Source organism: Serratia sp. AKBS12 (genome assembly GCF_024793895.1).
Taxonomy (GTDB): Bacteria; Pseudomonadota; Gammaproteobacteria; order Enterobacterales; family Enterobacteriaceae; genus Serratia_F.
The window spans coordinates 288051-344095 of the sequence record NZ_JANUSB010000007.1 but is presented as its reverse complement, the minus strand read 5'-3'; the positions used below and the strand labels follow the sequence as shown (position 1 = coordinate 344095).

Here is a 56045-nt window from a genome sequence, read left to right as displayed (position 1 = left end):
GCCGGCAGCACCACGCTGTTGCGCACCGGCATATCATTGGTGGTACGAATACTTGGCGTCGCCACATTACAACCAGCGCTCCAGCCGACATAGGGCACATTGCGCTCACGTACCGCACGCTGGATAGGCACGATCAGCCCCTGCTCATGCAGTTGCTGGTTCAGCATCCAGGTATTACCGCCGCTGATCAGAATGCATTCAGCCTGTTCGATAGCCGCTGCCGGTGACGCCGCGTGATGAATGCTGCTGACCGTAATGCCCAGCGTTTGCGCCAATTCCTCAGCCCTTTGATCGTAATCACTGCGGATAAGCGCGTAGGGAATCAACAGCGCTGAAGTGATGTTGCGGCGCTCAATCATCGCCCGCAACTGAGGCCTGGCATACCCCAACAGCTCGGATTCACCTGAAAGTTTGCCGTTACTCAGCAGAAATAGCTCCATTCTTCTCCCTCGGTCGTAAAATGATGAATAGCGTCACATAGGCAACAGCGCCAGCTTGCCATACTGTCACGGTAACAAATTTTTAGCCCCCTGTTATACCCGAGCAGATTGGCAAAGAGTGTGACAAGGCGCAAAAGCTGCCGATTCAAACAGATAGACACGCATAGCGCGCTACTTCGCTTCACTAGGTATCCGTAATAGCTTTTGTTATGCTTACCTGCTGACAGAAAGGCATGTGAAATTATGGAATCTTGGTATCTATTGTATTGCAAACGCGGCCAGCTGTTGCGGGCGCAGGAACATTTGGAACGGCAGGCGGTGAACTGCCTAAGCCCAATCATAACGCTGGAAAAAATCGTGCGCGGCAAACGTACCGCGGTCAGCGAGCCCCTGTTCCCCAATTACCTGTTTGTGGAATTTGACCCTGAGCGCATCCATACCACCACTATCAGCGCCACTCGCGGCGTCAGCCACTTTGTGCGTTTCGGCTCGCTGCCGACGATGATCCCACTCAAGGTGATAGAAGAACTGCGAGCGCATACCAGCAATAGCTATGTCGATCCGGAAACGCCACAGCCAGGCGATACCGTGCTGATTACCGACGGCGTGTTCGAAGGCCTGCAAGCGATTTACACCGAACCCGACGGTGAAGCTCGCTCGATGCTACTGCTTAACCTGATCAATAAGCAGGTCACACAAAGCCTGGATAATCGCCAGTTCGAAAAACTGTAAACGTATCGGGCGTGGTTCATGCCCGATAGCGGCTTACTCACGACAGTTGGAATATGCGGCGCGCATTTTGATCGGTTATCAGCCCCAACCTCTGGGGATCTTCCTGCCGCCAGGCAGCGACCTGCCGGACAAGATGAGGCAAAAAACCCGGTTCGTTGCGGCGAGATGCCGGTTTGGGATGTAAATCCCGCGGCAGCAGATAGGGGGCATCGGTTTCCAACAGCAAACGGTCTACCGGGATCTGCGGTAATAATGCCCGCAACGCCAACCCACGCCGCTCATCGCATACCCAGCCGGTAATACCGACGGACAAACCGAGAGCCAAACAGTCCGTTAACTCTTCTGCCGTACCGGTAAAACAATGCACGACGGCGGCGGGCAATTTTTCCAGCCATGGCGACAGCAGTGCAACAAATCGCGAGTGCGCTTCGCGGCAATGCAGAAACACCGGCATCTGCAAATCAGCGGCTAACGCCAACTGTGCGCTGAATGCCGCTTCCTGTTGATCGGGAGTGGAAAAGTTTCGATTGAAATCCAACCCACATTCACCGATTGCCACCACTTCTGGCCTGCCGGCCAATGCCCGTAACTGCTCGGCGGCCTGCGCATTCCATTCACTGGCATGGTGAGGATGCACGCCAGCGGTGGACCAGCAATAATCGCGATAATCTTGCGCCAGCTCGCTGGCTGCCTGACTGTCCTGCACGCTGGTGCCGGTTATCAACATACCGGTTACGCCAGCCTGACGCGCACGATCCACTACCTGCGCACCATCTTTGGCAAATTGGGAACTGGTCAGGTTAACGCCAATATCAAACATGTTTTTTCCAATGCAAGAACCGCCCAATCAGGGCGGTTCAGAGAAACAGATCAAGGTACCGGGTGCTCATCACCCTCGTCTTCTTCTTCCGGCTGTGGCCTGCGTTTGCCAACGTAGAACCTGGCGCAGAACACCCCGACTTCAAACAACAGGTACATCGGGATCGCCAACAGGGTTTGCGAGAATACGTCAGGCGGCGTCAGCAGCATCCCCACCACAAAAGCCCCGACCAACACGTAAGGCCGCTTCTTGCGCAGATCCTCCGGCGTGGTGACACCACTCCAGCAAAGTAGAATGATTGCCACCGGCACTTCAAACGCCACGCCAAACGCCATAAACAGCGCCATAACGAAGTCAAGATAGTTGTTGATATCGGTAGCAATCAGTACGCCAACCGGTGCGGTTTTGGCAAAAAAACCAAACGCCAGCGGGAACACGATGAAATAGGCAAACGCCATGCCCAAATAGAACAGTAGGCTGCTGGAAAACAGCAGCGGCATCATCAGGCGACGTTCGTGCTTATACAGCGCCGGGGCGATAAATGCCCAAACCTGATACAGAATGACCGGGGCAGAAACGAACACCGAAACAATCATCGTCAGTTTGATCGGCGTAAAGAAAGGCGAGGCCACATCGGTGGCTATCATACTGGCACCAGCGGGTAACTGCTTGATTAACGGTGCAGAAACCAGCTGGTAAATGTCATTGGCAAAGAACACCAATGCGATAAAAATCACCAGTACGCTGATAATCGAGTTCAACAGGCGCTTACGCAGTTCAATCAGATGACTGATAAGCGGCTGGGTTTCTTCAACAGCCATGTTTTAACGATCGCCATTAGGTTGGTGAGACGCAGGGGTTTTACCCGCAACAGGTTCGATGCTGGCCTTGGTCGCGTTTTCGGTTGCAGACAGCGACTCAGAGGGGGCTACCGGCGGCGAATTCTCCACCGTCTTAGGCGTAGTAGCCGGAGCCGTCACGCTGCTTGCTGCATCTGCCGGAGTCACGCCGTCATGTAGCGCCTCAGGCTCGGTAACCAAAGGGTTATGAATTGTCGGTGCAGGGTTATCGCCATTGTCGGTATACGAGCGTTTCAGCGATTCAGCCGCATCTTTCAATTCATCCATCGATGCCTTCAGCTCTGGCGTCAGATTCTGCAAGCCGGCCTGCTCGGCCTTTTTCAAACTGTCCTGCAGTTCTTGCAGTTTCAGTTCTTGAGACAGTTCGTTTTGCACCGACGCGGCCAGCGAACGCAGCGCGCGGATCCAGCCCGCAACCGTTCTAACCGCGACTGGCAATCGTTCCGGCCCAAGCACCACCAAACCGATTACCAATACCAGCAGCAGTTCACTAAACCCAATGTCAAACACGGTTTATACCTGCTCTTTGTTCTTCGACTCTTCAGTTTTCGCTTCCGGCTGCTTATCGGTGATAGGCTTGGCCGTAAAGTCAGCATCGTGACTGTTTTTTTCAGTGGTGTTCGCTGGCGGTGTATTATCATCGCCAATCGCTTTTTTGAAGCCCTTGATTGATGCACCGAGATCGGACCCCAGAGTACGGAGTTTATTGGTACCGAACAGCAGCACCACGATCACCGCGATGATCAACAATTGCCAAATACTAATACCGCCCATTCCAATTACCTCTATCTTTACAGGGGTTATTTCACACTTGCCGCATTATACGGCAATTTTTAACCAGGTTACGAGCCCCCCAGCACCATTCTCGTTATACAGCTGCGCCGATAACATGGGCAAAGGCGAATATATTCAGCTCGCGCGTTTCCAACCCACTAGCCAGGCGACTATTCCGCCGGCCATCATCCAGGCCGGGAGCACTTCGGTGCCCCCCAACAGCAGCATCGTGCCACTCACTAACAGTGTAGCGCCAATGCCGAACAAATAACGTGACTGGCCTTGGCGAACGCGCTGCGCCTGCATTTGGTGAGTCAGCTTATCGACGCTTTGTTGCAACAGTTTGTGCTGTTGCAAACTATCATAAAATAATTCAGGTAATTCAGGCAGTTTCTCCGCCCAGAACGGAGCTTTTTCCTTCAGCGCGCGCACCACCGCGGGTATGCCGACCTGATCGCGCAGCCAGCTCTCGAGGAATGGCTTCGCCGTGGTCCACAGATCCAGTTGCGGGTAGAGCTGCCGGCCCAGACCTTCAACATACAACAAGGTCTTCTGCAATAACACCAGTTGCGGCTGGACTTCCATATTGAAACGGCGCGCGGTATTAAACAAGTTCAGTAATACGTTGCCGAAGGAGATTTCCGCCAGCGGCTTTTCGAAAATAGGCTCGCATACGGTGCGAATGGCAAACTCAAAGTCCTCGACGTTGGTATCACGCGGTACCCAGCCGGAATCAACATGCAATTCCGCCACCTTGCGATAATCCCGATTAAAGAAAGCAATAAAGTTTTCAGCGAGATAACGCTTGTCGTCTTTGTTCAGGGAACCGACGATGCCGCAGTCGATGCCGATATAGCATGGATCTTCCGGGTGTTCGTAGCTGACAAAAATGTTGCCCGGGTGCATGTCGGCATGGAAGAAGCTGTCACGGAACACCTGGGTAAAGAACACCTGAACACCACGTTCTGCCAGCAGCTTCATGTTGGTGCCCTGCTTCTCCAGCGTAGAGATATCGGAAACCGGTATGCCATAAATGCGCTCCATCACCAGCACACTTTCGCGACAGTAGTCCGAATAGACCTCCGGCACGTACAGCATCGGGCTGCCTTCAAAATTACGGCGCAGTTGGATGGCGTTCGCCGCTTCGCGTAGCAGATTCAGTTCGTCCAACAGGGTCTTTTCATATTCTCGCACCACTTCACGCGGGCGCAGACGGCGACCGTCCGGCAGCAGCTTTGGCACCCAGCCGGCCAAGCGGTACATCAGGCGTACATCAGCCTTGATAATCGGCCCAATATCGGGACGAATCACCTTAAGCACCACTTCCTGACCATTGCTTTTCAGACGCGCGGTATGCACCTGGGCAATGGAAGCGGAGGCCAGCGCCTGCTGGTCAAAATCATCAAACCATTGTTCCAGCGAGCCGCCCATCGCCAGTTCGATATGCTGTCGTGCCAACGCGCCATCAAACGGCGCCACCCGATCCTGCAACAGGGTCAATTGATCGGCAATGTGCGGCGGGAACAAATCGCGCCGCGTCGACATCATCTGGCCAAACTTGATCCATACCGGGCCAAGCTCTTGCAATGCCAGCCGTAAACGCTCGCCCAGTGGCTTGTCCTTGTGGCGGTTTGGCATCCAGAACAGCAGGCGGCGACCAATACGCAGCGGCAGCGTCAACCGTATCTTGGGGATCAGTTCATCCAGGCCATAGCTGAGAAAAACACGCACGATCAAATACAGGCGGCGTAGTTCGCCAGGGGTCATCGCTTACCCTCCAACTTGTCCATGCGGACTAATAGGGATTCAACATCGCGGCTCACCGCATCCACTTCCTCATTGAACCACACCACTTCCAAGGGACCTGGCGCCACGCGCCATTCTTCGGTCAACGTTTCCGCCACGTAATGCAGTTGGTTTTGCACTCCTGCTCTAAGCAGGCCGGCGCCCTTGCCGAGCACCTGGGAGATACCTTGCGCAGCAATGTCGCCGACGTAAGGAGCCAGCCATTCCGCCGGATCCCATTCAGCCAGATCGAGTAATCCCACCAGTTGCTGGACAACCTGTATATCGCCCTCGACAACCAGTTCGCCGCTGCGCATCAGCGGTGATAGTTGCTGACGATCGCGCAACTTCAGCAGCACCGGTATTTTGGTTTGTACCGTACAATCGGCGCTGTCTTCCGATTGGCCAAGCACATCCACCCGCTGCTCGCTGAAGATCAGCACCAGCGGCGAGGAAAACTCTTGCAGTTCGATACGCAGCACTTTACCGGCCAAACGCTGACGGGCCATCTTCATGCTACGATCGCGGAACAGCAGGCTGTTGAGTGTGGTTTCCAGTACGCCGGTCAGCAAAGGGGTTAACAGCATTGGCATGTCCATATCAGAACTTGAAGCCGCGATGTAGTGCGACAATACCGCCGGTCAGATTGAAATAGCTGACGTTTTCAAAACCGGCCGTCTGCATCATGCCTTTCAGCGTTTCCTGATCCGGATGCATGCGAATCGACTCGGCCAGGTAACGGTAACTGTCCGGATCTTTTACCACCAATTCGCCAATCTTCGGCAATACGTGGAAGGAATAGGCGTCGTAGGCTTTGCTCAACGGCTCCAGCAGCGGCTTGGAAAACTCCAGCACCAGCAGACGGCCGCCCGGCTTCAATACGCGGAACATGGAACGCAGCGCCTTGTCTTTGTCGGTGACGTTGCGCAGCCCGAAGGAAATGGTAATGCAATCGAAATAGTTATCCGGGAATGGCAGCGCTTCGGCGTTGGCCTGCACGTAGCTGATATTGCCGACAATGCCGCGGTCGCGCAGTTTTTCACGGCCCATCTTCAGCATTGATTCGTTGATGTCCGCCAGCACTACCTGCCCTTGCTCACCCACCATGCGGGAAAACTTGGCGGCCAGGTCGCCAGTGCCGCCGGCCAGATCCAGAACACGCTGGCCCCGGCGCACGCCGCTGCAATCGATGGTAAAACGCTTCCAGATGCGATGAATGCCAAACGACATCAGATCGTTCATCACGTCATATTTTGCGGCTACCGAGTGAAAAACGTCAGCAACCATGGCCTGTTTTTCTTCACGAGCTACGGTGCGAAAACCGAAATCGGTGGTTTCCTGCGATTGATCTGCCATTGTCCTGCCTGCTATTCAGTCAATTTTGTGTTGTGGAGTGTACCAGAACCCGGCGAAATACCCCACCTTGCAGCGGCGTTCACCCCTGTGATGCGTGGCGTGATTCCCGGGTGTCCTGGTCGTCATGGGCTTCTGGCAGCGCGCTGATTTCTTCATCGTCCGCCGCCGGCGAATCCCCCCGATCCTGAGCGCTGGCCTGCTGCGCCAACAGCGGATTGATTGGGCGTTTTACTTCGACCCCCAGCGCACGGAAACCTTCGGTCTGACCGATAAGATTACCACGGCCTTCACTCAGTTTGTTCATCGCCTGGCGATAGCTACCCTGCGCTTTATCGAGGCTTTGCCCCAGCGCCGACATATCATCGACAAACAGCCGCATTTTGTCGTACAACCGCGCTGCGCGATCGGCGATACGCTGGGCGTTCTGGCTCTGATGCTCATAGCGCCACAGATTGGTGATGGTACGTAACGCCACCAGCAATGTGGTCGGACTAACCAACATGATATTGTGCTTTAGCGCTTCGCTGATCAATTCGGGTTCCCGATCTATCGCCAACAGAAAGGCCGGCTCGACCGGGATAAACATCAGCACGTAGTCCAGCGAGCGCAAGCCCGGTAATTGCTGATAATCCTTGCGCCCCAACAGACGAATATGCCCACGCAGTGAAGCGATATGTTCGCTCAGCGCCGCCTCTCGCTCCACGTCATCTTCGCTGTTGAAATAGCGCTCATAGGCCACCAGCGACATTTTGGCGTCAATCACCACGTCTTTCCCCTGCGGCAACCGCACTATCACGTCCGGCTGCATGCGACTCTGGTGATCCAGCCGCACGTTGACCTGGGTTTCATATTCGTGACCTTCGCGCAGGCCGGACGCTTCGAGCACCCGGCTCAGCACCACCTCGCCCCAATTGCCCTGGGTTTTGTTATCCCCTTTCAGCGCCTTGGTGAGGTTGATCGCCTCCCGGGCCATCTGGGCGTTCAACTGTTGCAGGTTGCGGATTTCATGCGTCAGCGTATGGCGCTCCCGCGCCTCTTGTCCAAAGCTGTCCTGCACCTGGCGACGGAAACCGTCGAGCTGTTCGCGCAGCGGCAGCAGCAGGCGATCCAGACTCTGCTTGTTCTGCTCATCCACTTTACGGCCGCTGTGCTCAAATATCCGGTTGGCCAGGTTTTCGAACTGGGTAGTCAAACGCTGCTCGCTATTGATCAGCAGGCGCTGTTTTTCTTCTGCTGCCATGCGCGTTTCTTCCAGGCGGATAGTGACTTCGCGCAGCTCGGCCTCCTGTACGCTGTTCACCTCACGCTGGGCGCGCAGTTCCTGATTCAGCAGTTCGCATTCGTTGCGCCAGTGATCGAGCTGGCTCAGTTTTTCCTGTGCCGCCGCCAATTGCCCATGCACGTTGCGCAGTTCGAGATCGTTTTGCCGCAACTGCTGTTCCTGGCGCTGTAGCGTTTCCTGGCGCAGCGCGATGTCCTGCTGCGCCTGATGCAGCGACTGTTCCAACAGGCGCAGTTCGGTTTCGTGCTGCGCCTGATTTTGCTGAACCCGCAAATTGGCGATCAGCCACCCGAGCAATATGCCGATCACGCTCCCGCCAATACCGTAAATCAGACTGGTATCCACCCTGCCTCCCGTTACCCTATTCTATTCCAGCGCGTAACACGCCCGCTGCGGTCACGTTAAGGGGAGACTGTATGGATGTCCAGCCTGATTTGCTTGTTGCAGGTAATAATGCGAAACGCTGCGCAAACAGGAAAAGCGCTAGCCAAACCACTGGCTTAGCCACTTGATACCAAATGCCCCCGGCGCGAGAATACCGAACGCCCAAATCATCGCCGAGGTTATATTAGCCAATTGAAAATAGCGCTGCGGCATGGCACAGATGCCGCCGACCAACGGCACCACCGCGCGCAGAGGGCCAAAGAAGCGCCCGAAGAAAATGCCGAGCACGCCCCAGCGTTCAAAAAACGCGTGACCACGCACCAGCAGTTGCGGATTACGTGACAGCGGCCACATATGCGCCACCCGGTGTTGATAATGGTAGCCGACCCAATAGGAAAGCCAATCGCCAAAAAAGGCGCCAGCAGCCGCGGCGGCCCAAATCGGCCAGAACGCAATGCCGCTTTCACCAATTAGCGCCCCCAACGCCAGCAGGATCACCGTGGCCGGCAGCAACAGCGACAAAAACGCCAGCGATTCGCCAAAAGCCAGGAAGAAAATGATGGGAATGGCCCAGCCTTGGTGCTGCCGCACGACTTCGCTGACCCAGTGGATAATGTCGTTCAGATTCAAACCCGTCTCCTTGATACCGATATCCTTGCCCAAGGATACGCAATGCCCGCCGGCGTTGGTTAAACGCCGGCTAAACATTGCGATTGCTGTACGACTATTCCAGATAGTGCGCCCGCAGGGTTTCGCGCTGGCTGGCCCCCAGCCCGTACTCCGTTTCCAGCCAGCGATCGGTGCTGCCGTACTGCGCATCGATACTGCCGAGCGCGGTCATCAGAAACTCTTCGCGGGCGCTCAATACGTAGGCAAACTGCGCCAGCGCCGCGTCGTTCAGGCGAATGGACAGCTGATCCAGCATCTGTTCGCGGAAGCTGGCCAGCGTGGTTTCCGTCAGCAGATAGTCCTCAACAACCGTGGCCCGGTCGGCCCCCAGAGCGAACAACACCAGCGCCGAACCGATGCCGGTACGGTCTTTGCCCACCGCACAGTGTTGAACAATAGCGCCAGCGTCCGGCTGCACCAGCAGGTTGGCCAACTGTCGATATGCCGCGTTGCCAAACGGCAGTCGACGATACAGTTCCAGCATGAAGGCGCGTGCGTCAAAGCCTGCCAGGGTTTCGCTGGTCAGTTTTGCCAGGTTGGCATTAACCTCGCTGCTCAATGGATTGGCCGGGAAATGGTGGTAATCGGCACCGCTCCACAGCACGTCCGGTTTGGCTTGTACTTCGTCGGCATCGCGATAGTCGAGCACTGACCGTACCGGCACGCCGGCCAGAAAGGTACAGTCATTTTCGGTCAACCGCTCGAGTGAACCGGAACGAAACAGTAAACCGCGCTTGATGCGGCGGCCTTCGGCCACGCTGTTGCCGCCCAAGTCGCGAAAGTTGATACCACCGTCAAGCGGCGCAAGTGAAGGATGGAGCAGAATCTGGGCAGTCATAGACATCCTCTTGATTATTGTCGGAACAAGCACCAGCGGTGCCGAGACAACGCGGCAATCGGGACATTATGTCGACGCCGGAGAAGACAACCGTAACAGATTACGCCTGTAGGGAGAAACGGGCCGCATGGAGGCCCGTTGCATTGGAGGATTACAGCAGGCGGCGCGCCGCCTCCACCACGATTTGCACCGCATGGCTTTCGGTTTGCTTCATGGTTTCCGCGTTCGGAATCTCCTGCTGGGTACGGTTAACGATCACGCCGGCCACCATACCGGCTCGCAGGCCCTGGCTGGCGCACATGGTCAACAGCGTCGCGGATTCCATTTCATAGTTCATTACGCCCATGGATTGCCATTCTTCCATCGAGCCTTTGAACCGGCTGACCACGCGACCGGAATAGGTATCGTAACGTTCCTGACCCGGGTAGAAAGTATCGGAGGACGCGGTCACGCCAATATGCGTGTTGGCACCGCTGGCTTTGGCCGCTTCAACCAACGCGGTAGTACAGGCGAAGTCCGCTACCGCCGGGAATTCCATTGGTGCAAAATGCAGGCTGGCGCCGTCAAGGCGTACCGCCGCCGTGGTCACCAGCACATCGCCGACGTTGATATTCGGCTGAATCGCGCCAGTGGTACCAATACGCAGGAAAGTGCGAATGCCCAGTTGCGCCAATTCCTCTACTGCGATAGAAGTGGAAGGACCGCCGATGCCAGTCGAGCAAACGATAACCGCTTTGCCGTCCAATTCTGCACGCCATGAGGTGAATTCACGATGGGACGCCAGATGCACCGGGTTTTCCATCAATTTGGCGATTTTCTCTACACGCTGCGGATCGCCAGGAACAATCGCAAGCTGAGCCCCTTGTAAATCATTTTTGGTGAGGCCGAGATGGAAAACGTCAGACTGAGACATAAGAGACTCCTCATAGATCAGATTATTGGGAGGAACAAAAAAGTACTCTACTGAAAATCAACGCCCTTTTTCGTGACAGACATCACCACCAATAAAGAAACGAATTACGATCTACATATTTTTTGTGATTTATATCACATAAATAGCCTTTATTACCGCTGCGTTTTGTCCAAGTCTAGCCAATACAGGCGTTGGCACCACGATGACAACCGGGCGCAATCTTACCTATAGTTACTTTCAGAACTGCTTTTCTCTTGCATGGAGACCGCAATGAAAACCGAATACGTGATGACATTAAAACAGGCCAAAGAGGGGTTTAATCCGGCCACCACGCCGTTGGCTGCAACCACTGTTTATACCGACGACGCAGGCATTCATGCGGGTGAAACCACTATTCCGTCGCAGGGTGACGACCTGCCGGCCTTTATCGCCAAACCGGCCGATCATAACGGTCCTTTCCCGGTGGTGCTGGTAGTACAGGAAATCTTCGGCGTTCATCAGCATATTCAGGATCTGTGCCGCCGGCTGGCGAAAGAGGGCTATCTGGCGATCGCGCCTGAGCTGTATTTTCGCCAAGGGGAAGCTCGGGATTACAGTGATATCAACGAGCTGCTGCAAAAACTGGTCAGCAAAGTGCCGGATAAGCAAGTGTTGATCGATTTGGATCATACCGCCAACTGGGCCATCCGCCATGGTGGCGATGCCAGCAAGTTGGCGATCACCGGTTTTTGCTGGGGTGGGCGCATCACCTGGCTGTATGCGGCGCATAACCCGCAGTTGAAAGCCGCCGTCGCCTGGTACGGCAAATTGGTGGGGGAAAAAACCCTCAACTCACCGAAACACCCGGTGGATATCGCCACTCAGTTGACGGCGCCGGTATTGGGATTATACGGCGGGCAAGACGGCAGTATCCCGCAGGATACGGTGGAGAACATGCGCCAGGCGATCCGCGCCGCCAACGCGGATGCCGAAATCGTGGTATATCCGGAAGCGGGCCACGCGTTTAACGCCGATTACCGCCCCAGTTACCACGCTGAATCGGCGCAGGACGGCTGGCAACGCATGCTGGACTGGTTTATCCAGCATGGCGTAGTGGGAGTGAAATAAGCGCTGCACGGGCTCGGCAGCGCTGAGCCCTTAGCGTTATTCCAGTTGCAGCGTGCCAAATGCCGCTTGCCAATCCTGCTCAAACTTGACGACGGCCGCCTGTACCGCAGGCGTATTGATAAACTGCTGCGCAATTTCCGGCGGCAAGGTTATCGCCCCACACCCCGCCAGCAGGCAATCCAACGCCTGACGTGGGGTTTTGAAACTGGCAGCCAATACCTTCGCCTGCGCAACGTGACGTTCCAGTAACTGCTGCAGCTCTGCGACGGTAGCAATGCCGTTTCCCCCCTGCGCATCGATACGATTAACATATGGCGCCACATAGTCCGCCCCGGCCAATACCGACAGCAACCCTTGCACCGCACCATAAACTGCGGTGCCCAAGGTAGGTATCGCCAGGCTTTTTAACGTCTTGATCGCCGCCAGTCCCTCAGCGGTGACCGGCACCTTCACTACCAGCCCCGGCACCCGCTCATTCAGGCGTAGCGCCTCTTCGACTATCTGCGGCGCATCATTTGCCATTATCTGGGCAAATAGCCTTCCCTTTCCCCCTAACGCCTCATGCAGCGCCGGTAACACCTCCCACAAACAGGTGCGTGAGCTGGCAATAATGCTCGGATTGGTGGTTACGCCCTGCAACGGCAGAATACGCGCCAGCCGTTTTACTGCGCCGACGTCGGCGGTATCGAGATAGAGTTCCATCAATGTTCTCCAAAAAATAGGGCGCCAACGCGCCCTGCAGTGAATTACAGTTCAAGCTCTTGTTGCAACAGCGCTTCTACCTGTTGTGCCGATGCCGCATTGACCAACGCCGCACGAAACTCGTCATGCATGATGCGTCGGGCCAATTTAGAAAAAATACGCATATGCCGGTCGCCTGCCGCATGTTTATTCAACGTCAACATGATGACGAATCGCACCTCTTCCTCGCCCCATATCACCGGTTGTGACAGCCTGGCGACGCTGATGGTCGACTGCTCAATATGTTCGGATTTGGTATGCGGAATAGCGAAGCCAAAACCCAGTCCGGTGGAAAACACCGCTTCGCGCGCCCATAGATCGGCGGCCAGCTTGCGCGGGTAACGGCAGCGCCCTGCCAGCAGCAGATTATCCGTCATGCCCTTGATCACCTCCTCTTTACTGCGCCAGTCAGCGCCGAGAGTAATGCAGGATGGCGAAATCAATGGGGCATCGCGTTGATCCATGCGGAACTGCGCCAGTAGGTGTTCAACTTCCAACGAGGTGCGGCACGCCATCGCACGGTTGAGCAACAGGCGGCATTCGCGGCTATCCAGCTTGACCAGCCGCGCCTTGGTCGCCGGGATCGAGGGGGAGCTCATGCTGATTTCATCCAGTCCCAGCCCCACCAGCAACGGCAATACCGAGCCTTTTGCCGCCAATTCGCCGCACAGCCCGATCCATTTGCCATGGCGATGCACCGCCGCTACCGCATGGTCCAGCGCGCGCAGGAAGGCCGGGTTCAGACTGTTGTAATGCTTGATGACTTTGGCATTATCGCGGTCCACCGCCAGCAGATATTGAGTCAAATCATTGCTACCAATGCTGAAGAAATCGATCTCCTCACAACACTGATCGATGATGAACATCACCGACGGCACTTCCAGCATGATGCCCACCGGGATTTTTTCATCGAACGGGATTTGCTCGGCACGTAATGCCTGCTTGACCTCGGCCAACTGTTCCTTGACCCACAGGATCTCCTCCATTGACGAGATCATCGGGATCATGATTTTCAGCGCCCCGTGCGCCGAAGCACGCAGGATCGCCCGCAGTTGGGTATGAAACAGCGGCAAAAACTCCTGATAGATTCGTACCGCGCGATAACCGAGAAACGGATTGTTTTCTAAAGGAATATTCAGATAATCCACCGGTTTGTCACCGCCGATGTCCATGGTACGAACGATTATCGTCTTGCCGTCGGCGGCCTCTACCGCCTGGCAGTAAATATTGTAGAGCTCGTTCTCCGCAGGCGCGCTTACCCGATCCATATACAGCATTTCGGTGCGAAACAGACCAATCGCCTCGGCGCCGTTGCCAAAAGCCGCACTGGCCTCCACGGCGTGCGCAATATTGGCGGCAACCTCCATCTTCACACCGTCACCGGTACGGCCAGAGTGATGCAGATAGGCGCTTTGCTGTTGACGCAACTGGTCATTCAGCCATAGCTCCTGCTGATAGTAGCGCCGCACCGGCGGGGTCAATTCGCACACCACCAGGCCAAGATCGCCATCGATTTGCACCTGCTGGCCAAGATAGTTTTGCAATAGTTCGGCATTAACCCCCACCAGCATGGGTATATTGAACGATCTGGCCAGAATGACGGTATGAGACGTGCTGCCGCCGCTGGCTAACAGCAATCCCTTCAGATGACGTTTATCCAGCTCGAGGAACTGGCTCGGCGTCAGTTCCTCTGCCATGCAAATGCTGGCTTCACTCAGCGCCCGTTGCGAGGGAAAACGCTGGCTGCCATAGATTTGCTGCAGCAGTTGGAAACCGACATCACGAATATCCAGCTGGCGTTCGCGCAGATAAGCACTGTTTGACTGCGCCAGACGCTGGCTGAAATACGCGGCGGCATCAACGATCGACCGGGCACAGCTTTCTCCGGCCCGTACTTCGTCCAGCAACCGCTGGCGAAAAGCGTCGTCGCGCACCAGCGAACGGTGTGCGACCAGCACCGCACTGGTTGCGCCATTACCCGCCATCAACTGCAGTTCCAATGCCTTATCCAATTGTTCCAACCCGGCCAACAGGCGGCTTTGCTCCTGCTCCAGGCTGTCGGCGGGAGGTAAATCCGTCAGGGCATTGAGATCGATAGCCGCCAGATGCAGCAGTTTGCCGCTGGCGGTGCCCTGGCAAACCGGGCGACCACGTACCAGCGTCGGCAACAGATTGGCCAGCGACAGTGGGATGGGTTCCTGATCGGCGCACTGTTCAATCGGCGGCAAGGCGTCATCGCAATGCCTGAATTCGTGGGCGATAAACTGGCTCAATCTGTCGAACGCCGCTTGTTCATCAACGCCTTCAATGGTGACCTGGCAGCTATCCCCCAGCAAAATATCCGCGCCAATCAATGACAATACGCTCTTGCCATCGCCGGTCAGACCGCTACGGGTGTTATGCCACTGAAAGCATGATTGAAAACTGTTGCACAGGGTTTCAATGTGGCTGGCGGGGCGAGCATGAACGCCGTTAGGCAGCTCGCAGGTAAACGTGACGATTTTGGCCATTGGAATGTCCTCCTACCCTGACAACGATGAACCACGGCGGTTTACCATCAGAATAAAAGCCGCTCTCCGGCGCGCCTATGCGACAAAAACGCCAAATACTGGACAAATGTAATCTAAATACTTAAATGCGATAGCGCTCACAAAGCAAGAGTTCTCTCCTTGCCACTTCATTCTGTCGCAATTTGCGTTTGATCTCACTTTTCCACTGACATTACAAAAATCCAGTAAATGACAATTTTATCCCCTGTTGGCGGCGTGGTCGGATACCTATTGTGATAGGTAACAACCTTTCTCCGTCAGGGGTTATTTCTTGCTGATGGTTACTGTTCTCAAAACCCTCGTGTTATGACCAGGGAGTGAATAATGAAAGACCTGCTCAACATACTTAAAAGCACCCGCCAGCATTTGATGTCCGGCGTTTCCCATATGATCCCGTTCGTGGTGGCCGGCGGCATTCTGCTGGCGGTTTCCGTCATGCTGTATGGCAAAGGCGCAGTGCCTGACGCCGCAACCGATCCCAACCTGAAAAAACTGTTTGATATCGGCGTAGCCGGCTTGACGCTGATGGTGCCGTTCCTGGCGGCCTATATAGGCTATTCGATCGCCGATCGTTCAGCGCTGGCGCCGGCCGCGATTGGCGCCTGGGTAGGCGCCTCATTCGGCGCCGGTTTCTTTGGCGCCATCATTGCCGGCCTGCTGGGCGGTATCATCGTGTTTTACCTGAAGAAAATCCCCGTCCCGAAGATCCTGCGTTCGGTGATGCCAATCTTCGTAATCCCGATTGTCGGCACGTTACTGACCGCCGGCATCATGATGTGGGGGCTGGGCGAACCGGTTGGCGCGCTGACTACCGGCCTGACCCGCTGGCTGCAGGGTATGCAGCAGGGCAGCATCGTGGTACTGGCCATCATCATGGGCCTGATGCTGGCATTCGACATGGGCGGGCCGGTGAACAAGGTGGCCTATGCCTTCATGCTGATCTGTGTGGCGCAGGGCGTCTATTCGGTGGTGGCGATTGCCGCCGTCGCCATCGCCACTCCGCCACTGGGGCTGGGTTTCGCCACGCTGATTGGCCGCAAATATTATTCGGTCGAGGAACGTGAAGCGGGCAAAGCCGCACTGCTGATGGGCTGCGTTGGCGTAACCGAAGGGGCGATTCCGTTTGCCGCAGCCGACCCGCTGCGGGTGATCCCTTCCATCATGATCGGTTCAGCCTGCGCTGCAGTTGTCGCAGCGCTGTTCGGCGCACAATGCTATGCCGGCTGGGGCGGACTGATCGTGCTACCTGTGGTTGCGGGCAAACTGGGGTTTATTGCCGCCTTGCTGTCCGGCATGGTCATCACCGCCCTGCTGGTAAACCTGCTGAAAAGCCGGGCGGCCAAACGGCCAACCGCTGCCGCCAGCGAAGAAAACGATCTGGATCTGGATTTTGAAATCAACTGACTACATTGAGGAAATCGCTATGGCCAACATTATTGCCGTCACCGCATGCCCTTCCGGCGTCGCCCATACCTACATGGCCGCCGAGGCCATTGAACAAGCCGCCACCGCCAGGGGGTGGCAATGCAAAGTGGAAACCCAGGGTTCCATCGGGCTGGAAAACCCGTTGACGCCAGAAGACATCGCCGCCGCCGACATGGTGATCCTGACCAAAGACATCGGCATCAAGTTTGAAGAGCGCTTTGCCGGCAAAACCGTGGTACGGGTCGCCATCAGCGACGCGGTCAAACGCGCCGACGCGATCATGAGCAAAATCGCCGCTCATCTGGAGCCCACCGCCTGACGTCCTGTCCCGACGCCGTTGGTCGGGATTAGCCCCGGTTTGTCGCAGAAGGATAAAAAAGATGACCTCTCGTATCGAACGCCTGAAAGCCGCTTTATTTTCCGCCCCACGTGAAATTTCGCTGGAGCGTGCGCTGCTGTACACCGCCAGCCATCGACAAACCGCAGGGGAACCGACCATTATACGGCGGGCGAAGGCCACCGCGCATATTTTGGATCGCGTCGCCATCAGCATTCGCGAGGATGAATTGATCGCCGGCAACCGTACCGTCAAACCTCGGGCCGGCATCATGTCGCCGGAAATGGATCCCTACTGGCTGCTTAAAGAACTGGAGAGCTTCGCAACGCGCCCGCAGGACCGTTTTACCATCAGCGAAGAAGACCAGCGGACTTACCGCGAGCAACTGTATCCCTACTGGGAAAAACGCTCGATGAAGGACTTTATCAATGGTCAGATGCCAGTAGAAGTGCAATCCGCCACCCAGACGCAAATCTTCAGTATCAACCAAACCGACAAGGGCCAGGGGCATATCATCATTGATTACCCGCGGTTACTGAACCTCGGCATGGACGCGCTGCTGGCAGAATTGCAACAGTACCAGCAGCAACAGCCGGAAAACGCCTTCTACCAGGCCGCGCTGCTGCTGTTGCAAGCCTCTCAGCGCCATATGCTGCGTTATGCGCAGCTGGCGCACGACATGGCGGCACAGGCTGCCTCGCCACGGCGCCAGGCCGAACTGCTGCGCATCGCCGATGTCACCGAATGGGTGGCACATCACAAGCCACAGGATTTCTATCAGGCCTGCCAGCTGTTTTGGTACATAAACATCATTCTGCAATACGAATCCAACGCCAGCTCGCTGTCACTTGGCCGTTTCGATCAATACATGTTGCCGTTCTATCAGGCATCGTTGAATCAGGGGGAAGATCCCGCCTGGCTGCGTGAGCTGCTGGAAAGCCTGTGGGTGAAGTGCAACGACATCGTCCTGCTGCGCTCAACCGCCAGCGCCCGTTACTTTGCCGGCTTCCCCACCGGTTATACCATCCTGCTGGGCGGATTGACTGAAACCGGCCATAGCGCGGTCAATGCCCTGTCGTTTCTCTGTCTCGACGCCTACCAGAGCGTTCAGTTACCGCAACCCAATCTGGGCGTGCGAGTGAATGAATTTATCGATCGACCATTCCTGCTGAAAACCGCCGAAACCATCCGGCTCGGCACCGGCATACCGCAAATATTCAACGATGAAGTGGTGGTGCCGGCGTTTCTCAACCGCGGCGTATCGCTGGAAGATGCGCGTGATTATGCGGTGGTCGGCTGCGTCGAACTGTCGATACCCGGCAAAACCTATGGCCTACACGACATCGCCATGTTCAACCTGCTGAAAGTCATGGAGCTGGCGTTGCTGGAAAACGAAGGCAATACCACGCTGAGCTATCCGCAACTGCTGGAGCAGATCCGCAACAAAATACGCCATTACGTCAGACTGATGGCCGAAGGCAGCAACGTTTGCGATATCGGTCACCGCGACTGGGCACCGGTGCCGCTGCTGTCGTCGTTCATCGCCGACTGCCTGCAAAACGGCAAAGACATTACCGAAGGCGGCGCACGTTATAATTTCTCTGGCGTCCAGGGCATCGGCATCGCCAACCTGAGCGATTCGCTGTATGCGCTCAAAGGGCTGGTGTTCGATCAACAACGCCTGAGCTTTGACCAACTGTTAGCCACGCTGAAAGCCAACTTCGCTACCCCCGAAGGGGAGAAAATCCGTGCGCGTTTGCTCAATCGTTTTGCTAAATATGGCAACGACGTTGATGAAGTCGATCTTGTCAGCGCCGATCTGCTGCGCTTTTACTGTAAACAGGTAGAGCAGTACCGCAACCCGCGCGGCGGGCAATTCACGCCCGGATCCTACACCGTATCTGCCCACGTACCGCTGGGGGCGGTAGTCGGTGCCACGCCGGACGGGCGTTACGCCGGCGAGCAATTGGCGGACGGTGGCCTTTCGCCGATGTTGGGGCAAGATGCGCAGGGCCCGACCGCAGTGCTCAAGTCGGTCAGCAAACTGGACAATTACCTGCTTTCCAACGGCACGCTACTCAACGTCAAGTTCACGCCGGCCACGTTGCGGGGCCAGCAAGGGCTGAACAAACTGGCGGATTTTCTTGGCGCGTTCACCAGACTCAAGCTTCAGCATGTGCAATTCAACGTCGTCAACGCAGAAACGCTGCGTGAAGCGCAGCAGCGACCGCAGGATTTTGCCAGCCTGGTGGTGCGCGTCGCCGGGTATAGCGCATTCTTCGTAGAACTTTCGAAGGAGATCCAGGATGACATCATCCGTCGTACAGCGCATCAACTGTAGCCTGATCGCCCCCGGTTTCACCCGAACCGACGGAATGCTGCCGCAGGGGCGCATCTTCAATATGCAGCGCTATTCGTTGAATGACGGACAGGGCATCCGCAGCGTGGTGTTTTTTAAAGGCTGCCCGCATACCTGCCCGTGGTGCGCCAACCCGGAATCGATGTCTGCCAGCATCCATACCGTGCGCCGTGAAGCCAAATGCCTGCACTGCCAGCCCTGCCTGAATGATGTTGTTGAGTGTCCGAGCGGTGCGCTGGAGCATATCGGGCAAAACGTGACGCTGGAGACGCTGTTACAGCAGTTGCTGCAGGACGAGGTGTTTTATCGAACGTCCGGCGGCGGCGTCACGCTCTCTGGCGGTGAAGTGCTGATGCAGGCCGGTTTCGCCACCGCGCTGCTGGCACATTTGCAGGCACTGGGGATCAACACCGCGATTGAAACCGCCGGCGACGCGCCATTGCGCAGCCTGATGGCATTGGCGGCGCATTGCGATCAGGTGCTGTTTGATCTGAAAATAATGGATGCGTCGCAGGCCAAACGGCTGCTGAATATCAATCAACCGCGGGTATTGGCCAACTTTGCCGCGCTGTCGGCAGCCGGTGTCGCGCTGATCCCCCGTCTGCCGCTGATCCCGCATTACACTCTGCATAAAGAAAATATGGCGCAGATCCTGGCTTTTCTCGCACCTTTCGCGTTAAAAGAGATCCATCTGCTGCCTTTCCATCAATATGGTGAGGCCAAATATGCACTACTCGGGCGCGACTATGCCATGCGCGGCGTCGCGCCGGCCAGCGAACAGCAGATAGCGCCGCTACGTGCGATGGCGGAAGCGGCAGGTTATCACGTCATCGTCGGCGGTTAACGCCACGCAAGGGGGTGAGTATGTCGATCAAACTGGTAGCGGTAAGCGCCTGTGTCAGCGGCGTAGCACACACCTATATGGCGGCAGAAAGGCTGGAAAAACTGTGCGCACAGCAGAAATGGCCGGTGAAGATTGAAACCCAGGGCGCGCTGGGTATCGTTAACGCTCTGACCAGCGAGGATTTGGCGCAGGCCGACGTGGTGCTGTTGATTACCGATATTCAGTTGGCCGGCAGTGAGCGCTTTACCCACCATCGCTGCGTGAAAATCGGCATCAGTACTTTTCTACGCCAGCCAGAAAAAGCCTTGAGCGCGGTGCGTAAGGCGGCCTCTTCGCCGCAGGCAACTCACATCCAGATGGGGTGATTATCCGCGTTGTTTCAGTTCGCTACGGTACTGTCCGCGATATTCTGACGGCGAACGTTCGGTGTTCTTACGAAAAATCCGGCAAAAATAGTTACTGTCGATAAAACCACAGGCGTGCGCCACTTCCTTCACCTTCATATCGTAACGCTTCAGCAAATGTTTTGCCTGTTCCAGCCGCACATGGTTCAAATATTCATTAAAACCGATGCCACCCACCTTTTGAAACAAATGCGAGAGATAATTGGGTGAGATATAAAACGCCTGTGCCACGGACTCACGCGTCAGCGGCTCGCGATAATGCTCCTCCAGGTAATCACGTACCGCCCCGAACAGTGCCTGGCTGCGTGAAGCTGTTTCGACGGAAGAGCCAAACAGATCGAGCGCATGGCTCAGTAAACCCTTCACCAGAAAACGCGCGGTGCCCTGGTCGCTCTGATGCCATGCCAGTTCATGCAATGCCTGCAATATAAACGAACCGACGCGAGGCCCGCGGCGGGCGACGTTATCCTTGCCCAGCAATACGGTGTTTTCACCGTCCCATTCCAGCAGGCTATAACCGAGCTGCTGTTTACCAAACAGCAGGCTCAGCGTCGTCACAGGTCGCTGCCAATGGGGGATATTCCATCCCTGTGCCGGAACGAACAGCGCATCTCCTGGCCGCAGCGCATGCTGCACGACATCCAGGTTGCCCTCCCATTCCACCCGCAGTTCGCCGTCGACAACCAGCTCCAGCCGTGGAAAATTGACCTGGTACGCCAGCTCCGGCGCCGTTTTTTGATTACCGGCAAAATAAACCTGACCGATGCCTTTAACATCGTCCAGCATGGGTGACAACACGCTCACCAGTGGATGCTTCATTGAGTCGGCCCTGCATCAAAATAGCGATATCACCGGATAATAACGGATTGCCATGGTGAAAAAGTACCCGCAGGTCAATAAAAACATCTGGTATCAACGTTTGAACAGCATCATCAAGACGAACAGCCCGCCCAACCCACCGGTGATAACACCGATCGGCAACTCCTGCGGCGCCATCAGGGTACGGCTGAGCAGGTCGCCAGCGGCCAACAGCACGGCCCCGAGAATCGCCACTAGCGGCAGCAGCGCCCGGTGCCGCACGCCGCATAACGGGCGCGCCAGATGCGGCACCATCAGGCCGACAAAGCCAATCACCCCGGTGAGGGCCACCAGCGTTGCGGTTGCCAGCGCGCAACAAAGGAAAATTTCACTGCGCAGGCGCGTGAGATGCACTCCGAGCGAAACGGCGGTCTGTTCACCGCTCAGCAAGGCATCCAGCGCGCGCCAACGCCAGCAGATGAATGCCGCCAACAGCAGATTGGCGGCAGCAGCCAGCCATAGATTATCCCAGGCCGCCAGACCCAACCCCCCCAGCGTCCAAAACAGAATGGCGCTCGCCGCACGCTGATCGCCGGTAAAAACCAGATAATTGGTCAAGGCGCCAAATAAAAATGAAATCGCCAGGCCGCTGATGACGATGCGCTCGCTGCCTTTCTCCTGTTGCAAACGCAGCAGTACCATCACCGCCAGGGCGGACGCCAGGCCGCCGGCGAAGGCCGACGCCGGTAAGGTCCAGTGCCCCAGCCGATCGCCCAACCGGGTAATCACTGCCACCGCACCTGCCGACGCGCCGGACGACAGACCAAACAGAAAAGGATCCGCCAGCTCATTGCGCGTAGCGGTTTGCAACAATGCTCCCACCATGGCCAACCCGGCACCGGTCAAGGCCGCCAGCAACACCCGCGGAATGCGCAGCTCAATCACGATGCGCGCGGTCATCGGCGATACCGGTTGCGGGTTGAGCCCCAGCATAGACAGCAGTTGCGTCAACGGCACCCGGGTAGTGCCGATAGCAACTCCGGCCAACATTAATGCCGCCAATATTACCAACAGGAGCCCCACGACGATGGCATAACGCAGCCGCCGGTCAGTCAATGCAGCACTCCCGGGTATAGCGCCTGCGCCAGTTTTTCTATCGCGGCGACGTTAGCCGGCCCGGGAGTCAGCTCGGCATATTGCAGGCGTAAATAACGCTGATGGCGCACCGCCGGGGTGTGTTTCATCAGCGGATGCGTGGCGAGGAACTGCTGTAGCCGGTCTGCGCTGCCTGCCTGTTGATAATCCAGCAGCACAATCACGTCCGGTTGCCGCGTGGCCACCTCTTCCCATGAGGTGGTCGCCCAACTGGCCGCCAGTGTGTCCATAACATTTTTGCCACCGGCCGCCTCAATCAACGCGGTCGGCATGGCATATTTGCCGCTGGTAAAGGGTTTATCCTCGCCTGAATCATAAACAAAAACCTTTTGCACCGGCCGTTGGCCAATACGCTGCCGCAGCGTGGCCAGCCGCTGCTGCCATTGGCTGACCAATTGCTCGGCGCGCTGTTGCCGGCCAAATATCTTGCCCAGCTTGAGCATGTCATCGTATAGCAACGCCATGCTGGCACGTGGCCGCGCGTGCTGGGTCCAGATGCAGCTTTCACTCAAGACCAGGGTTTTGACGCCATATTTCGCCAACGAGCGCGGCGTGACGTCACCGCCAATTTTCATGCCGTAATTCCAACCGGCAAAGAAAAAGTCCGGATTAACCGCCAGCAACGTCTCCAACGAAGGATATTTGGCCGCCAATTCGGGGATGTTTCCCTGCTGTCGTTGGAATTCAGCGCTAGATTTATACCAGCCGGAAATGCCGGTCACCCCGACAATCTGCGGTTGCAGCCCAAGTGCAAACGCCATTTCAGCCATATTCAAATCGTTAATCACCGCCCGTTGCGGTGCGGCCGTGAAGGTCAGCGGCTCGCCGCAGCTGTCCACCGTGACCGGAAAGGCCGAGGCCGATGCCGGCGATGCCAGCAGGCTCAGCAAGTACCATAATGTCCTTTTCATCGTATCGTTATCCTGCGCGCTGCGGCGCTTCAAAGATGTGTAGCGGTTGGCCAGTGCGTGGATGGGTAATCACAAAACTGTCGAGGCCAAACACCGGGTTGATGCAGTCGGCGGCCAATGCGCGGGACGGGATATCACAGCGTACCAGCCGGCCTCGTTCGATTACCGCCACCCGATCGGCAAACGGCGCCACCAGCGCCAGATCGTGCAATACGGCGATCGCAGCAATGCCCTTGCGTTTCACCCAGTTCAACAGGCTGGCGCGGGCCAGTGGGTCGAGATGGTTGGTCGGCTCATCCAGCAACAGCAGTTGTGGCGTTTGGGCAAAGGCGCGAGCCAGCGCCGCCCGCTGTCGCTCCCCTCCCGACAGCCGCGCAAGGCGTTGATGTCGCAATCCCCGCATGCCGGTTTCCGTCAACGCGTGTTCGACCAGTTGCCGATGACGCTGCGCGCTGTCTTGCCCCTGGTACGGCAATCGGCCCAGTTCGACGTATTCGCTCACGGTGAGCTGTGGATGTGCGCTGTCACTTTGCGCCAACAGCGCAATGGTTCTGGCCCGCTGCAAGCGGCTGAGCTGCGATAGAGGGCGGCCGTCAAACTGCACTTCACCAGAGGTCGGCATAAGCTCGCCGGTCAACATACGCAACAGCGTCGACTTGCCACTGCCGTTCGGCCCAACGATCGCCAGGCATTCCGCCGGCCGCAGGTTCAGGTTGATATCAGACAGCAACGACCTGCCGCACCCCGCGGTATACCCGAGCCGCCGTACTTGCAATAACGCACCGTCGTGAGAGTCAATGGACAACAGGAGCACCTTCATTTAAAGATATGTTATAACATAACATATCCAACTTGCATGCTTCTCGCAATCCCCTTATTGCGCTACCGCGCGATGCGGCAAAAAAAAGGGGAGCCGAAGCCCCCCCATCATTAACGGTAACAAACCACTCTGGTCAGTCGTCAGATGTCATTATGCCGTTGCACGCAGTCGTTGTGCCGCCAGGACCATATTGGCCAACGATTGGCGTGTTTCCGGCCAGCCACGAGTTTTCAGGCCGCAATCCGGGTTGACCCACAGACGTTCCGCCGGAATGTTCTGCGCCGCTTTGCGCAGCAGCGCTTCAATCCATTCCACGCTCGGTACGTTCGGCGAGTGAATGTCATACACGCCCGGGCCAATTTCATTCGGATACTCAAACTCTTTGAACGCCTCCAGCAGATCCATATCGGAACGCGAGGTTTCGATGGTGATCACATCCGCATCCAGCGCGGCGATGGACTCCATGATGTCATTGAACTCGCAATAACACATGTGGGTGTGGATCTGCGTTTCATCGCTGGCCACCGCGGCATTGAGCTTGAAGGCATCCACTGCCCAATCCAGATAGGTCGCCCAGTCGGACTGGCGCAGCGGCAAACCTTCACGCAGCGCGGGCTCGTCAATCTGGATGATGCCGATGCCGGCCTGTTGCAAATCGTCGACTTCGTCACGCAACGCCAGGGCAATCTGCCTGGCGATCGTCTCGCGCGTCACGTCTTCACGCGGGAATGACCAGCACAGAATAGTCACCGGACCGGTCAGCATGCCTTTTACCGGTTTGTCGGTCAGCGACTGGGCAAACTTCGCCCATTCAACGGTGATTGCTTCGGGACGGCTGACATCACCGATGATCACTGGCGGTTTCACGCAGCGTGAGCCGTAACTCTGTACCCAGCCGTTCTGAGTGAAGACAAACCCGTCCAGGTTTTCGCCGAAGTATTCCACCATGTCGTTACGCTCGGCTTCGCCATGCACCAGCACGTCCAGGCCGAGGCGCTCCTGTTCAACGATCGCCTGCCTGATATGTTCACCGATGCTGGTACGATAGTTGCCACCGTCCAGCCGCCCCTGTTTGAAATCAAGACGCAGACCTCGGATTTCAGTAGTTTGCGGGAACGAACCGATGGTGGTGGTTGGCCACGCCGGCAGGTTGAAACGTTCGCGCTGCGCCTGGGCACGCTGTGGATACGGACTACGGCGTTTACTGTCCTGTTCGGTGATGGCGGCCAGGCGTTTTTCCACCTGTGCATTATGCACTCGGCTGGATTGTTGGCGAGCGCGTATCGGTGCGCTGTAGGCGTCCAGTTTGGCCTGTTTTGCCGCGTCCGGCGCGTTCAACGCCGCGCTCAACTGCGCCAGTTCGGCACATTTTTGTAATGCAAAGGCAAACCAGCTCTTCACTTCCTCATCAAGACGCGTTTCCACGCTCAGATCGATCGGGCTGTGCAACAGCGAACAGGAGGTACCAAGCCACAGCGGACGGCTGCCCACCAGCGGTTGCAGACGTTCAGCCCAGCGGCTCAGATCCGCCCGCCACACGTTACGGCCGTTAACCACCCCCAACGACAGCAGCCACTCTTTTGGCAGCGCGTTATTGAGCGCGTCGATGTCGTCATGACCGGCAACCAGATCCACATGCAAACCTTGCACCGGCAGCGACGCGATAGTGGGCAGATTGTGGCCGATACTGTCGAAATAGGTGGTCAGCAGCAGTTTGACCTGGCCCTGCAGCGCGGCGTAAGCCGGCTGGTAAGCGTCCAGCCACGCCTGCGGCAGCTCCAGCACCAGTGCGGGTTCATCGATCTGTACCCATTCGATGCCGCGCTTTGCCAGCTCCGCCAATACCTGCTGGTAGACCGGCAAAATATCGCCCAGCAGTGACAGGCGGTCAAACTGCTCGCCCTTGACCTTGCCCAGCCACAGATAGGTGACCGGCCCCAGCAGCACCGGCTTGATCCTGTGGCCCAGCGCCAGTGCTTCATCAACTTCGTCCAGCAGTTGGGTCCAACCCAGCGTAAACTGCTGGCCCTGGTGGAATTCCGGCACCATGTAGTGATAGTTGGTGTTAAACCATTTGGTCATTTCCGCCGCCGCCGCCGGTTCACCGGTCGGCGCACGGCCACGGCCAATGCGGAATAGCGTATCCAGATCGATGGAGCCCTGCTGATTCTGATGGCGAGCCGGTACGTTGCCCAGCAGCAGGCTGGTAGTCAGTACGTGATCGTACCAGGCAAAGTCACCGACCGGCAGCAGATCCACCCCGGCCTGCTGCTGCTGCTGCCAGTGACGGGCGCGCAGTTCGCGGCCAACCGCCAGCAGTTCTTCCCGCGTTGAGTTACCGGCCCAGTAGCTTTCTTGCGCTTTTTTCAGCTCGCGACGCAGGCCAACGCGTGGAAAACCCAGAGTGTGATTCAAAATTGCCATCGTCATATTCCCCATTTAGCCGTCCAGATGTTTACACATCCATAATCAGCAGGTAGTGTATCAACCACAAGCGCAATTTATTCACTGTCACTGTGAAGGACTCTCATGATCGAACTGAAACACTTACGGACGCTGCAGGCACTGCGCAATACCGGCTCTCTGGCCGCAGCGGCTGCGCAACTCCATCAGACACAATCGGCCCTTTCGCATCAGTTCAGCGATCTGGAGCTGCGTCTGGGCTTTAAGCTGTTCGTTCGCAAAAGCCAGCCGCTGCGCTTTACCGCGCAGGGAGAGATTCTGTTGCAGTTGGCAGAACAGGTATTGCCGCAGATTCAACAGGCGTTGCAGGCCTGCCACGAACCGCATCAGGCTACGCTGCGCATCGCCATCGAATGCCACAGTTGCATCCAGTGGCTGACGCCGGCGCTGGACAATTTCCGCCAGCGCTTCCCGCAGGTGGTGATGGATTTCAAATCCGGGGTGACGTTCGATCCGCAGCCGGCGCTGCAGCAGGGTGAACTGGATCTGGTGCTGACCTCCGATATTTTACCGCGCAGCGGGCTGCATTATTCGCCAATGTTCGACTTTGAAGTGCGGCTGGTGCTGGCGCCAGATCACCCGCTGGCCAACAAACCGCATATTGAACCGCAAGACCTGATTGATGAAACGCTGATGATTTACCCGGTACAACGCCAACGTCTGGATATCTGGCGCCATTTCCTGCAGCCGGCCGGCATTAGCCCGGCATTGAAAAGCGTCGATAATACCCTGCTGCTGATCCAGATGGTGTCGGCACGCATGGGCATTGCCGCGCTGCCGCACTGGGTGGTGGAAAGCTTCGAGCGCCAGGGGTTGGTGGTCACCAAAACGCTGGGGGACGGTCTGTGGAGCCGGCTGTACGCCGCGGTACGTGACGGCGAGCAGCGCCAGGCGGTGACCGAAGCGTTCATCCGCTCGGCACGCCAGCACGCCTGCGATCATCTGCCGTTCGTGCGTGACGCCGCCCGCCCCAACGCCAGCGTGGCTACGGTGAAACCTTTGGCGCCACCCAGCGGCGGTGCACCCATAGCGAAGCTGTAATCACCGCCCCGCCAATAATAAAGCTCGGCCAGTGCGGCTGCTGTTGCCAAATAGCCAGATTGACCAGCAATCCGGCGGGCACATGCATATTGTTCATGATGCCGAGCGTGCCGGCATCCACCTGGGTCGCACCGTAGTTCCACATGAAATATCCCAGCCCGGACGCCACCACGCCCAACCACACCAGAATACCCCATTGCAGGCCGGTGGTAGGCAGTTGGTGTGGATTTCCCCACAGCAGCCAGGCGACCGCCGCCACCGCCAATGCGCCCAGGTAGAACCAGGAAAACGCGGTGTGCTGCGGCAACGGGTGCACTTCCATCAGGCGTTTATAGCCCACCATGCCAATGGCGAAACTGATGTTCGCCGTCTGCACCAGTAACAGCCCCCACCAAAAGTGATCGCTGAGGTGATGGTAGCGGATAATCGCCGCCCCCAGCACCGCCAGCAGCGCGCTGAATACATAGCCCCAGCGCAAGCGGCGACGGCTGAGCAGATCGTAGATTAACGTGATATACAGCGGCGTCAGCACGGTAAACAGCAGAAACTCCGGCACCGTCAGATACAGATAGGCGCGAAAACTCAGCAGATACATGATACCAAGCTGGCAGGCACCCACCAGCATGTACAACAGAATCACCCGCGGCTTGATATTGCGCCAGCGCAGAAACGGCAGGAAAACCACCGCCGCCAGCCCGATGCGCATCAGAACTGAAAACCAGCTGTCCACCTGGCCCGCCAGATATTCGCCAATCAGGCTAAAAGAAAATGCCCATAAAATGGTAGTAATAACCAGGAGTAACACGTCAATTTGATCCTAACTGGGGTGAAAAGGCGATTGTAACGGATAGACAGGGGAAGCGCGGAGCAAAGTGGGTTTACAATAGGTCAATAAATAATCTGTCGGGCTTTTTTGCCGCAATGGATTAGGATTAAATGAGGAGGTACACATGATGAAACATCAATACGGCTTTATCGCCCTGTTGCTGCTGCCCTGGCTGGCATCAGCAGAAAACGGCGTCACCACGCTGAGCGGGCAGCAGCAGTTTCTTAACCAGCGCAGTCAGCAGCAACAGCAGCAGCGTACGTTGAATAATCAACAGCTTGACCAACGGCGGTTACAGCAACAGCGCCAGTTTGATAATAACCAGCGGAAGTTGCTGCAAACGGCACCCAACAACAGCCAGATACTGCCGAACGGCAACCAGCCAGCCAATCCGTTCAATCGCACTACGCCGGCGGTGCCTACCGCGCCGTTACCTGCCGGTTCACGCTGATTTAAAAATCTGCGCCGATCAAATCGATACGGTCGGTGCAGATGCAATCCACACCCCAATCGAGCAGCTGTCGCGCACGCTGCGGACTGTTGACGGTATAGACCAGAATGCGCAGACCCGCCTGCTTCAGCTGTTGCACGCGCGCTTCGGTCAATACCTGATGATCGATGTGCAGCGACACGCAGCCGAGCCGCTCGGTCAGTTCACGCCAGTTCTCCTGCCACGCTTCCAGCAACAGGCCGCGCGGCAGTTCCGGTACCGCGAGCTGAGCCGCCGCCAATGCCGCAACGGAAAATGACGACAGCAGCGGATCGGTTTGCCCCTGCCAGAGCAGACGCGCCGCCAGCGCGACTACCCGGCCGGTTTCTTGCTCGCTGCCGGTGGTCGGCTTAATCTCGATGTTGGCCATCAGGCCATGCTGTTTGCAACGTTCCGCTACCTCGACCAGCAACGGTAGACGCTCTCCTTTAAAGGCAGCGCTGTACCAGTTGCCGGCGTCCAGCTGCGCCAGCTGTTCCCACGACAGATCGCCGGCCATTCCCCAACCGTTGCTGGTGCGGTCCAGCGTGTCGTCATGCAATAGAAAAATCTGTCCATCCTGTGCCAGCTTGGCGTCGAATTCGATCATTTTATGGCCGTGACGAGCACCGACGTCGATGGCCGCCAGGGTATTTTCCGGTGCCAATGCGCCGCCGCCACGATGGGCGACGATATGAGGGTAAGGCCAGGCAGGAGTCATCATTCCATCCGTAATCCGCTTTGGGTGTCAAAAAAGTGCAGCGCGTGTGCGGGCAGCTGTAAATATAACGTGCTGCCTGGCGACGGCAAGTTTTCATGCGACAGCCGCACGATCACCCCGACGCTGCCCCACTGACCGTGTGCCAGATTATCGGCCCCCAGCAGCTCCAGCGTTTGCAGCGATAACGCTATGCCTCGCAGTGGATCATCAACCAGTTGAATATGTTCCGGGCGGATGCCCAACGTCACACGACGACCGCTCCATTCAATACGTGCCTGCGGCAACGGCACAGCGCTGCCGTCGTCCAACAGCAGTTGGCGACCGTCGGCGCTGAGGATCCCCGGCAGCAGGTTCATCGCCGGCGAACCGATGAAACTGGCGACAAACAGCGAGGCTGGGCGCTGATACACCTCGCTCGGCGTACCAATCTGCTCCGCCACGCCCTTGTTCATCACGATCACCCGCTGTGCCAGCGTCATCGCCTCCACCTGATCGTGGGTGACGTACAGGCTGGTGGTTTTCAGCCGACGATGCAGTTGTTGCAACTCCAGGCGCATTTGCACCCGCAGTTTGGCATCCAGATTGGACAGCGGCTCATCGAACAAAAATACCGCTGGCTCACGCACAATGGCGCGCCCCATCGCCACGCGCTGGCGCTGGCCGCCGGACAGTTCACGCGGCTTGCGCAGCAGCAGAGGCCCCAGCTCCAGAATGCGCGCCGCTTCCTCAACCCGCTGGCGGATATGCTGTTTACCGAAACCACGGATCTTCAGGCCGTACGCCATATTGTCGTATACGCTCATATGCGGATACAGCGCGTAGTTCTGAAACACCATCGCAATCCCGCGATCCTTGGGCTCCAGTTCGCTGACGCGCCGGTCGTCGATATAGATATCACCGCTGGAAATGCGCTCAAGGCCGGCCACCATACGCAACAACGTCGACTTGCCGCAGCCTGACGGCCCAACCATCACGATAAATTCACCGTCCGCCACATCCAGATCAAACGGCTGGATCACGGTGTTCTTACCGTCATAGGATTTGGTGACTGCCTGTAGTTTTAAGCCTGCCATTTATTTCTCACTGTCTACCAGACCGCGCACAAACCAGCGCTGCATCAAAAGAACCACCGCAACCGGTGGAATTAAGGTTAATAACATCGCCGCCATCACCTGATTCCACTGGGTCGGCGCGCCGGAAGTAGAAATCATGCTTTTAATGCCTGCCACTGCGGTGCCCATCGTCGGGTCGCTGGTAATCAGAATCGGCCATAGGTACTGGTTCCAGCCGTAAATAAAGGTGATGACGAACAGCGCCGCCAGATTGGTTTTCGACAGCGGCAGTACAATGTCCCAGAAAAAGCGCATCGGCCCGGCTCCGTCGATGCGCGCCGCTTCCAGCAGCTCATCCGGCAAGGTCATGAAGAACTGTCGAAACAGGAAGGTCGCGGTTGCCGACGCCATCAGCGGCAGCGTCAGGCCGGTGTAGCTGTCGAGCATGTCAAGATTGGCGATCACTTCCACCGTCGGGAAAATACGCACCTCCACCGGCAGCATCAAGGTCAGGAAGATCAGCCAGAAGCACAGGCTGCGCAACGGGAAGCGGAAATAAACGATCGCATAGGCCGACAGCATCGATACTGCAATCTTGCCAACGGTAATTGCCAGCGCCATCACCAGGCTGTTGAGTAGCAGCAGCGAAAACGGTGCCTTGACGTTGCCCACCCCGCCCTGCCAGATCTGGCTGAGGTTTTCCCACAGGTGACCGCCGGGGATCAGGCTCATCGGCACCTGAAATATCTGCCGATCGTCCAGCGTGGCGGCAACGAACGCCACGTACAGCGGGAACAGGATCAGCAGCACGCCGAGCAGCAACATGGCATGGCAGAAAATATCCAGCCCGCGTCGGTTTTCTATCATTGGTAGCGCACCTTACGTTCGACAAAGCGGAACTGGATCACCGTCAGGCCAATGACCAGCAGCATCAACACCACCGATTGCGCGGCCGAGCTGGCAAGATCCAGGCCGGCGAATCCTTCGCGGTAAATCTTGTAGATCAGCGTGGTGGTGGATTGTACCGGGCCGCCGCCGGTAGCGGCATCGATCACCGGGAAGGTGTCGAAGAAGGCGTAAACCAGATTGACCACCAGTAAAAAGAAGCTCACCGGCGAAATCAGCGGCAGCGCCAGGTTGAAGAAGCGCCGCACCGGACCGGCGCCGTCAATCGCCGCCGCTTCCACCAGCGAACGGGGAATCGACTGCAACGCCGCCAGGAAAAACAGGAAGTTGTAACTGATTTGCTTCCACACCGAGGCCAGCACCACCAGGAACATCGCCTGGCCGCTATGCTGGGCGTGGTTCCAGTCATACCCCAGCGCCGCCAGCGCGTGGGTAATCAGCCCCAGCCCCGGGTTAAACAGGAATATCCACAGCACCGCAGCCACCGCCGGCGCTACCGCATACGGCAACAGCAGCAGGGTTTGATACAGCCGACTTCCGTGCAGCACGTGATCCACCAGCGCCGCCAGAAACAGCGACACCAGCAGGCCAATGCCGGCCACCAAAAAACTGAACACCAGCGTGGTGTAGAACGAATCGAGGTAATACGGGTCGTGGAACAGCTGGGTGAAGTTATCCATCCCGACGAACTGGCTGGAAAGGCCGAACGGATCGAGACTTTGCACCGAATACCACAGCGCTTCGCCGGCGGGCCACAGGAAAAATAGCGCGGTTATCAGCAACTGCGGCAGCACCAGCGCATAGGGCAGCCAACTGCAGGCGAAACCGGTACGTTGTGAACTCATAATCAGGAACTCATGCAGACAAAAGACGGGCAACTCGGAGTGAAACGTCGTGCGCAAAGCCAGTCTGGGTATAGGCCGTGCACGGCTCCCGGCGTGGACACAGCGTCCAGCCGTAGAACGAGCACGATCCAGCCCCAGAATGGCGAAGCACGGTAACCGTTGTTACCTGGTCTGAGATTCGAAACGGCGCAGTAACACGTCGCCACGCTGTACGGCGGCATCCAGCGCCTGTTGCGGACTCTTTTTGCCAGTCCAGACGCTTTCCAGTTCTTCATCCACCACGGTACGAATCTGCGGCATATTGCCCAGACGCAGGCCTTTGGTGAACGGCAACGGCGGTTTGTTCAACATCTGGCGCGTCGCCACATCGGCCCCCGGATTCTTGTCGTAGAAACCCTGCTGCTTGGTCAGGTCGTAAGCGGCAGTGGTAATCGGCAGGTAACCGGTCTTCTGATGCCATTCGGCGGCGATTTCCGGCTGTGTCAGATATTGCAGGAATTCGGCGACGCCCTTGTAGGTCGCGGCGTCTTTGCCATTCATCACCCACAGGCTGGCCCCGCCGATAATGGCGTTTTGCGGCGCGTTCTTGACGTTGACGTCATACGGCATCATGCCGACGCCGAAGTTGAATTTGGCGTACTGCTTGATGTCGGCCAACGAGCCGGAGGAAGCAGTGGTGATGGCACAGTCGCCGTTGTAGAACTTTTCGGTAGATTCGTCTTTACGACCAAAATAGCTGAAGTCACCCTTCTGGTTCATGTCGGCCAACAGCTGGATGTGCTGCACCTGCAACGGCTTGTTGAACTCCAGTTTGGCGCTGGTGCCGCCAAAACCGTTGTTCTCGCTGGCGAACGGCACACCGTGCCAGGCGCTGAAGTTTTCCAGCTGTATCCAGCCCTGCCAGCCACTGGCATAGCCACACTTCATACCGGCTGCGCGCAATTTGGCGCTGTAGGCCGCCAGATCCTGCCAGGTTTTCGGTGGCTGTTCCGGGTTCAGGCCGGCCTTTTTGAAGGCATCCTTGTTGTAATACAGCACCGGCGTGGAACTGTTGAACGGTTGTGACAGCAGTTGGCCGCTTTTATTGTCGGTGTAATACCCGGCTACCGTCGGTACAAACACCGACTGGTCAAATTTGATGCCAGCGTCGGCAAATACCTGATGCACTGGCTTGATCGCCTTGCTTGCCATCATGGTAGCCGTGCCTACTTCGTAAACCTGCAAGATGGCCGGCGACTTGCCGGAACGGTAAGCGGCAATGCCCGCCGCCAGACTTTGTTCATAGTTGCCTTTGTAAACCGGCACGATCTTGACGTCGCTGTGCGCCTGGTTAAAGCGATCCGCCAGCGAATCCACTTCTTTGCCCAGTTCACCTTCCATTGAGTGCCAGAACGGGATTTCGGTCGCCGCCAGTGCCTGGGTGCTGACCGCCAGGGTCAACGCGACGCACAGCGTGGTTTTTCGAATTGTGAGCATGCCTAACTCCTGAAAAAAGCTGGTGTATCCCCCGGCCTTGATGTCACGGCAGCGTTGGCTAATCGTTGCTATCTCAGCCACCTGGCTGAAAATGCCGACGGCGAGCAACCTGCTGCGACAGACAATCCCTGGGGCAATAAGCGCGTGAGCGAAAAGAATCAGTTTTTGTTCGGAAGCCAACATGCCATGCACGGATGACAGATTAATAACGATTGCATGACAGCGGTGTGACGGCAGGGTGAAATGCAGATTGCGGTTTGATGTCGGCGGCGCGGGGATAACGCGCCGCCGTGGCGTTTACAGCGAGCGACGCAAGCGGGCGACGGCTTCCTGCATTTGCTGTTCGGTGGCGGTCGCGAACGACAGGCGGAAGGTGGAACGATCCGGATTGTCGGAGAAGAAATATTCCCCCGGTACGAACACCACGCCGTTTTCCAGCGTGGTGTTCAGCCATTCGGTGGCATTGAACGGCTGGCGGAATCGCGCCCACAGGAACATGCCGCCTTTTGGCATATCGAAGCTGATGGCATCACCCAGCTCACGGGTTACCAGTTCAGCAAGGATCTCGCCCTTGCGCTGGTAGGCCGCGCGGATCTTGTCGATCTGCGCTGGCAGACGATCGAGGCCGAGATAACACTCTACGATACTCTGCGACAGGGCACTGGCGTGCAGATCGGCCGCCTGTTTGATAATCGCGACCTTGTGCAGCAACACCGGCGGCAGAATCGCCCAGCCCAGGCGTAACCCTGGCGCCAGAATCTTGGAAAACGTCGAGGTGTAGATAACGTTGTCGGTATGGCCCAGCAACTGCTGCGACACCTGATGCAGCGTGGCGTTGCGCTGGTCGGTAAAACGCAGCTCACCGTAAGGGTCGTCCTCGATAATCAGGAAGTTATGTTCCACCGCCAGCTTCACCAGCAGTTCGCGGCGCGACGCGCTCAGCGTCAGGCCGCTCGGGTTGCCAAAGTTCGGCACCACGTAAACCCCTTTGATGCGCTGGGTTTTCAGCAGCTCGGCCAGTTCTTCAACCACCATGCCGTCGCTGTCGGAAGACACCGACATCACCGTGGCTTCGGCCAGCTCCAGCGTTTGCAGCGCCGCCAGATAGGTGGGCCGCTCCACCACAAACACATCGCCAGGATTGACGATGGCGCGCATCACCAAATCCAGCGCCTGTTGCGAGCCGGCGGTGACCATCACCTCTTCCGGCTGCGCGCGAATACCGCGCTCGGCGCACAGCGTGCAGATGCGCTGGCGCAGCACCGGGCTGCCTTCGGTCAAACCATATTGGAAAGCGCTTTTTGGCTGTTCGGCGATCGCCTGATGGGTCGCGATGCTCAGCCCTTCAAAGTCAAACAGCGCGTCCGAGGGAATACCGCCGGCCAGCGAAATCACATTTGGCATTTTGCTGTGCTTGAGCAATTCACGGATGGCGGAGCTTTTGACGTTAACGATGCGCTGCGCGAGTAACCCTTCTGTGTTCATTTCTTCTTCTCGTAATCGTTGATAGGATCCAGCCGGATTTACTCTGGCAGATATTCCACACAATACCCTATGGATTTCGAGTTACAGCCAGGCAGCCGGTTCACGCCGCGCCAGCCACTGACTCGAGTCAGTGGCTGGCGCGAGGGAGTGCGGCTAACAACGCCGTAGCTTGAAAGGCGATGGGTAGTTAACCGCCCAGATACGCCGACCTGACCGCTTCGTTGGCGAGCAATGCGGCACCGGTATCTTCCAACACCACGCGGCCATTTTCCAGTACATAACCGCGATCCGCCAGTTTCAGCGCCTGATTGGCGTTTTGCTCGACCAGGAAGATGGTCATCCCTTCTTCACGCAGTTGCTGAATGATGTCGAAAATCTGCTGAATGATGATTGGCGCCAGCCCGAGCGAGGGCTCGTCCAACAGCAGCAGCTTCGGCTGGCTCATCAGCGCACGGCCGATGGCCAGCATCTGCTGTTCGCCGCCGGACATGGTACCGGAACGCTGGCTGCGGCGTTCCAGCAGGCGAGGAAACAGCGTGAACACCCGCTCGATGCGTTGTTGATATTGCTGCCGGTTGGCAAAAAAGCCGCCCATCGCCAGGTTTTCTTCTACCGTCATGCGTGAAAAAACCCGCCGCCCCTCAGGCACAATCGCTACCGCTTCACGCATGATACGTGATGTCTGCCATTGGGTAATGTCCTGATCGAGCAGCGTGACGCTGCCTTCGCTGGCACGCGGCTCGCCACACAGCGTTCCCAGCAGCGTGGTCTTGCCTGCGCCGTTGGCGCCAATCAGGGTGACTATCTCCCCCTGCTGTATGTTCAGACTGACCTGATGCAGCGCCTGAATCTTCCCGTAATGGGCGGAAACCTGATTAAAAGACAGCATTACGCTTCCCCCAGATACGCCCGGATCACGTCCGGGTTGTTGCGAATTTCTTCTGGCGTGCCCTGCGCCAACGGCGTTCCCTGATTCACTACATAGATACGATCGGAAATGCCCATCACCAGTTTCATGTCATGCTCAATCAACAGCACTGACACCTTGTGCTGATTACGCAACTCGACGATCAGATGGTCCAGTTCGTCGGTTTCCTTCGGGTTCAGGCCCGCCGCCGGTTCGTCCAGCATCAGTAGTTCCGGCCGCGTCACCATGCAGCGAGCGATTTCCAGCCGCCGCTGTTGGCCATAAGCCAGATTACCCGCCGAACGGTTGGCCATATCCAGCAGGCCGACGCGCTCCAGCCACATCGCCGCCCGCTCCAGCGCATCGGCTTCGGCCCGGCGAAATCCCGGGGTTTTCAGCAGTCCGGCGAACACGCCGCTTTTCAGGTGCTGGTGCTGGGCAACCAGCAAATTTTCTACCACCGTCATTTCACGAAACAGCCGCACATGCTGGAAGGTTCGCACCACCCCCATGCGGGCGATGGCCTGGCCGTTCAGCCCTTCAAGATGCCGATCGCGCAGCCGGATGCTGCCGCTGGTCGGGCGATAAAAGCCGGTCAGGCAGTTGAATACCGTGGTTTTCCCGGCGCCGTTAGGGCCGATCAACGAGACGATTTCACCCTGGTGCAAATCCAGCGCGACGTTATTCACCGCCAGCAGACCGCCGAAACGCATCGACAGGCCTTCAACCGCCAATAAAGGTTGCGCACTCATGGCCGCTCTCCTTTCACCGCGTGAATATCTGCCGCTTTCAGCTTCAACTGAGGTCGTTTCATCGGCAACAGTCCCTGCGGCCGCCAGATCATCATCAATACCATTAACGCACCCAGCAGCAACATGCTGTATTCGTTCAAATCACGCATCATTTCACGCGAAACCACCAGCAGAATGGCCGCCAGAATAACCGCAAACTGCGAGCCCATGCCGCCGAGTACCACAATCGCCAGCACGAACGCCGACTCGACGAAGGTGAAGGATTCCGGGCTGACAAACCCCTGCCGTGCTGCAAACAGCGTACCGGCAAAGCCGGCAAAGGCGGCGCTGATAGTGAATGCCGTCAGCTTGATTTTGGTTGGACTGAGACCAAGCGAGCGGCAGGCGATTTCATCTTCGCGCAGCGCTTCCCAGGCACGCCCCAGCGGCATGCGCAGCAGACGGTTGATAACGAACAGCGTCAGCACCACCAGCAGCAACGCCACCAGATACAGGAAAATGATGCGATCGCTCGGATCGTATTGCAGTCCAAAGAAATTGTGGAAGGTGTCCCAGCCACCATCGCGCGCGCTGCGGCTAAACTCCAGCCCGAACAGCGTTGGTTTGGGGATCTGGCTGATGCCGTTTGGCCCGCCGGTAATTTCGGTGTTGTTAAGCAGTAAGATACGCACGATCTCGCCAAAGCCCAGCGTCACGATCGCCAGATAATCGCCGCGCAGACGCAACACCGGGAAACCCAACAGGAAGCCGAACACCCCAGTGACGATCCCTGCCAACGGTAGACTTTCCCAGAAACCAAGGCCGTAATAATGATTCAGCAGCGCATAGGTGTAAGCGCCAATGGCGTAAAAGCCGCCGTAGCCCAGCACCAGCAGCCCGGACAGCCCCACCACCACGTTCAGGCCAAGGCCCAGCATGATGTAGATCAGCGTCAGGGTGGCAATGTCCACCGTGCCGCGCGACACGAAAAACGGCCAGGCAACGGCGGCAATAATCAACAGCGCCGCCAGCAGCTTCTGCCGCAGGGTGGTGCCGTCAAAGCTCGGCAGCACCCACGCCGGGCCGGACAGCTTGCCGAGGCCCTGCTGCATCAATGGCCGCAGCAGCTGGAAGAAAAACACCACCGCGCAGCCAATGCCAATCCACATCCAGCGAACTTCCGCCGCACCGTGCACCACCAGCCGGGTGCCATCCAGACTCAGTTGCATCCCCATCAGGAACGACGCCATCACCAGCAGCACCAGCGTGGCGATAACCGCATTAAGCAAGTTGAGCTTCATACTTTCTCAACCTCCGGACGACCCAGGATGCCGGTCGGCATCACCAACAGCACCACGATCAGCAACGCGAACGATACAACGTCCTTATATTCGGCGCTCAGGTACGCCGAAGTCAGCGCTTCGGCAACGCCAAGCACCAGCCCGCCGATCATCGCCCCCGGAATGCTGCCGATCCCCCCCAGCACCGCAGCGGTGAAGGCCTTCATGCCCGCCATAAACCCGATGTAAGGGTTGATCACGCCATAGAACTGCCCCAGCAAGACGCCGGCGACCGCGGCCATTACCGCACCAATCACGAAGGTCAGCGAAATCACGCGATCGGTATTGATGCCCAGCAAACTGGCCATCTTCAGATCTTCCGCACAGGCGCGGCAGGCTCGCCCCATGCGCGAATAACGGATAAACAGCGTCAGCGCCAGCATCGCCAGGAAGGTCACTAGCCAGATGATGATTTGCATGGTGCTGATGGTGGCAGCGAAGCCGTTGCTTTCACCCAGGACCCAGCGGCCGGTAACCAGGCTCGGCAGCGCGACGTCGCGGGAACCCTGCGTCAGACTGACGTAATTTTGCAGAAATATTGACATGCCAATGGCGGAGATCAGTGCGATCAGACGCTTGGAATGGCGTACCGGCTTGTAGGCCACGCGTTCGATGCTCCAGCCGTAAGCGCTGGCAATCACGATCGACGCCAGGAATCCCGCGCCGATCAGCAACCAGCTGGCATCGATGCCTATCATCATCAGCGCGGCAATGGCAATAAACGAAACATAACTGCCAATCATGTAGACCTCGCCGTGGGCGAAGTTGATCATACCGATAATGCCGTAAACCATGGTGTAGCCAATGGCGATCAGCGCATAGGTACTGCCCAGCGTGACGCCGTTGAACATTTGCTGCAGAAAATAGAGAAACTGCTCTGACATACTCGAACCCTTGGCTGCGCTTTGATAGCAGCCTGGAATAAAATCGCTAAAGACGTTTATGCCCAATCAATTCCACGTTACCGCCAACCACGCCGCAAGGTGGAAAACACTGGATATACCCTAAATAATTGGAATTGCATCAACGCGGCAAGGCCGTAAATCCCCAGGCGCTTAAGCTATCAAGCGACTGGGGATGCGGGCGCGATCAACGCAGATGCGGCTTCAAGTATGACGGGTATCTTATTTGATTGGCGTTGAGCTGCCGTCGGCGTGCCATTCGAACACACCAAACTCAAAGCCTTTCAGATCGCCCTTGTCATCCCAGCTCAGCGGCCCCATCACCGTGTCCACCGGTTTGCCGCTCTTCAGATCCTTGACGATGTCTTCCGGCTCTTGACTGCCGCTGCGCTCCATTCCGGTGGTCAGCGATTGCAGCGCGGCATAGGTGGTCCAGACGAACGGCCCGGTCGGATCCAGCTTTTTGGCTTTCAGGGCATCCACGATGGCTTTGTTGGCCGGAACCTGATCGTAGCGTTTTGGCAGCGTGACCAGCATGCCTTCCGACGCGGCGCCGGCGATATTGGACAGTGACGAGTTGCCCACGCCCTCTGGCCCCATAAAGCGGGTAGTCAGACCGGCCTGCTTGGCCTGACGCAGGATCTGCCCCATTTCCGGGTAATAGCCACCGAAGTAGACGAAATCGACGTTCTCTTTTTTCAGGCGTGCGACCAGCGTGGAGAAGTCCTTGTCCCCGGCGGTGATACCTTCAAACATCACCGGCTTGACGCCGGCCTTTTGCAGGCTGTCACGCACCGAACGCGCCAGACCTTCACCGTATTGCTGCTTGTCATGCACCACGGCAATGCGCTGCGGTTTGATGGTTTCCATGATGTATTTGGCGGCGGTCGGCCCCTGATCGGAATCCAGACCGGTGGTGCGCATAATCATTTTGTACCCGCGGGTGGTCAGATCGGCGTTGGTGGCGGCCGGGGTAATCATGATCACGCCTTCATCTTCATAAATGTCCGACGCAGGTTGGGTCGACGAGGAACACAGATGGCCAATAACGTAGCGGATACCGTCATTGATCACTTTGTTGGCCACCGCCACCGCCTGTTTGGGGTCGCAGGCGTCGTCATATTCCACCGCAACCAGCTTATCGCCCTTGATTCCGCCTTTGGCATTGATATCGGCAATCGCCTGACGCGCGCCGGTGAACTCCATATCGCCGTATTGCGCTACCGGGCCGGACATCGCACCAACGATCGCTACCTTGATATCTTTCGCCATGGCAGCATGGCCGATCGCCATCGCGATACAGCCGGCCAGCAGCGCTTTACCTGTTGTTAATTTCATCCGCGTTATCCCCTTTGTCGTTGTGAACGTGCCGTTGTGTTTGCCCACCCCAATCGCGAATTATCACTAATATCTATAAGTAATAATGATTTAGGCGTTTATCTGGCAATATTTTCTAATAAGACTTTATTTTTCATGCCATTAAACAGGAATTTTCTTCTGCAAATCAACTGGCACAACCAGAAACAAGCGGTGTAAACAGCATAAAACTCGGATGAGATCTGCGCCATTTTGCGCCGGAGATAGCGCGTTGTGCTGGTTAACGATCTGTTTACTAATTTTTTACTCGGAAAACGTGCCTTGAAAAAAACATTCTGCGTAGTCTTCGTACAGAAAAAGTTACACAACCTGCCAGGCAAGATCCATTACACTGACGGCATCGATAATTCGTTCGGAAATCTGCATGAAACTGACCATCGAGCGGTTAACCACACTGTCTGCCCAGGATCTGATTGACCTGGGTAAAATCTGGCCTCAGCAACAGCCGGCACAGTGGCAGGAATGGCTGGAGGGCGACAAGGCGCTGTTCGGCGCACGTTTCAATCAACGGCTGCTGGGCGCCATGAAAGTCACGCTAGAGGGCGAGCGCGCGCATCTGCACGATCTGCTGGTACGCGACGTCACCCGTCGCCGCGGCGTAGGCTTGTATCTGGTAGAGGATGCACAACGCCAATTGCCGCAGGTAACGCATTGGCAGCTGTCCACCGCCGGCCTCGCTGCGCGTGAGCGCGGTGAAGTCGACAATTTCATGCGCGCCTGCGGTTTTAGCGCGCAGGGTGACAGCTGGCATAAATGAGACGCAGACTAGCGGCGCTAGCATTGATCGCGCTGGCGCTGGCAGCGTGGTTTGCCGGCCGCCAGCAAGGATTGCAGTCACCGCCCCTGGACCAGCAGGTCTATCTGTGGCAACGGGTCTGGACAGCGCAACACGCGCAGGCGCTGGCGGACAGCAAGCCGCTGTTTTCAGCATTGCGCGTGCTCGGCCTGCAGGTGCATGCGCACGACAGACTACGGCCAATCCAGGTCAATAGCGCGTTGCTGCGCCAGGATGGGCGCCCGCTGTGGCTGGTGGCGCGTATTGACGGCCAGCTGCCACAACCTGATGCAGCATCGATTCGCCTGGCGGTGCTGCAACAGCTGCAACGCTGGCAAGCCGCCGGACTGACCGTCACCGGCATCGAGATCGATCATGACGCGGCTACCGCGCGTCTGCCGCAGTATCGTGATTTTATCCAGCGCTTGCGCCAGCAGTTGCCGCCGTCGATACAGCTCAGCATTACCGCGCTGCCTGCCTGGCTGAATTCACCGGTGCTGGCCGCATTGCTGCGCGAGGTCGACAGTTCGGTGCTACAGGTACACGCCGTGCTATCCCCCCGGCAGGGGCTGTTCAACGGCGCGCTGGCGCTGCAATGGGCGCAGCGCTACGCGCAGGTGTCCGCCAGGCCGTTCCGCCTGGCGTTGCCGGCCTATGGCATGGGGTTGGTGGGTTTTGATGCACAAGGCCCGCAGGTAGAAAGCGAAGCGTCACTGCGGGTGGCCGGCACAATGCAGGAACTGACGGTGGCGCCGCAGCAGGTGGCCGATTTTTTGCAGCGTCTGGCGGCACAGCCGGTCGCTCATCTGCGCGGCATCGTCTGGTTTCGCCTGCCGCTGTCCAACGACCGGCGCGCCTGGTCGCTGACGACGCTGCGTGCGGTGATAGAACAGCGACCGCTGGTTGCCCACTGGCAGGTAAAAACCCGCCCGCACGCACGGCAAAACGGTTTATATGATCTGATAATACACAATAGCGGGCCGGTGGATGCGCCGTTGCCGGCAACGGTCGATATCGCCGCCAGCGACTGTCTGGCCGCCGATGCGGTGGGCAATTACCGCTTGGAATCCACCCCGCAGCAACAGCGCTTTATCCGCACCGGCAACGATCTGGTGCGCGCCGGGCAATCGCGCCCGTTGGGTTGGCTGCGCTGCCAACAACTGACGCCAGGAGGCTCTCTTGTCACACCGTGATTTACGCTCGGGCCGGCCACTGCCGCTAGCCTTGTTAATCGGTGCCGCGTTGACCACGCCGCTCGGCCACGCCTGTGGGCCGGACTTCCCGAATCGGCTGCTGGTCGATCGCAACGGCACGCTGCTCACCATGCCGGAAGGCAATTTCGATTTTGAAACCAGCCGTTTGGTTGCGCTCGACCCACAACTGCCACGCTGGCATGCACCACCGCCAGCGCTACCGCCCAAGCCAATGCCGCCGTCGCCGGAAACGGTGATTATCAACAAAATGCGTGCCGCCAAAACGGTAGAAGAAGCGGATACGGTCAATAGCCAGGGGCTTTCTGGCGCTGCACGGCAATACACGCTGGGAGCGGTGGCATTCGCAGCCAACGACCCGCGTGCGGCGGAATACTTCAGGCAGGTACTGGCACTGCCGGTCGACCAACAGGGCGACTGGGGGTTGCGGGCACAGTATTCCCTTGGCCGCGTGTTGATGAACGATCGCGGAACGCCGGAAAGTCCGGACAGCGATACCCCACCGCAGCCGACGCGCCATCCCGACGCCGCCGAGCTCAAGCAGGCGCTGGCGGCGTTCCAGCAAGCGATCGCGCGCGTGCAGGGCGGCGCCGCCGATCCTGACCAACTGGCACTCAGCAGCCTTGGTCAACAGGCGCGCATTCAACTGTGGCTGGGCAACATTCGCACTGCGGCACACCTTTACGCCCAACAGGCGGCACAAGGAGACGCCAGTGGCGGGCAGTCGTTGCAATACGTTTCGAGCATGCTGATCGATCCGGCGAACTTTGCCCAACTCAAACAGATCGTCGACGATCCGCTGATCCAGCAACTGGTCACTATCGAACTGTTTGCCCGCAGCACGAATTTGCAAATGCAAGATACCGACGCCGTCGGCAGCCGTTCCAAACAGATCACCCGGCAAATCCTGACGCTATTAAATGCATCGGTCAAAACCGGCTTTAACGGCAGCGATCGGCTGGCGGCGCTGGCCTACCGTGCCGGCAATTATCCCCTCAGCGCCAGTCTGTTGAAACACGCCGGCGATTCAGGCCTGGCCTGGTGGCTGCGCGCCAAAATGGCCTTGCGCGACGGCGACGTGAAAAGCGCCACCGACGCTTATGCCAAGGCTGCGGCGGCTTTCCCGTCTGACGAAAACTGGGGCGTACAGCGCGGCGCAAACTTTGCCGCAGAAACCATCATCCCCGATTGCCGCATAGCCGGTGAACAGGCGATATTGGCGTTAAACCGCGGTGATTATCTGCAGGCGCTGTCCCTGCTGTATCAAGGCAGAGAGCAATATTGGGCCGACGTGGCCGACGTGGCAGAACGGGTGCTGACGGTCGACGAACTGAAGGGTTTTGTTGATCAACAGGTACCGGCGCCGAACACACCGCTCAAACCACAGCTGGCCAATGAATACCCTGGCCAGCAGATAACCCCGGCGGTACAGTTGCGCGAACTGCTGGCGCGGCGGCTGATGCGTGCCGGACGCTATCAGGAAGCGCTGGACTACTTTGCCGTGCCCAACTACCGCCAGGCGGCGCAGCAGGTTGGCGAGGCGCTCAACGCCGCGACCAATAACGGCAACGGCAAGCTGGTGCGGGCGCAGTCGTTTTATCAGGCGGCTACCCTGCTGGGCAGCCAGGGGCTGAACCTGACCGGGTATGAAATGACGCCGGATTACGGCATTTATCAGGCCAACTATTCCTCTCTGGCCGACGCCTTCGATACGCGCGAACTGAAGCACCAAAGCTGGATCAGCGTTGCCGAAGCTACCCGCGCCGCCAAGGCGCTGCCGCCGCAGGACGATCGCTTCCTGCATTACCGCTGGCAGGCGGTGAGGCTGGCGCAAAATGCCGCCGATCTGTTACCGTCCAAAAGCCAGGCTTACGCCGCGGTGTTGTGCAATGCCACCAGTTGGGTTATCAAGCGCGACGCCAAAACCGGCCACGCGCTCTATCAGCGCTACCTCAAAAACGGCACGCCGTACGATTGGGCCAGCAGATTCGGCTACGACTGTCCTGCTCCAGATTTTGCAGCGCTGAATAACGCCTCATGACCGGCGCTGTATTTCAGGCATAAAAAAACCCGGCCTGGCCGGGTTTTTCATGTTGGGTGAATTACGCTTCAATCGCCATTTTCAGTTTCTTCATGGCGTTCTTTTCAAGCTGACGCACACGCTCTGCGGAAACGCCGTACCGATCGGCCAGCTCCTGCAAGGTGGATTTGTTGTCATCGTCCAACCAACGGGCGCGAATAATGTGCTGGCTGCGTTCGTCCAGACCTTCCAGCGCATAGGCCAGTTTGTCTGCGGCGTTGCTTTCCCAGTTGTCTTCTTCGATGCCTTCGGCAAAGTCGGAGGTTTTGTCCTGCAAATACAGTACCGGCGCCATTGACTGGCCGTCGCGTGCTTCGTCATCCGGCGTAGGATCAAAGGTCATGTCCTGCGCGGCCATGCGCGATTCCATTTCCCGCACGTCTTTGCTGGTCACCCCCAGCTCGCGCGCCACCAGCTCCACTTCGTCCTGGTTGAACCACCCCAGACGCTGCTTGGTTTTACGCAGGTTAAAGAACAGCTTACGCTGTGCCTTGGTGGTTGCTACCTTGACGATACGCCAGTTGCGCAGCACGTATTCGTGAATTTCTGCCTTAATCCAATGCACCGCAAAGGAAACCAGACGCACACCAACCTCGGGGTTGAAGCGGCGAACAGCTTTCATCAGGCCGATATTACCTTCCTGGATCAGATCTGCCTGCGGCAGGCCATAGCCGGAATAATTACGGGCAATATGAGCGACAAAGCGCAGGTGAGACAGGATTAGCTGCTTAGCGGCTTCCAGATCGCCCTGATAATGCAGCCGTTCAGCCAGCTCCCGCTCTTCCTCTGCCGTCAGCATCGGATAGGCGTTGGCTGCCCGAATATAGGCTTCCAAGCTACCTTGGGGTACTAAGGCTAAAGTTTGCATTTCTTTGGTCATTCAAACCCTCTCTTTAAAACGGATCATGCAGGTGAGTCATTACGGCGGGGAGTTGTTGATTTTACGGCAGTTGCTGTTGCAAAAGCGGTTCCGCACGCCGGACACCTTAACATTTGCTGCAAGTTTTGACCGTGTTCCACCCTAAGAGTTCACTGTTTTCGATCACAATATTGCTGACAATACGTGACCAAGGCGCAGGATGATAGGGAATTTGTGCGCTTGGGAAAAGGCGCGATCCAAAAGATCCGGGGGCGCTTCTCCTGCCACACGACAAAACGCAGCAGGAGAAGAGTATACCAAAAAAATTTTATTGTGGTGTAAATCGGCGTAAATGTTGCACCGTCGCCAGCCAGGCGGCGATCCAGCCAATCATGGCCGCGACAATCAACAGCAGCAGCGCTTCGTCCCAACCAAGGCCGTGCAGCGTGAAGGTCGTACCGAATACCTTCGCTACCCCGGTAACCACTGACTCCAGTTTCCACACCAGCGCACCGGACAACAGCAGCGAGAATAGCGCACCAAAGAAACCAAGCATCGCGCCACCGTTAAGGAACGGCCGCAGGATGAACCCATCGGTGGCGCCGATCAGCTTCATCACATTGATGGTATCGCGACGGCTGAAAATGCTCAGACGCACGCTGTTGCCGATTACCAGGAACACCGCCACCACCATCAGAATGCCGATAATCGCCGCGACCTGCCCAACCAGCCCGGTCAACGCCGCCAGACGGGCGAACCAGCTGTCGTCCATCCGTACTTCATCTACCCCCTGCACCGCCGCCACCCGGTCACGCAGTGTATTTAGCGTGTCGGAACTCTGGAAGCTCATCTTCGGCGTGATAATCGCCACCGCCGGTAACGGGTTTTCCTCCAGCATATCGAGCGCGCCGCCAAAGCCGGACCAGTTGCGGAATTCACCGCGCGCTTCTTCGCGCGACAGGTAATTGACCTTTTCGACGCCCGCCTCGGCCTTGATGGCCTCCAGCACCTTGAGCGCCGCGTCATCGTCGAGCGACTTGTCGAGATATACCGTCAGTTGCGGTGTCGGATACCACTGCGTGGCAGCGGTACTGACGTTCTTCCAGACGATATAGCACACGCTCGGCAACGTCAGAGAGATGGCTATCACCATCACCGTCAGCAACGTCGCCAGCGGTTGGCGCAGCATGTCCTTGATGGCGTTCATCCAGGCATAGCGCCATTGTTCACGCCAGCCGCCGCGCAGCGCCTTGCTCTTGGCGGTTTTTGCGTTATTCGCCATGATGCGCTCCTCCTGCCATACGGCCCTGGCTGAGCGTCAGGATGCGGTAATTGCGCCGAGCGATCAGCCCGGTATCGTGCGTTGCCATCAGCACCGTTACTCCAACGCGGTTAAACTCTTCGAACAGGCGTAGAATGCCTTCGGACAGCGCATCGTCCAGGTTGCCGGTTGGCTCATCCGCCAACAGTACCGCAGGTTTGTTCACTACCGCGCGCGCAATGCCGACACGTTGTTGTTCACCACCGGACAGCTGGATCGGAAAGTTCTTCGCTTTGTCCAACAGCCCGACCTTGTCCAGCGCAGCCGATACGCGACGACGGATATCCTCGGTGCTGGCACCGGAGATGATCAGCGGCATGGCCACGTTGTCGTAGACCGTACGATCCAGCAGCAGATGGTGATCCTGGAAAATCATGCCGATCTGACGACGCAGAAACGGCACCTCACTGTTCTTCAACCGGCTGATGTCGTGGCCGCCAAACCAGATATGGCCGGCACTTGGCCGTTCGATACCACAAATCAGTTTCAGCAGGGTACTTTTACCCGCGCCGGAATGGCCGGTCAGGAAAGCCATTTCTGCCGGACGCAGATGAAAATCAACGCCCTGTAGCGCTTGTCGTCCGCCCAGATAAGCTTTACTGACCTGTTCAAAGCGAATCATCCGTATTAATCCTCTCGGGCAAAAAGTGCCTCAATAAAATCGTCGGCCTTGAAGGGCCGCAAATCTTCGATGCCTTCACCGACACCGATATAACGAATCGGAATGCCAAACTGATCGGCAATGGCGAAGATCACCCCGCCCTTGGCGGTACCATCCAGTTTAGTCAGAGTGATGCCGGTTAAGCCCACGGCTTCATTAAATAATTTTGCCTGGCTGACCGCATTCTGACCGGTGCTGGCGTCCAGCGTCAGCATAACCTCATGGGGGGCATGCTCGTCCAGTTTTTTCATGACTCGGACGATCTTCTTCAGTTCCTCCATCAGGTGCGCTTTATTTTGCAAACGCCCAGCGGTGTCGGCGATCAAGACATCCACGCCACGCGCTTTGGCAGCCTGCACCGCGTCAAAAATCACCGAAGCGGAATCGGCACCGGTATGCTGCGCCACCACCGGGATACGATTACGTTCCCCCCACACCTGTAGCTGTTCGACCGCCGCGGCGCGGAAGGTGTCGCCTGCCGCCAGCATCACCGACTTGCCTTCTGCCTGGAACTGGCGCGCCAACTTACCGATGGTGGTAGTTTTGCCAACGCCGTTAACGCCAACCATAAGAATGACATAGGGTGTTTTTCCACTGACATCCAGCGGTTGATCCACTTTGGCCAGGATTTCAGACATTTCCTCCTTCAGCTTGCCGTAGAGCGCTTCGGCGTCTTTCAGTTGCTTGCGGCTGGCATGCAGCGTGAGGGATTCGATGATTTTACGCGTGGTTTCGACGCCAACGTCGGCAATCAGCAGCTGTTCTTCGAGTTCCTCGAACAGATCGTCGTCGATCTTCTTGCCACGGAACAAACCGACAAAACCGGAACCGAGGTTCTGTTTGGTCTTGATCAGGCTGCGCTTCAGGCGGGCGAAGAAACCTTCCTTGCTAGGCCGTTCCTGTTCCTGGGTTACCGCCGGTGCCGAGAGCTCTTCAGCGGCTTCAGACGCCGGAGCGCTGACGATAGGCGCTAACGCAACGCTGGCCGGCAACGGTTGATCTTCCGGCTCGGATGGCAGGACCGATTCTGGCTCGGGCTGTGCAACGTGCGGCTCCGGTTGTTGAGCGACGGTCTGGACCGGTTCCGGGGTCGAAACCGGCGCGGGTTCCTGCACAGGTTCCGGCTGTGGCTGTGGTGCCGGCTCTGACTCTGGTTCTGGTTCTGGCTCAGGTTCCGGCTGTGGTTCCGGCTCTTCTACCGGCGGCTGTTCAACCTCTGGTGCCGGTTCTTTAACCGGCACAATGCGTTCTGGTTCCGGCTCGGCGTATGGCTCAGGCATCGTGTCTGCCTGTGGCTCGGCGTCGACCAGCGCTTCGGACGACTGTTCTGCCGCTACCTGTTCCGTGACGGCAACGACCTCGTCAGCCAACCGTTCAGCCGACGCCGTGCGTTCGACGATGCCCGGCACGTTTTCTGCGATCTGTTCCCCGTTGAGGCTGCCGTCCCATTCTCCTGGGGTATCGACCGAGGCGGCCGGCTCAGATTCCTGCGCAGGGAGCTTGTCATCCAGCGTGGGGGCCACCGGCTCGGCCGGCGTCGCTACCGCCTGCTGTTCAGCCTGTTCGGCTGACGGTTCAGGTTGTTGCTGTTGTTCTTCCTTCTGGCCAAAGCCCAGCCAGGAGAAAAACCCACGTTTCTTATCTTTTGCCATGTTGTGACCTTGCTCCGTAGCGATGGCTAATAACGAAAATATTTTAACCCCCGAGTCTACCACTTTCCCTCGCGTAGCAACACGCATCCGGCTTGGGAAATCAGGTAACAACGTTTTCGCTTTTCCCGCGGCGCCTATGCCCGGTAGAATAGCGGCAACTTTTCGTTAACTCCGCAACACATTAAGATTCTTATGGCAAAATTTTCGCCGCGAGCGCCGGTTAAAAAACCGCAGACGGCTGCGGCCGGGCAAATCCGCATTATCGGCGGCCAATGGCGCGGACGTAAACTGCCGGTGCCGAACAGCCCCGGCCTACGCCCGACCACCGATCGGGTGCGCGAAACGCTGTTCAACTGGCTGGCGCCGGTGATTCAGGGCGCACGCTGTCTGGATTGCTTTGCCGGCAGTGGGGCATTGGGGCTGGAAGCGCTGTCGCGCTACGCCGACAGCGTCACGCTGCTGGAGTTCGAGCGCCCGGTGGCACGGCAGCTGGAGCAAAATCTGGCGCTGCTGAAAGGTAACGGTCTGGTGGTGAACACCAACGCGCTTAGCTGGTTGGCCGGCAAGGCCGAACCTTACCGGGTGGTATTCCTCGATCCGCCGTTCCGTAAAGGGCTGCTGGCGCAGACCATTACCTTATTGGAGCAGCAAGGCTGGTTGGCCGATGAGGCCTGGATCTACGTGGAAGCCGAAGCGGAAAGCGCCGCCACCGACGTGCCTGCCAACTGGTCGCTGCACCGTGAAAAAGTCGCCGGTCAGGTGGCCTATCGTCTTTATATTCGTTCTGGCAAAGAGAAAACCGACAATGCTGATTAATCTGGGCCGCCTGCTGATGCTGTGCGTATGGGGCTTTCTGCTCACCAACCTGTTCCACCCGTTCCCCAAACCACTGAAGTACTTTATCGACGTCGCGCTGTTCTTTATGGTGGTGATGCACGGGCTGCAACTGGTGCTGTTGAAATCAACCCAGCCGAAAGATCGGCCCATCAGCAAATGGCAGGAAACCAAGATCTTTATCTTCGGGGTGTTTGAACTGCTGGACTGGCAGAAGAAGCAACCGCCAATCAACAAAAAATAACCCTCACCGGCTATGGGCGTTCGGCGGTAAACGACACAAAGCGCGTACCCTGCATTTTCAGGCTACCCTGCGCGCCCTGCTCTATCTGTTCATACTGCGGCTGTTTCACACGCACCACGATATTCTCACCGCCCCGCTGCGGCCGGAACGTAATTTCGTAACGCATGGCCTCATTAACGATATGCTCGCGCTGGCGCGAGCGGTTGTTACTGGCCGGAAAGGCCCGTTTCTCGCTGACGATAACCTGCGTGCTGCGCACCGGCGCACGGTCATTTTCCGCTTCCTGCTTGCGCTGGCTGAAATAACGCTGCGTCGCCAGCACAACGATCAACGCCAGTACCGCTATAAACAACATTGGGGGTTTATTCATCTGGTGGTATTCCCTTTGGTTGAACGCTATAAAGCCAGAGCTTTCCCCTGCCACTGTACAGGATAAACCTGGGGATAACCCAACGGCATTATACCAGGAGGTTGGCTGCGCATTATGCCGATCGGATTATTTTGCCTAACCGCCGACGGATATATCTTTGCTAACCGCCGCGCCTTTTTCCCTGGTGTCAATTGCTGGCTATTGCCGCCGAACGGCGGCCACCAGGGGGAATGTTAATTAAATGTATAGCCATGGTTATAAATAAAGGCAAACCGAACTGGCGCGCAGCGCCATGGTGAATAATCTCTGCAGATGCAATAGCCGGTTGATGGCGGAATTAAAACTTATTGCTCTACGTCACCTTTTTTGATTTAAATTAAATTAACTTTTTTATCAGGTGTGTTAGGATTATTGTTATCTTCTAGGCGAGGCAATAATATACCAGAGAAATACACCTTTACCAACGCCACGTTGTTTAATGTCAGTCAAGCGGAATTTATTATCATGAAATTTACCGCAGATAAGAAAATAATCTTATCTCTGCCGGCAAATGCAGGTCTTATCGTCCTTTTAAAACAGCAAGGAAAGGTTTTGTTGCAGAAGATATCATTAGCGCGCAAACGGAAAACACAGCCGAATGGAAGCGTGCCAAACGGCATTGATTGGGCGGGATGGACATTACGCCACCCAGATTACAGCTTAGTGTCTGGCGAGGGTGCAGCGATGCCCGTATCACGCCACACCGGGCCATCGCTGGCGATTATTGCGCGAGTATGGTCAAACCATCGGGGCAAAGGCCATTATAAAAAACAAAATAAAATAATAGTCCCCCCAGGCGATTGGCAATGTCATCACCAGCACGGAGATAAAGGTCAGCAAGAAATTACCCTCAGCCTGAGGAACAAACTTTTTTCCATTAACACCAAAGCAATTGCCAACGCATCGCACCATACAGCAAAGAGTCATCGGGCATTTATCCATAGCCACCATTATTTAATTAACGGGAAGAACAATGAAAGTGATACTGCCAGCATAAATAACCAGCGCCATGTCAATGCAACATTAAGAAATGAAAGATCAATTTATTGTCGCGCTCTTGCCGAACGGCACGCTATCAAATACCCGGCCAATATCCATGGCATAAAAAATATCGTTGGTTATCTCCCTATTGGCGTTTCGCCACATTATATTAAGGGAAATAAATGAAAGGTTATATTTACGCCGCACTAAGCATAATTTTCATTGTCTTTGCTGCTTACCAACTTGGCACTTCTGCAGCTCACGCTGTACCACCACGCAACATTGACTGTACCGCCGAACTGCAAATTTACAGCGAACAGGGTTCTTTTGCTGGCGTGTGGAAATTACATGCCGCTGGTGGTAAAGGTTTTTTCCGCGTGAGCGGTCGCTATAGCCACCGCGCACAGGCCGGCGGCAATCTAAACCGTACGGTGTTTTTTGATTACACCCGTCACCAAAACATGCTCGATATCGTCTCGAAGCGGATCATACCCGCGATTACTGACAATGCGCAGGCAAGCGAACTGGTTGGCCTATTGCCCCGATTCCTTTACTCTGCTGCCACGTCCCATAGTTTTGAAATATACCAGCAGGCCAACGGGTATATCGTTACCGGCACGGTGTTGCCTTTCACCTACTGTCTACAGGCCTAGTAAATCACCTGACTCATCAGTCTCGCCGCTTTGCGCAGAAAAATGCGCATCGGCTTATACTGCCTGGCAGGCAGTGGGGTATATTAAATAGCATCTTGCTCGGAAATACTCCGAAAGACTTAGTCGGCAATGCTGGCCAGCATAAGTGAGCAAATGAACTACTCTGACCTGCTAACTATTGATTAATACATCGATATATGAGTAATGTATTCACCGTTAACATAAAAGTGCCACGATCTGGCGATCCAACCGCATCGCCTGGCGTTGCGTGGAAAACGAGGTTTACGATTCAAGTGCCGTTTTTAACCTTTGCCTGTTTGACCATAGACAGTAAGAGGTAAACGGTGAGTACAATATTGTTATCAGAAACTAAGCATTATTTATAATGCGATGATAGGCATTGTTTAAAACCATCATGAAATTACATAGGTTTGTTTTGACCACTGAACTATCACTGCAATCTATTGATGGGGTAACTCCCATTGAATTACGTTATGAAACTTGGCTGATTCATTGCTTCGATGAATACCAACATCGACGCCATGGCAAACAAACATATAAGTTAAGGTAATGAATTCGCTCTCTTGGTAAAAAAGGTAACAAATTTAAATATGAAGCACCTCTGAGCGTGATGAGCATAATTAATTGGCTTACTCTAACCAGTAAGTTATGAAATATTATTCTTTAGAATACTAAAATGCCATTCATCGGTGTACGCTAATTTTTTATTTATTAGTCGGTTTATTAAACATTAACTCAGCGCAAAGATGGTGAGTGGACAAAGCCGTATCTTCTTATAGTATGTTAGGATTTGTCTTGCCACCGCATGCAAAGGATAAGTTATGCTAGGAAAGTATATAATTAATGACCGTGTTATTTTTGATCCAGAGGAAAGAAGCCTTATTTTAACCGGGGAACATATTGGCTCAACCAGTAAGTTAATACTGCATACCCCTACCAGCCAATGCTTAGCTTTGCTTATAGAACGCCACGGCGACGTTTTATCACAGGATGAATTACTGGAACTGATCTGGCGGAAAAAAGGCGTTGTCGTTTCCTCAAGTACCGTTTACCAAAATATAAGTCTGCTGCGGCGTTCCCTCAATCAGCTTGGGCTTTATGATGATGTGATTATCACTGTGCCGCGACAGGGCGTCACCCTGTCGAGACACATTAAAATCACCCGTCTGGCAGAGCAGAACGTCGATGCCCCCCATCAGGAATTGTTACCGGCAGCCGCTTGCGATGTTGCTGCCCCAACGGGAACAACGCCCATTTTTCCCGCCAAAGGGAAGAAATGGCCACCAGGGCTGATTGCCGGCCTGAGCATGGCGTTGATTGTGCTGTGCATCGGTGCTTTTTATCTGGGCCACAATAATTCCTCTAACTATATGGATAGCTACGATCTGACGCCAACCTCTCTGAGCGATTGCCGCGTTTATGTCAACGATAATATGCCGACCGGCAGGCTCGAATACATTGTCAAAAACAGCGCCTTTGATTGTGCGACGCGGCCCTTTAATTACGTAACGGCCTTCGCCGGGGTGAATCGCTATTCAATCATTAGCTGCGTACGGGACATTGCCGGAGCACGTGCCAGCTGCCGTTCAAGCTTCTACCTGGAGGGTTCCAAATGAAAAAGGGATTGCTGGCCTGCATCGGTTTTATCCTGGTGATTATCGCCTCAATGAAATGGCAGCTTTGGGCAGGGTATGCAACAACCCCCGGGTCAAAAGAGATCGACTGCCGAGCCGTTTTAAACATTGTAACGCCCGAAAAGTTGCATTTTACCGGCGTAGTGAAGATGCATGCGGTGAACGGCAAAGGGCTGGCGTTAATCGAAGGAAGCTACCATCTGACATCCGAGGCGCCGACGGTGCTCAACAGGAAAGTATTCTTTGACTACAGCCAAAACGAAGATATGTTGAGTATGCACTCCAACAAGGTCGCCAGACTACCTTCGGACAACGCCGACGAAAGCGTACTGGCAACGCTGTTGCCAAATTTTTATTTCCGACCAGGCATTACGCATAACATCGGCCTCTATAAACAGGGAAGCGGTTATATTTTTGCCGGTACCGTCATTCCGTTTGTTTACTGCGTAAAGGGTTAGCGTGCAGCGGCGCTCTACGGCCGCCTCTATTGTTGGTGGATAGTGGGGCATTCATGCCACCACTAACGTACCCTTGATGCTAACACCTGGGCGCCCCTCTTAAGGCGTTCCCGCCTGTTTTAGCGTACGGATACGCACGGTGAATGTCAGGCAGATATCATTTTGCTGAATGGGATAATTCAATGGCCAGCGGGCATCATCTAACTGGAGCGTACGTTCGATGGCCATATTCAGCAGACGATTGCTAACCTCGACAACGCGGTCGCTGCTCCCTTTCTTGAAGTTCATTATCAAAGCACATGGCCATTTTTAATGTCACGCCATCGCTGTTTTCGGGCAGGTTCAAAAGGTATCAGAATAAGGGTACGCGTAGAGTTCGGGAAGTGTGAAGTCTCGCATACATACCAGGCGATGCCGCCGAGGCAAAAACGCGGGTCAGCGCCAACAAGGCGCTTAATGGTGCCTTTATCCTTATCAATAACGCTCTTTCGGTTGATGGTTTATCATTGATTACTATACGGAGCAATAATATTGTGTTTGCTGTAGATTTGAACCATGGTAACAAAATGACCGTTTAACTTTTTGGTGCAAAGATGGACATTACACGCGTATTATCCTTTATTACTGTTACATTCCTTTCATTGTCTGCTTCAGCAACATCGGTTCAGCCATGCCCACGGCAAGAAAACAATCCCCTTACCTCCCTTGAGGTTTATAACGGTACACCAGCAGAAATGTTCAGTCTGGCGCCTGATCCCAAAGATCAAAATAACGGTACCTGGGGCGATCTGGAGACAGTCTATCGGCAAGCAAGAAAAATCACCGTTGCCTGTGGTTATCAGAACGGCCTATTACTTAATGTTGAAATTAATAATCCGGTGACCAGCTGTAGCTCAACAGATATTCATGGGCTGAATATAACATGCCAGATGGCACCTCGCCCCCGGTCATAATATCTAATAAACGCTCAGTGATTTAATAATGATTTAAAAATTCCTGCTCAATCTTTGTAATTATGCTTGTTTGTATCCTACAACGGGGCATAAAAATGAACACACTGACAGGAAAAGTCGCCTTAGTGACCGGCGGTAGCCGCGGTATTGGTGCTGGCATCGTTCGCGCTCTGGCGGCCAATGGCGCTGACGTCGCATTTACCTATGTTACTTCGCACGAAAAAGCCGACGCACTCGCTAACGAGATACGCACAATGGGGCGTAAAGCCACTGCCATCAACGCAGACGCAGCCAATGCGGAGCAAATTATCGCAGCGGTTGAACGCACCGCATCCGAATTTGGCCGGTTGGATATTCTAGTGAATAATGCAGGTAATTTCGTTACCGGCAATGTTGAGCAACTCACCCTGGCCGATTTCGACCGCTCAATGTGCGTCAACGTTCGCGCGGTGTTC

General features: G+C 56.4%; 57 protein-coding genes (2 of these 57 cut by a window edge). 20 read left to right on the top strand and 37 right to left on the bottom strand.

From position 1 onward, the window contains the following. On the bottom strand, positions 1 to 440 hold the 5' portion of the coding sequence (gene pepE, locus NYE85_RS06180) for a dipeptidase PepE (RefSeq protein WP_259003752.1). It extends 286 nt beyond the left edge of the window; the window shows 440 of its 726 coding nt (coding positions 1-440); the start codon lies at positions 438 to 440; its stop codon lies beyond the left edge, outside the window. 243 nt (positions 441 to 683) lie between these two features. On the opposite strand from pepE, the gene rfaH reads away from it, so the two are divergent. Next, the gene (rfaH, locus tag NYE85_RS06175) at positions 684 to 1172 is read left to right on the top strand and encodes a transcription/translation regulatory transformer protein RfaH (protein WP_259003751.1); all 489 of its coding nucleotides are present in this window, start codon (positions 684 to 686) and stop codon (positions 1170 to 1172) included. A gap of 37 nt (positions 1173 to 1209) precedes the next feature. On the opposite strand, the gene tatD is transcribed toward rfaH, so the two are convergent. The 11 genes from tatD to udp form a co-directional block, all read right to left on the bottom strand. Next, positions 1210 to 1992 (bottom strand): 3'-5' ssDNA/RNA exonuclease TatD, encoded by a 783-nt coding sequence (gene tatD, locus NYE85_RS06170; RefSeq protein ID WP_259003750.1) that lies wholly within the window; start codon positions 1990 to 1992, stop codon positions 1210 to 1212. A 50-nt stretch (positions 1993 to 2042) separates the two neighbouring features. After that, positions 2043 to 2813 (bottom strand): Sec-independent protein translocase subunit TatC, encoded by a 771-nt coding sequence (gene tatC, locus NYE85_RS06165; RefSeq protein ID WP_004957672.1) that lies wholly within the window; start codon positions 2811 to 2813, stop codon positions 2043 to 2045. A 3-nt stretch (positions 2814 to 2816) separates the two neighbouring features. Beyond that, positions 2817 to 3362, bottom strand: coding sequence for a Sec-independent protein translocase protein TatB (tatB, locus tag NYE85_RS06160; RefSeq protein ID WP_259003749.1), 546 nt, complete (start codon positions 3360 to 3362; stop codon positions 2817 to 2819). Positions 3363 to 3365: 3 nt separating this feature from the next. Beyond that, the gene (tatA, locus tag NYE85_RS06155; RefSeq protein WP_088499812.1) at positions 3366 to 3626 is read right to left on the bottom strand and encodes a Sec-independent protein translocase subunit TatA; all 261 of its coding nucleotides are present in this window, start codon (positions 3624 to 3626) and stop codon (positions 3366 to 3368) included. A 135-nt stretch (positions 3627 to 3761) separates the two neighbouring features. Continuing rightward, on the bottom strand, positions 3762 to 5393 hold the full coding sequence (gene ubiB, locus NYE85_RS06150; protein WP_259003748.1) for a ubiquinone biosynthesis regulatory protein kinase UbiB: 1632 nt from the start codon (positions 5391 to 5393) through the stop codon (positions 3762 to 3764). Then, on the bottom strand, positions 5390 to 5998 hold the full coding sequence (locus NYE85_RS06145) for an SCP2 domain-containing protein (protein WP_259003747.1): 609 nt from the start codon (positions 5996 to 5998) through the stop codon (positions 5390 to 5392). The genes ubiB and NYE85_RS06145 overlap by 4 nt, the downstream gene beginning before the upstream one ends. A 13-nt stretch (positions 5999 to 6011) precedes the next feature. Beyond that, a complete protein-coding gene (gene ubiE / locus NYE85_RS06140; RefSeq protein ID WP_259003746.1) occupies positions 6012 to 6767 on the bottom strand; it encodes a bifunctional demethylmenaquinone methyltransferase/2-methoxy-6-polyprenyl-1,4-benzoquinol methylase UbiE in 756 nt (251 codons plus the stop codon). A gap of 79 nt (positions 6768 to 6846) precedes the next feature. Then, positions 6847 to 8394 carry a DNA recombination protein RmuC gene (rmuC, locus tag NYE85_RS06135; RefSeq protein WP_259003745.1) on the bottom strand — a complete coding sequence of 516 codons (1548 nt, stop codon included), beginning with the start codon at positions 8392 to 8394 and terminating at the stop codon, positions 6847 to 6849. 138 nt (positions 8395 to 8532) lie between these two features. Further along, complete coding sequence (locus tag NYE85_RS06130; RefSeq protein ID WP_259003744.1) at positions 8533 to 9063, bottom strand: DedA family protein; 531 nt, start codon at positions 9061 to 9063, stop codon at positions 8533 to 8535. Between the two features lie 94 nt (positions 9064 to 9157). Beyond that, positions 9158 to 9940 carry a tyrosine-protein phosphatase gene (locus NYE85_RS06125; protein WP_259003743.1) on the bottom strand — a complete coding sequence of 261 codons (783 nt, stop codon included), beginning with the start codon at positions 9938 to 9940 and terminating at the stop codon, positions 9158 to 9160. Between the two features lie 151 nt (positions 9941 to 10091). After that, positions 10092 to 10853 (bottom strand): uridine phosphorylase, encoded by a 762-nt coding sequence (gene udp / locus NYE85_RS06120; RefSeq protein ID WP_259003742.1) that lies wholly within the window; start codon positions 10851 to 10853, stop codon positions 10092 to 10094. A 270-nt stretch (positions 10854 to 11123) separates the two neighbouring features. Between udp and NYE85_RS06115 the strand changes: the two genes are divergently transcribed. After that, positions 11124 to 11960, top strand: a complete 837-nt coding sequence (locus NYE85_RS06115) for a dienelactone hydrolase family protein (RefSeq protein ID WP_259003741.1) — start codon at positions 11124 to 11126, stop codon at positions 11958 to 11960. Between the two features lie 36 nt (positions 11961 to 11996). Here the strand turns inward: NYE85_RS06115 and fsa are convergent, their stop codons facing one another. Then, entirely contained in the window at positions 11997 to 12662 is a 666-nt protein-coding gene (fsa, locus tag NYE85_RS06110) for a fructose-6-phosphate aldolase (protein ID WP_259003740.1), read from the bottom strand. A 44-nt stretch (positions 12663 to 12706) separates the two neighbouring features. Further along, positions 12707 to 15211 carry a phosphoenolpyruvate--protein phosphotransferase gene (gene ptsP / locus NYE85_RS06105; RefSeq protein ID WP_259003739.1) on the bottom strand — a complete coding sequence of 835 codons (2505 nt, stop codon included), beginning with the start codon at positions 15209 to 15211 and terminating at the stop codon, positions 12707 to 12709. A 363-nt stretch (positions 15212 to 15574) separates the two neighbouring features. Here ptsP and NYE85_RS06100 point away from each other — a divergent pair, with 363 nt between their 5' ends. The 5 genes from NYE85_RS06100 (at position 15575) to NYE85_RS06080 (ending at position 20580) form a co-directional block, all read left to right on the top strand. Next, a complete protein-coding gene (locus tag NYE85_RS06100) occupies positions 15575 to 16654 on the top strand; it encodes a PTS fructose transporter subunit EIIC (protein ID WP_259003738.1) in 1080 nt (359 codons plus the stop codon). A 19-nt stretch (positions 16655 to 16673) separates the two neighbouring features. Beyond that, a complete protein-coding gene (locus NYE85_RS06095) occupies positions 16674 to 16994 on the top strand; it encodes a PTS fructose-like transporter subunit IIB (RefSeq protein WP_259003737.1) in 321 nt (106 codons plus the stop codon). Between the two features lie 61 nt (positions 16995 to 17055). Beyond that, on the top strand, positions 17056 to 19353 hold the full coding sequence (locus tag NYE85_RS06090) for a formate C-acetyltransferase (RefSeq protein WP_259003736.1): 2298 nt from the start codon (positions 17056 to 17058) through the stop codon (positions 19351 to 19353). Next, the gene (locus tag NYE85_RS06085; protein WP_259003735.1) at positions 19319 to 20215 is read left to right on the top strand and encodes a [formate-C-acetyltransferase]-activating enzyme; all 897 of its coding nucleotides are present in this window, start codon (positions 19319 to 19321) and stop codon (positions 20213 to 20215) included. Before NYE85_RS06090 ends, NYE85_RS06085 begins: the two co-directional genes overlap by 35 nt. Before the next feature lie 20 nt (positions 20216 to 20235). Further along, positions 20236 to 20580, top strand: a complete 345-nt coding sequence (locus tag NYE85_RS06080) for a PTS fructose-like transporter subunit IIB (protein ID WP_259003734.1) — start codon at positions 20236 to 20238, stop codon at positions 20578 to 20580. Here the strand turns inward: NYE85_RS06080 and NYE85_RS06075 are convergent, their stop codons facing one another. The 5 genes from NYE85_RS06075 to metE form a co-directional block, all read right to left on the bottom strand. Beyond that, the gene (locus NYE85_RS06075) at positions 20581 to 21438 is read right to left on the bottom strand and encodes an AraC family transcriptional regulator (RefSeq protein ID WP_259003733.1); all 858 of its coding nucleotides are present in this window, start codon (positions 21436 to 21438) and stop codon (positions 20581 to 20583) included. Between the two features lie 93 nt (positions 21439 to 21531). Further along, positions 21532 to 22533, bottom strand: coding sequence for a FecCD family ABC transporter permease (locus NYE85_RS06070; RefSeq protein ID WP_405050654.1), 1002 nt, complete (start codon positions 22531 to 22533; stop codon positions 21532 to 21534). Beyond that, positions 22530 to 23483: an ABC transporter substrate-binding protein gene (locus NYE85_RS06065; protein ID WP_259003732.1), complete on the bottom strand. Its 954-nt coding sequence runs from the start codon at positions 23481 to 23483 to the stop codon at positions 22530 to 22532. Before NYE85_RS06065 ends, NYE85_RS06070 begins: the two co-directional genes overlap by 4 nt. A gap of 7 nt (positions 23484 to 23490) precedes the next feature. Then, positions 23491 to 24288: an ABC transporter ATP-binding protein gene (locus NYE85_RS06060; protein ID WP_259003731.1), complete on the bottom strand. Its 798-nt coding sequence runs from the start codon at positions 24286 to 24288 to the stop codon at positions 23491 to 23493. Between the two features lie 165 nt (positions 24289 to 24453). Then, positions 24454 to 26727, bottom strand: a complete 2274-nt coding sequence (gene metE, locus NYE85_RS06055) for a 5-methyltetrahydropteroyltriglutamate--homocysteine S-methyltransferase (RefSeq protein WP_259003730.1) — start codon at positions 26725 to 26727, stop codon at positions 24454 to 24456. A 105-nt stretch (positions 26728 to 26832) separates the two neighbouring features. Here metE and metR point away from each other — a divergent pair, with 105 nt between their 5' ends. Then, positions 26833 to 27807 (top strand): HTH-type transcriptional regulator MetR, encoded by a 975-nt coding sequence (metR, locus tag NYE85_RS06050; protein ID WP_259003728.1) that lies wholly within the window; start codon positions 26833 to 26835, stop codon positions 27805 to 27807. Here the strand turns inward: metR and NYE85_RS06045 are convergent. Then, the gene (locus NYE85_RS06045; RefSeq protein ID WP_259003726.1) at positions 27752 to 28612 is read right to left on the bottom strand and encodes a carboxylate/amino acid/amine transporter; all 861 of its coding nucleotides are present in this window, start codon (positions 28610 to 28612) and stop codon (positions 27752 to 27754) included. The two genes, metR and NYE85_RS06045, sit on opposite strands and share 56 nt — an antisense overlap. Positions 28613 to 28757: 145 nt before the next feature. On the opposite strand from NYE85_RS06045, the gene NYE85_RS06040 reads away from it, so the two are divergent. Then, positions 28758 to 29084 (top strand): hypothetical protein, encoded by a 327-nt coding sequence (locus NYE85_RS06040; RefSeq protein WP_259003725.1) that lies wholly within the window; start codon positions 28758 to 28760, stop codon positions 29082 to 29084. Position 29085: 1 nt separating this feature from the next. Here the strand turns inward: NYE85_RS06040 and ugpQ are convergent, their stop codons facing one another. The 11 genes from ugpQ to NYE85_RS05985 form a co-directional block, all read right to left on the bottom strand. Beyond that, positions 29086 to 29823, bottom strand: a complete 738-nt coding sequence (gene ugpQ / locus NYE85_RS06035; RefSeq protein WP_259003724.1) for a glycerophosphodiester phosphodiesterase — start codon at positions 29821 to 29823, stop codon at positions 29086 to 29088. After that, positions 29823 to 30896 carry a sn-glycerol-3-phosphate import ATP-binding protein UgpC gene (locus NYE85_RS06030; protein WP_259003723.1) on the bottom strand — a complete coding sequence of 358 codons (1074 nt, stop codon included), beginning with the start codon at positions 30894 to 30896 and terminating at the stop codon, positions 29823 to 29825. The genes ugpQ and NYE85_RS06030 overlap by 1 nt, the downstream gene beginning before the upstream one ends. After that, a complete protein-coding gene (ugpE, locus tag NYE85_RS06025) occupies positions 30897 to 31742 on the bottom strand; it encodes a sn-glycerol-3-phosphate ABC transporter permease UgpE (RefSeq protein ID WP_259003722.1) in 846 nt (281 codons plus the stop codon). It lies immediately after the preceding gene. After that, complete coding sequence (gene ugpA / locus NYE85_RS06020) at positions 31739 to 32626, bottom strand: sn-glycerol-3-phosphate ABC transporter permease UgpA (RefSeq protein ID WP_259003721.1); 888 nt, start codon at positions 32624 to 32626, stop codon at positions 31739 to 31741. Before ugpA ends, ugpE begins: the two co-directional genes overlap by 4 nt. Positions 32627 to 32788: 162 nt before the next feature. Then, positions 32789 to 34102, bottom strand: coding sequence for a sn-glycerol-3-phosphate ABC transporter substrate-binding protein UgpB (gene ugpB, locus NYE85_RS06015; RefSeq protein WP_259003720.1), 1314 nt, complete (start codon positions 34100 to 34102; stop codon positions 32789 to 32791). Positions 34103 to 34399: 297 nt separating this feature from the next. Then, a complete protein-coding gene (locus NYE85_RS06010) occupies positions 34400 to 35587 on the bottom strand; it encodes a PLP-dependent aminotransferase family protein (protein ID WP_259003719.1) in 1188 nt (395 codons plus the stop codon). Positions 35588 to 35774: 187 nt separating this feature from the next. Beyond that, the gene (gene livF, locus NYE85_RS06005; protein WP_259003718.1) at positions 35775 to 36476 is read right to left on the bottom strand and encodes a high-affinity branched-chain amino acid ABC transporter ATP-binding protein LivF; all 702 of its coding nucleotides are present in this window, start codon (positions 36474 to 36476) and stop codon (positions 35775 to 35777) included. Then, on the bottom strand, positions 36476 to 37246 hold the full coding sequence (livG, locus tag NYE85_RS06000) for a high-affinity branched-chain amino acid ABC transporter ATP-binding protein LivG (RefSeq protein WP_259003717.1): 771 nt from the start codon (positions 37244 to 37246) through the stop codon (positions 36476 to 36478). The genes livF and livG overlap by 1 nt, the downstream gene beginning before the upstream one ends. Further along, positions 37243 to 38526, bottom strand: coding sequence for a high-affinity branched-chain amino acid ABC transporter permease LivM (locus tag NYE85_RS05995; RefSeq protein ID WP_259003716.1), 1284 nt, complete (start codon positions 38524 to 38526; stop codon positions 37243 to 37245). The genes livG and NYE85_RS05995 overlap by 4 nt, the downstream gene beginning before the upstream one ends. Then, positions 38523 to 39449, bottom strand: a complete 927-nt coding sequence (gene livH / locus NYE85_RS05990) for a high-affinity branched-chain amino acid ABC transporter permease LivH (protein WP_259003714.1) — start codon at positions 39447 to 39449, stop codon at positions 38523 to 38525. Before livH ends, NYE85_RS05995 begins: the two co-directional genes overlap by 4 nt. 240 nt (positions 39450 to 39689) lie before the next feature. Next, positions 39690 to 40805 (bottom strand): branched-chain amino acid ABC transporter substrate-binding protein, encoded by a 1116-nt coding sequence (locus NYE85_RS05985; protein ID WP_259003712.1) that lies wholly within the window; start codon positions 40803 to 40805, stop codon positions 39690 to 39692. 403 nt (positions 40806 to 41208) lie between these two features. Between NYE85_RS05985 and panM the strand changes: the two genes are divergently transcribed. Genes panM through NYE85_RS05970 form a run of 3 tightly spaced genes read left to right on the top strand, consistent with a single transcriptional unit; the run spans position 41209 to position 44871 of the window. Then, the gene (gene panM, locus NYE85_RS05980; protein ID WP_259003710.1) at positions 41209 to 41601 is read left to right on the top strand and encodes an aspartate 1-decarboxylase autocleavage activator PanM; all 393 of its coding nucleotides are present in this window, start codon (positions 41209 to 41211) and stop codon (positions 41599 to 41601) included. After that, positions 41598 to 42812: a DUF3142 domain-containing protein gene (locus tag NYE85_RS05975; protein ID WP_259003709.1), complete on the top strand. Its 1215-nt coding sequence runs from the start codon at positions 41598 to 41600 to the stop codon at positions 42810 to 42812. The genes panM and NYE85_RS05975 overlap by 4 nt, the downstream gene beginning before the upstream one ends. Beyond that, a complete protein-coding gene (locus NYE85_RS05970) occupies positions 42799 to 44871 on the top strand; it encodes a hypothetical protein (RefSeq protein ID WP_259003707.1) in 2073 nt (690 codons plus the stop codon). Before NYE85_RS05975 ends, NYE85_RS05970 begins: the two co-directional genes overlap by 14 nt. A 61-nt stretch (positions 44872 to 44932) precedes the next feature. Here the strand turns inward: NYE85_RS05970 and rpoH are convergent, their stop codons facing one another. The 4 genes from rpoH to ftsY all read right to left on the bottom strand — a co-directional run bounded on the left by rpoH (position 44933) and on the right by ftsY (position 49403). Beyond that, positions 44933 to 45790 (bottom strand): RNA polymerase sigma factor RpoH, encoded by an 858-nt coding sequence (gene rpoH, locus NYE85_RS05965; RefSeq protein WP_259003705.1) that lies wholly within the window; start codon positions 45788 to 45790, stop codon positions 44933 to 44935. Between the two features lie 307 nt (positions 45791 to 46097). Further along, a complete protein-coding gene (gene ftsX, locus NYE85_RS05960; protein ID WP_259003703.1) occupies positions 46098 to 47051 on the bottom strand; it encodes a permease-like cell division protein FtsX in 954 nt (317 codons plus the stop codon). After that, a complete protein-coding gene (ftsE, locus tag NYE85_RS05955) occupies positions 47041 to 47712 on the bottom strand; it encodes a cell division ATP-binding protein FtsE (RefSeq protein WP_004957531.1) in 672 nt (223 codons plus the stop codon). The genes ftsX and ftsE overlap by 11 nt, the downstream gene beginning before the upstream one ends. 5 nt (positions 47713 to 47717) lie before the next feature. Beyond that, a complete protein-coding gene (gene ftsY, locus NYE85_RS05950) occupies positions 47718 to 49403 on the bottom strand; it encodes a signal recognition particle-docking protein FtsY (protein ID WP_259003701.1) in 1686 nt (561 codons plus the stop codon). Positions 49404 to 49595: 192 nt separating this feature from the next. Between ftsY and rsmD the strand changes: the two genes are divergently transcribed. Both rsmD and NYE85_RS05940 read left to right on the top strand, forming a co-directional pair. Further along, a complete protein-coding gene (gene rsmD / locus NYE85_RS05945) occupies positions 49596 to 50219 on the top strand; it encodes a 16S rRNA (guanine(966)-N(2))-methyltransferase (RefSeq protein ID WP_259003699.1) in 624 nt (207 codons plus the stop codon). Next, entirely contained in the window at positions 50209 to 50481 is a 273-nt protein-coding gene (locus tag NYE85_RS05940) for a DUF1145 family protein (protein WP_259003698.1), read from the top strand. Before rsmD ends, NYE85_RS05940 begins: the two co-directional genes overlap by 11 nt. A gap of 10 nt (positions 50482 to 50491) precedes the next feature. On the opposite strand, the gene NYE85_RS05935 is transcribed toward NYE85_RS05940, so the two are convergent. Continuing rightward, the gene (locus NYE85_RS05935; RefSeq protein WP_259003697.1) at positions 50492 to 50851 is read right to left on the bottom strand and encodes a DUF2500 domain-containing protein; all 360 of its coding nucleotides are present in this window, start codon (positions 50849 to 50851) and stop codon (positions 50492 to 50494) included. 504 nt (positions 50852 to 51355) lie between these two features. On the opposite strand from NYE85_RS05935, the gene NYE85_RS05930 reads away from it, so the two are divergent. The 4 genes from NYE85_RS05930 to NYE85_RS05915 all read left to right on the top strand — a co-directional run bounded on the left by NYE85_RS05930 (position 51356) and on the right by NYE85_RS05915 (position 54637). Next, positions 51356 to 52057 carry a hypothetical protein gene (locus tag NYE85_RS05930; RefSeq protein ID WP_259003696.1) on the top strand — a complete coding sequence of 234 codons (702 nt, stop codon included), beginning with the start codon at positions 51356 to 51358 and terminating at the stop codon, positions 52055 to 52057. Further along, the gene (locus NYE85_RS05925; protein ID WP_259003695.1) at positions 52054 to 52524 is read left to right on the top strand and encodes a hypothetical protein; all 471 of its coding nucleotides are present in this window, start codon (positions 52054 to 52056) and stop codon (positions 52522 to 52524) included. Before NYE85_RS05930 ends, NYE85_RS05925 begins: the two co-directional genes overlap by 4 nt. A gap of 842 nt (positions 52525 to 53366) precedes the next feature. Next, positions 53367 to 54161 (top strand): winged helix-turn-helix domain-containing protein, encoded by a 795-nt coding sequence (locus tag NYE85_RS05920; protein WP_259003693.1) that lies wholly within the window; start codon positions 53367 to 53369, stop codon positions 54159 to 54161. Beyond that, positions 54158 to 54637, top strand: coding sequence for a hypothetical protein (locus NYE85_RS05915; RefSeq protein WP_259003691.1), 480 nt, complete (start codon positions 54158 to 54160; stop codon positions 54635 to 54637). The genes NYE85_RS05920 and NYE85_RS05915 overlap by 4 nt, the downstream gene beginning before the upstream one ends. 99 nt (positions 54638 to 54736) lie before the next feature. Here NYE85_RS05915 and NYE85_RS05910 read toward each other — a convergent pair whose 3' ends face one another. Then, a complete protein-coding gene (locus tag NYE85_RS05910; protein ID WP_259003690.1) occupies positions 54737 to 54925 on the bottom strand; it encodes a hypothetical protein in 189 nt (62 codons plus the stop codon). Between the two features lie 305 nt (positions 54926 to 55230). Between NYE85_RS05910 and NYE85_RS05905 the strand changes: the two genes are divergently transcribed. After that, positions 55231 to 55590, top strand: a complete 360-nt coding sequence (locus NYE85_RS05905; protein WP_259003689.1) for an STY0301 family protein — start codon at positions 55231 to 55233, stop codon at positions 55588 to 55590. A gap of 95 nt (positions 55591 to 55685) precedes the next feature. After that, a protein-coding gene (locus NYE85_RS05900; protein WP_259003688.1) for an SDR family NAD(P)-dependent oxidoreductase crosses the window boundary here: on the top strand, positions 55686 to 56045 show its 5' portion. 381 nt of this gene lie beyond the right edge of the window; only the first 360 of its 741 coding nucleotides appear in the window; the start codon lies at positions 55686 to 55688; its stop codon lies beyond the right edge, outside the window.

What these genes read in the sequence shown, in the direction of transcription:
- rfaH (WP_259003751.1), top strand. Translation starts at nt 684, where the DNA reads ATGGAATCTTGGTATCTATTGTATTGCAAACGCGGCCAGCTGTTGCGG.
- tatD (WP_259003750.1), bottom strand. Translation starts at nt 1,992, where the DNA reads ATGTTTGATATTGGCGTTAACCTGACCAGTTCCCAATTTGCCAAAGAT.
- tatC (WP_004957672.1), bottom strand. Translation starts at nt 2,813, where the DNA reads ATGGCTGTTGAAGAAACCCAGCCGCTTATCAGTCATCTGATTGAACTG.
- tatA (WP_088499812.1), bottom strand. Translation starts at nt 3,626, where the DNA reads ATGGGCGGTATTAGTATTTGGCAATTGTTGATCATCGCGGTGATCGTG.
- ubiB (WP_259003748.1), bottom strand. Translation starts at nt 5,393, where the DNA reads ATGACCCCTGGCGAACTACGCCGCCTGTATTTGATCGTGCGTGTTTTT.
- NYE85_RS06145 (WP_259003747.1), bottom strand. Translation starts at nt 5,998, where the DNA reads ATGCTGTTAACCCCTTTGCTGACCGGCGTACTGGAAACCACACTCAAC.
- ubiE (WP_259003746.1), bottom strand. Translation starts at nt 6,767, where the DNA reads ATGGCAGATCAATCGCAGGAAACCACCGATTTCGGTTTTCGCACCGTA.
- NYE85_RS06125 (WP_259003743.1), bottom strand. Translation starts at nt 9,940, where the DNA reads ATGACTGCCCAGATTCTGCTCCATCCTTCACTTGCGCCGCTTGACGGT.
- udp (WP_259003742.1), bottom strand. Translation starts at nt 10,853, where the DNA reads ATGTCTCAGTCTGACGTTTTCCATCTCGGCCTCACCAAAAATGATTTA.
- NYE85_RS06115 (WP_259003741.1), top strand. Translation starts at nt 11,124, where the DNA reads ATGAAAACCGAATACGTGATGACATTAAAACAGGCCAAAGAGGGGTTT.
- fsa (WP_259003740.1), bottom strand. Translation starts at nt 12,662, where the DNA reads ATGGAACTCTATCTCGATACCGCCGACGTCGGCGCAGTAAAACGGCTG.
- ptsP (WP_259003739.1), bottom strand. Translation starts at nt 15,211, where the DNA reads ATGGCCAAAATCGTCACGTTTACCTGCGAGCTGCCTAACGGCGTTCAT.
- NYE85_RS06100 (WP_259003738.1), top strand. Translation starts at nt 15,575, where the DNA reads ATGAAAGACCTGCTCAACATACTTAAAAGCACCCGCCAGCATTTGATG.
- NYE85_RS06095 (WP_259003737.1), top strand. Translation starts at nt 16,674, where the DNA reads ATGGCCAACATTATTGCCGTCACCGCATGCCCTTCCGGCGTCGCCCAT.
- NYE85_RS06090 (WP_259003736.1), top strand. Translation starts at nt 17,056, where the DNA reads ATGACCTCTCGTATCGAACGCCTGAAAGCCGCTTTATTTTCCGCCCCA.
- NYE85_RS06085 (WP_259003735.1), top strand. Translation starts at nt 19,319, where the DNA reads ATGACATCATCCGTCGTACAGCGCATCAACTGTAGCCTGATCGCCCCC.
- NYE85_RS06080 (WP_259003734.1), top strand. Translation starts at nt 20,236, where the DNA reads ATGTCGATCAAACTGGTAGCGGTAAGCGCCTGTGTCAGCGGCGTAGCA.
- NYE85_RS06075 (WP_259003733.1), bottom strand. Translation starts at nt 21,438, where the DNA reads ATGAAGCATCCACTGGTGAGCGTGTTGTCACCCATGCTGGACGATGTT.
- NYE85_RS06065 (WP_259003732.1), bottom strand. Translation starts at nt 23,483, where the DNA reads ATGAAAAGGACATTATGGTACTTGCTGAGCCTGCTGGCATCGCCGGCA.
- metE (WP_259003730.1), bottom strand. Translation starts at nt 26,727, where the DNA reads ATGGCAATTTTGAATCACACTCTGGGTTTTCCACGCGTTGGCCTGCGT.
- metR (WP_259003728.1), top strand. Translation starts at nt 26,833, where the DNA reads ATGATCGAACTGAAACACTTACGGACGCTGCAGGCACTGCGCAATACC.
- NYE85_RS06040 (WP_259003725.1), top strand. Translation starts at nt 28,758, where the DNA reads ATGATGAAACATCAATACGGCTTTATCGCCCTGTTGCTGCTGCCCTGG.
- ugpQ (WP_259003724.1), bottom strand. Translation starts at nt 29,823, where the DNA reads ATGACTCCTGCCTGGCCTTACCCTCATATCGTCGCCCATCGTGGCGGC.
- NYE85_RS06030 (WP_259003723.1), bottom strand. Translation starts at nt 30,896, where the DNA reads ATGGCAGGCTTAAAACTACAGGCAGTCACCAAATCCTATGACGGTAAG.
- ugpE (WP_259003722.1), bottom strand. Translation starts at nt 31,742, where the DNA reads ATGATAGAAAACCGACGCGGGCTGGATATTTTCTGCCATGCCATGTTG.
- ugpA (WP_259003721.1), bottom strand. Translation starts at nt 32,626, where the DNA reads ATGAGTTCACAACGTACCGGTTTCGCCTGCAGTTGGCTGCCCTATGCG.
- ugpB (WP_259003720.1), bottom strand. Translation starts at nt 34,102, where the DNA reads ATGCTCACAATTCGAAAAACCACGCTGTGCGTCGCGTTGACCCTGGCG.
- NYE85_RS06010 (WP_259003719.1), bottom strand. Translation starts at nt 35,587, where the DNA reads ATGAACACAGAAGGGTTACTCGCGCAGCGCATCGTTAACGTCAAAAGC.
- livF (WP_259003718.1), bottom strand. Translation starts at nt 36,476, where the DNA reads ATGCTGTCTTTTAATCAGGTTTCCGCCCATTACGGGAAGATTCAGGCG.
- livG (WP_259003717.1), bottom strand. Translation starts at nt 37,246, where the DNA reads ATGAGTGCGCAACCTTTATTGGCGGTTGAAGGCCTGTCGATGCGTTTC.
- NYE85_RS05995 (WP_259003716.1), bottom strand. Translation starts at nt 38,526, where the DNA reads ATGAAGCTCAACTTGCTTAATGCGGTTATCGCCACGCTGGTGCTGCTG.
- livH (WP_259003714.1), bottom strand. Translation starts at nt 39,449, where the DNA reads ATGTCAGAGCAGTTTCTCTATTTTCTGCAGCAAATGTTCAACGGCGTC.
- NYE85_RS05985 (WP_259003712.1), bottom strand. Translation starts at nt 40,805, where the DNA reads ATGAAATTAACAACAGGTAAAGCGCTGCTGGCCGGCTGTATCGCGATG.
- panM (WP_259003710.1), top strand. Translation starts at nt 41,209, where the DNA reads ATGAAACTGACCATCGAGCGGTTAACCACACTGTCTGCCCAGGATCTG.
- NYE85_RS05975 (WP_259003709.1), top strand. Translation starts at nt 41,598, where the DNA reads ATGAGACGCAGACTAGCGGCGCTAGCATTGATCGCGCTGGCGCTGGCA.
- rpoH (WP_259003705.1), bottom strand. Translation starts at nt 45,790, where the DNA reads ATGACCAAAGAAATGCAAACTTTAGCCTTAGTACCCCAAGGTAGCTTG.
- ftsX (WP_259003703.1), bottom strand. Translation starts at nt 47,051, where the DNA reads ATGGCGAATAACGCAAAAACCGCCAAGAGCAAGGCGCTGCGCGGCGGC.
- ftsE (WP_004957531.1), bottom strand. Translation starts at nt 47,712, where the DNA reads ATGATTCGCTTTGAACAGGTCAGTAAAGCTTATCTGGGCGGACGACAA.
- ftsY (WP_259003701.1), bottom strand. Translation starts at nt 49,403, where the DNA reads ATGGCAAAAGATAAGAAACGTGGGTTTTTCTCCTGGCTGGGCTTTGGC.
- rsmD (WP_259003699.1), top strand. Translation starts at nt 49,596, where the DNA reads ATGGCAAAATTTTCGCCGCGAGCGCCGGTTAAAAAACCGCAGACGGCT.
- NYE85_RS05940 (WP_259003698.1), top strand. Translation starts at nt 50,209, where the DNA reads ATGCTGATTAATCTGGGCCGCCTGCTGATGCTGTGCGTATGGGGCTTT.
- NYE85_RS05935 (WP_259003697.1), bottom strand. Translation starts at nt 50,851, where the DNA reads ATGAATAAACCCCCAATGTTGTTTATAGCGGTACTGGCGTTGATCGTT.
- NYE85_RS05930 (WP_259003696.1), top strand. Translation starts at nt 51,356, where the DNA reads ATGAAATTTACCGCAGATAAGAAAATAATCTTATCTCTGCCGGCAAAT.
- NYE85_RS05925 (WP_259003695.1), top strand. Translation starts at nt 52,054, where the DNA reads ATGAAAGGTTATATTTACGCCGCACTAAGCATAATTTTCATTGTCTTT.
- NYE85_RS05920 (WP_259003693.1), top strand. Translation starts at nt 53,367, where the DNA reads ATGCTAGGAAAGTATATAATTAATGACCGTGTTATTTTTGATCCAGAG.
- NYE85_RS05915 (WP_259003691.1), top strand. Translation starts at nt 54,158, where the DNA reads ATGAAAAAGGGATTGCTGGCCTGCATCGGTTTTATCCTGGTGATTATC.
- NYE85_RS05910 (WP_259003690.1), bottom strand. Translation starts at nt 54,925, where the DNA reads ATGAACTTCAAGAAAGGGAGCAGCGACCGCGTTGTCGAGGTTAGCAAT.
- NYE85_RS05905 (WP_259003689.1), top strand. Translation starts at nt 55,231, where the DNA reads ATGGACATTACACGCGTATTATCCTTTATTACTGTTACATTCCTTTCA.